Origin of the sequence: Microbacterium oxydans (assembly GCF_006540085.1) — a bacterium.
In the GTDB taxonomy this organism is placed as follows: Bacteria; Actinomycetota; Actinomycetes; order Actinomycetales; family Microbacteriaceae; genus Microbacterium; species Microbacterium oxydans.
In genome coordinates this window covers 1-54,911 of sequence record NZ_BJOG01000011.1, presented here as the reverse complement: position 1 = coordinate 54,911, position 54,911 = coordinate 1, and the positions used below count along the sequence as shown (strand labels likewise).

Here is a 54,911-nt window from a genome sequence, read left to right as displayed (position 1 = left end):
GAGCAGGGCGACAGAGATGACCTGCAAAAAGAGAGGATTCTCCCCGAGCTCCTGCAGGCTGTTGAACTCGTCGAGTTCTCCAGCGAACAGTGACGCAACGAACCGGATGAGTGCGATGAAGAGCCCTATGAAAATGGCACTCACAGCAAACAAAGCCGCGAGCCACTCCACGATCGTGAGCGGGATCGTAATCCACCTCAGCCGGCGACGGGTGCGGTTGAGGACGAGCAGCCGGTCGAGCGTCATGCGAGCTGCCACAGGAGCATCCGGATTGACCGCCCAGCCAACCCAGCGAGCATCCGCCCACCAGGCAAGGGTCTTGAACTCGAGGTCGAGATACATGTCGCCAGCCCTTTCAGAATCCGACCGGCTGCGGCCGGTGGTCGCCGGTCCGGAAATACCATCCGGACCCGATAGGACGGATCGGCAGCTCCGCCACCTGGTACAGCCCTGCCGAGAGTTGCGCCACGGGTACTGAACTCATTGGCCCAAGAACCACCTGACCGATGCCGTCCCGTTGTCCGATATGCGCGAAGCTCGGCGCCGCACCGGTCACGATGACGTGGATGCCGACGTTGCGGCCCAGCGCGAGGATGTCACCCAAGTACTCGCGGATCCGCGTACGCACCGTCGGATTCGGGCTCGGACGCTGAATCAGTGTGGAGTACTCGTCGACGACGAGAACGATCGGGTGCACCGCCGGCGGCTGCTCCCCGGTGTGCTGCTCCTCCTCGAGCTGCGCCAGACGTCGATTCAAGTCCCGCAGCATGCTCTCAATCAGCTCGAGTGCATCCTCCGGATGCCACGCGACCACGGGTGACTCAAAAAGGGCGGCAGTGCCGGGATGCCCGACGATGAGCCTCACCTCTGCTCCCCAGGTCGTGATGGCATGGGTGGCGATCTTTTGTGCAGCGGCCCGCGTCCCGCTACCCGACGGCCCCGAGATCTCGATGTGTGGCACGTCAGCGGGATTCCAGATGTCGACGAACGTCTCCGCAACTGTCACCGCCCGCATCTGGGTCTCCTCGCTCATGAACGACCAGCAATCTCTTCGCCCTCATCGATATAGAGGACGATGGGCGACAGGTCCTCGCGGAGATCAGGTGCGTGCTTCTCCAAAGAGGCGTAGCGCTCCGCCATCCGCTCGCGAACGGTGCCGATCATCTCGGCAAGCCTTCCGTCGCGGGTTACGTTGCAGCTGTCCAGCTGGATCACTTCACCACCAAGCTCGTCGACGAGCTGGAGCCACTCACCGTCAAGCCACTCACTGGCGTCGAGCGAGTGGGAGATCGTCTTCCCGCCGGGAGACGGAGAGATTGACATCCGCAGTCTCATCCCTGCGGCACCTCGAGGCACCCCGGGGATCACCTTTGAGTCGTTCTCCATTGCTGTTCCTTTCGTCGGTCGGTGTTACATGTCGTAGGTGCCCGGGAGCACGGAAATCGGACAGAAACTCAGATGTAAAAACTGCGAACATTTCAAGCATCGAAATGTTAGGGTGGCGCATGGCCTCTCTTCGGATCCCTCGCACCGCCCCAGACGACTACCTGCACAGCTTCCAGGTGAACGCCGCGGAAGCCGCCGCGATCCTCGGCCTCTCCGGGCCGCGGTTCCGACAGGTCGCCGGCACACGGGAAACTCCCGATCCGGTGCTTGGGGCGCCGCAGCTCAAGAAGGGCGTACGTGGCGGCCGCTGGCCTCTGCGCAAGGTGCTCGAGTACGGCATGCATCACGGGCGATCGATGAAGGTGCCACTCCCGCCGCTTCTCCCTCAGCCCGACGGTTCACCGCGATACCGCCCGTACGGCCAGCCTGAACAGGTGGTCAGCGTCATCGAGAGCGGGTCTCGCATCGAAGCATGGGCGCAGTTGTTCGAGTCGACATCCCATGCCCTCGGCGAAGACCTCCTCGTCCTCACACCGTTGTGGCCCACGAACACCTGGCACATCCGCACGGCGCTACCAGCGCTGTTCGAAGCCTTCGTGCAGGGCGCGGGCCTCCCGCGAGATACGACCTGCCCGCCTGCGATCGTGATCCCGGTCGTCGAGGAGCACAGCCAGCTCTGGCGCGTTCCCGTGATCCCGCCGACGTTCGCCGAGCCGGCGTATCACGCGCCCTACGAGGACGTTGCTCGCTGTTTGGGCTGGTCGGCAATGCCGGTATGGCCGAAGGGCACGAACTCCGCCAGTGCGGTCGCGGCATGGGCTCCGGGGCGCCCTGTATCGGTGAGCATCCCCGTGGCCTGGCAGGCACGGTGGAGCGCGGCCCAATATGCCCTCCGCATGACGAACCTCGCCGAGGATCCAGAGACCGCGGAGAGCTACCTCGGGGCATGGTGGAGCATCCTGAGCTCGATGCGCAGCGAGCGTCTCTTCACCCCGGAGCTGCCACCGTCCGCTGAATGGGCGGCTGAACTCGCACTGCCCGAGCTTCCCGATGGCCCCTCGCCGGCGGTTTCATTCATCCCTGCCGTCGACGACGTCGTCAGCACGCTTCACGCCCCCGGATATGTCGCCGACACCCTGCTGTCCTACTTCGGCGATTGGCGGTACTCCGGCCCGCACACGATTGACCTCGCGCACCTCCCCTCGCCGTGGGGCGAGCGGTTTGACGCCGCCCGCATTGCGGGCTCAGCCGCGACCGAGGAGCAGTTGCGCACCGCCCGGTTGCAGCGACTGCAGCGTGAGGCGATCGCGAACGCCGACGGGGCGTTTCCCGACGTGCGCCTGGTGGATCAGCACGTCTTCGCGTGGGCGCCGCAGCATCTCACTTGGCTGGGATGGAACGGGTACACGAGTGAGCACGTCGACGAGCTCCAGGAGGCGTGGCCGGCTGATCCGATCGAGGTTCTGCTCACCCGAGACAGCAAGACCAATCAGCCCGTCTGCTGGACGTCGACGGCAACCGGTCAGCTGAGTCCGCTGCCGAGTGAGCAGGCGCTCATGGGCCTGGTGCCGCTCACTCGGAAGGCTCTCGGTCTGGATCCAGTCTCGACTCCCCCGGCGCTCGAGCAGCTGCTCCGATCAACGTCGAGCACGCAGCCGCGCGTCCTCGCATGGCCTGACTTTCTCACGCTTCTGCGCGGCTGACCGTTCATCATGTTATGTAGCACAGAACTATAGGTTTTGTGCTACACTACTGATATGCCCATTGAGTTCACCGATTCCGCCGGAAAGCACGGCATTCCGGACGAGGATGCGCTCTATGTGATGCAGAACTCGATCTACACCAGCACCAACGTCAAGGCGGCGCCCAACGCCGCACCGAACCCTCGTCGGGTCTTCGTCGGCCCCCAGCACGCGGGCACGGAACGCCTCGTTGAAGTGCTCATCGAGGTCAAGAGCCCCGGTGTTTTCACGATTTACCACGCTATGCCGCTCGGGTCGTACTACCGCAAGCAGATGGAGGAGGAACAGCAGTGACTCTCACGAAGAAGGAACAGGAGCGATACGCGGCCCTGGCTGCGATCGAAGAGCAGCCAGACGGTGACCCCACCGGCGGGGAGAGCGCTCACGGAGCGGATGCCGCAGCGATCGGGCAGCAGATGCTCCTGGAGGCGCTGGGCAGCACGGAGGCGGTCCAGAAGGCCGTGGGCGGCCGTCCGCGCGTCGACGGACAGAAGGCCGGAGCTGGGCCCTCCCCAACACTCCGCGCACGCATCGGCGCCCTGCAACGCACGCGGTTCCTGAACGCCGCCCAGACTCTCGGAATCACGAACGACTCCGACGCACTACGCACCGCCGTGGAGGAGTTCACCTCCCGCCACGACCCCGCCACAGGGCGCTACGTGCTCGAGGTGGACTTCAGCAATAAGCCCGCCATCATGGAGCAGCTCCTCCAGCTCGCCAGGGCGAGAGGAACCGACCCGTCCGAGACCCTGAAGGATCTCCTCGCGAAGGATCTCCTCGAGAACGCCTGACGCCCTCCACCAAAGAGGCCGCCCTCCAATCGGGGCGGCCTCTTTCGCGTCAACGGCTCGATCAGCGGGCGTGCGCGATGATGAGCTCGTCCCAGTGGGTGGTGGCTCTCTTCGACAGCATCCCGCGCTGCATCTGCCAGCTAGGGCCTGGACGCATACCTCCCCAGCCCAATCCGAGGAGATCCTGACCGCCGGCTTTCTTCTGAACCTTGTCGATCAGGGTGGCGATCCCGGCCTCCTCGTGCGGGTGCCGGAACAGCTCGAGCGGTTGCACCACGTCCGCGGGCCGGAGATCCGTGAGCATGATGCCCGCTCGCGCCCACCTGACGCCCTCCTCGATCTGCGGCAGAAGGCGATGCGCTGCGCGCGTGAGCTCGACGGGATCAGCCGTTGGGAACGGCAGGCGGACCACCTGCGAGGGGAACCGAGTTTGCTCGGCCGAGTACGCCGTGCCCGCGAACGCCGTGAGGCTCTTCGCCACCTGGTTGTGCCGAACCAGCCTGCTCGAGGCCTGCTGCGCATAGATCGCCAAAGCCTGACGCATGCCCTCCTTCGTGGTGATCTTCTCCGCGAAGCTGCGGGAGACGATCAGCTGATCCTTCTTCCCCGTCCGATCTTCCTCCGCGACGATCGCCGGCACCCCTCGCAGCTCGAGCGCGGTTCGCATGAGCGTGACGTTGAAGGTCTTCCGGATGAGCACGGGATCCGCGGCCGCGAGCTCGGCGATCGTGGTGACCCCGATGCCAGCGAGCCGGCGCTCGAGCCTGGACGCAATCCCCCAGACTTCCGAGACCGGAAGGCGGGACATCAGCGCCTCTCTCCACTCCGGACGAGTCGCCGGCCACACGCACACGCCATCGAATGCCTCAACCTTCTTGGCACAGCGATTGCTCAGCTTGGCCAACGTGCGCGTGGGTGCGATTCCAACGCACACGGGCACCCCGACAAGCCGGCGCAGCGTGTCTTTGATCTCTCGCCCCAGAGCGGTCATCGCGTCCGGATCCTTCGCGATGCGCGGACTCACCTCGAAGAATGCCTCGTCGATCGAGTAGATCTGCAGATCGGGAGTGAACCGAGCGAGGATCTCCATGACCCGCCGACTCATATCGGCGTACAGGGTGTAGTTGCTGGACAACGCCCTCAGTTTCAGGCGGGCAGCATGCGGCCGCAGCTCGAACCACGGGCGCCCGAGATCCAGGCCCAGCGCTTTGGCCTCCTTGCTCGAGGCGACCACCATTCCGTCGTTGTTCGACAGCACTACCGCCGGCACCCCCTCGAGGGTCGGATCAAAGACGCGCTCCCAGCTCACGTACGCCGAGTTCACATCGCAATGTCCGATCACCGTCGTGGCCGATGGAATCGGAAGGACACCGTGACGACGCCCCAGATGACCAGTTCGGAAAGCTCGTCGACGACGACATCCGGCCACTCCGTGCTCTCCGCTCGCAACGCCCAGGTGCCTCGCTCGCGCACCAGGCGCTTGATCGTGAATTCGCCATCGAGGACCGCCACGACGACGTCGCCGGCGTGCGGCACTTTGGAGCGGTCGACGAGGACGACATCGCCATCGTCGATGCCCGCGAGGATCATCGACGTGCCCGCAACGCGGACCAGGAACGTCGCAGCCGGGTCCTCGACCAGCATCTCCGTGAGATCGATGGGATTTTGCTCGTAGTCCTGCGCCGGGCTGGGGAAACCGCACGCAACAGCATCAAGCATCTGCGCCAGCGGGACGGGGGTGAGCGGAGTTGCGACCGGGGACAGATATACGATAGTCATTGCTTCCGCCTCCTCCCTTTATAGAACGGGAATCCGATAAGTGTATGCCGGTGGCGCGACGTTCCCAACTCCTTCGTTGAGCCTGCGGGAGCGCTCGGTATCATTGTTCGAGGCGCCCAGCCCTTTGGACTTCCAGATGAACTCCGATGATTAGTGTGACCTGACGATCCACTACCGGCTGGGCGCCTTTTCTCTTGCATCGGCCTACTCCGATACCGTATATTTAGTGATGTCAGGTCACATAAAAGGAGATTTCGAGAACGGCCCCTCATCGCTCAGGATCGAGGTCGGCGTCCGATCTTTCCGCGCCCGCTCACCCATGGTGGGTGACGAACGGAGATCATCATGTCCCGCAGGAGAACCCGCAGCCTCGTTGCCCTCATCCCCATCGCAGTTATCGCCACCGTCGTGGCGTTCCTGCCGAACTGGGATAACTCGCCGGCGCCGCTGCCCGTCGTCCCCCAGTCGGCGCCGGCAATCGCCACCCCGACGCCGACATCGGCCGAGAGTGCAGCGCCCACCCCGACGGCGCCCACTACGCCCGCGAATGAGTTCACGGCTGCAGCTGCTGTCGCTGCAGCGCTACCTCTGGTGGACGTCGGCCAGGAGATCCCCCCGTACCGCCGGTCCTCGTTCGGGACGGCATGGACCGACATCGACGGGAACGGCTGCCGGCAACGCGACGACGTCCTCGCCCGCGACCTGGTCGACGTCGTTCTCGCTGAGAACAGCTGCACGGTGCTCTCCGGAGTGCTCGAGCACGACCCGTACACCGGGCAGCGCATCATCTTCCAGCATGACCGGATCGCCGAGCCCGGCAACCGAGGATCGCAGGGGGTGCAGACCGAGCACATCTTCAGCCTCTATGCAGCGTTCGTCGGCGGAGCGTGGGCCTGGACTCCAGAGCGGCGCCTCGAGTTCGCCAACACGCTGGAGAACCTCATCGCGGTCCAGGGCAGCGCCAATGAATCGAAGGGTGAGGACGGCCCGGCGAAGTGGCTGCCGCCGGTCGAGACCGGGTATCTGTGCACCTACGTGCTCAAGTACACGCAGATCGCCCAGACCTGGGGCCTGGCGGTCGACGTCGCTGATCGTGATGCTCTGGTGCACACCCTCACGGTCTGCGGCGACCCGTCATGAGCAGCGCAGATCTGCTTGAGGATTCCTTCCCGCACGGATCCGTCGACGGATATCGCGACGGATGCCGCGGGGCGCTGTGTCCCGCCGTGATCTCTTGCCGCGACGTGCACCGACGGTACTGCGGAGACTTTTCGTTCAAGAAGGCGATCGACGCCGGCGCCACGCTCGAGGAGATCCTGCAGCGCGATCGCGAGGCGCGCTCCCAAGCCCGCTCCCGCTCGCTCGCCCCCTCAGGGGCGCCCCAAGAAAAGCCGGCACCCGCGCCGCGCACCGCTTCCCCCACTCGGCAGCGGACACCGGGAACCCAGCCATCATCCGGGCCTGCCCGGACCTCTCAGAAGCGTGTCGCACGCCCCACCCCCACACCGCCGCGGAAGAGGCTGACCCCGCCGACCCGCCGAGCGGTACGGACACCCTCAGCTCCCGTTGTGCGCACGGAGCCTGCGTGGGTGGCGCAGCTGAAGGAGCTGCACGCGGCGTCGCGCACCGATCGGGAGATCGCCGAGGCGATGGGCATCGATCGGCCCGCTGCAGCTCGTCGACGTCGCAGCCTTGGCCTCCCTCTCAACCCGGCGCCCCGCAAGACGTCGGCGATGAAGTCGAACCGGCCGAAGAGATCAAAATGGGACGGCGTCGAGCTGCAGCCCTGCGGCACCTACGCCTCCTACGTGCGCGGGTGCCGATGCGAGCTGTGCGGTGAGGCACGGCGGACCTATCACCAGGAGTACGTCGCTCGGCGCAGAGCAGAAGGCATCCCCGCCGAGCATCACGGCACGGCGTACGGCTACCAGCTGGGGTGCCACGACCGGGACAGCTGCCCGTCCACGCCCGCCTGCTCCGATGCGTCGATCGCTGAGGAGCGGCGCCGCCGGCGGGAGGCGGGGATCCCCGCACAGCCGCCTCGCGTCGATGCCGCCCCCGTTCGCGAACACGTCCGCAACCTGATGAACAACGGACGAAGCGTCAAGGCAATCGCCGCTGACGCGGATGTCTCGCTGTCCGGGCTGAAGATGCTGCTCTACGGCCGCTCCGGTGCACGCAAGGGCGAGATGCCCACGAAGATCGATGTCACGAAGGCGACGAAGCTTCTCGCCCTCACCTGATCACTGACTACCGGCGGGGTTGCTCATGACGCCGCGGCGGGATCTTCATTGAGCCAATGCGCAGGGGCCTCTTCCGCCCAACTCTCGAGCGCGCTCGCATCGAGACCGTAGTAGCTGGCGATCGTGTGGGCGGTCTTGTAGAGGATCAGGCAGCCGAGGCGGACCTGGAAGTCGAGGACGTCGGGGTTTACCGGATACGACCAGGACGTCACCCCTTCGGACTCCTCGGCCACCGACTGTGATGCCAGCGACGTCACCGAGGGGTGCGATCGGTCGGACAGGACGTCGTAGACCCCGCTACCCTTGGTGAAGTTGAGCGAGACGAAGAGATCGATCGCTCGGCCAAGACCCAGCATGGTCTCCCCGCCGATCCGCCACTCAGCGATCTTCTCCGGGCCGTCGAGGGGTGTGTCCACGTCTGAGAACAGGCTTCCGATCCGTCGCAGCAGATTGTCTCGGTCCCGCTTGAGGGCCTTCGCCAACGGGGTGGAATGTTTGCTCGCGGTGTACTTGTCTCGCTGCAGCGCTGAGGCGTGCTCGAGCATCGCGCGTGCCACCCGGCGAGATGCAGCACCGCTTCCCTTGAGGGGCTGGAGCAGCCATGCCACTCTGCCCGCATGCTCGAGCTCCGCGCGCACCAGCGGCCAGACAGCCAACGGCACCAACGGCTCCGCGCGCAGCTGCGTCCCGACTGACTGCAGCAGCAGCGCGATCGCGTCCACCATGCGCCCTGACATGTACCCCGCGGCGTGCTCCTCGTTCGCCCCAGCTGCAGGAAGTTCTCGCTGAGCCTCTGTCGCGTCGAGGGCAGCTTGCGAGCCCGGGCGGGCGCCCGCCCCACCCTGCCGGGCGACAACGCGCCAGGCGTCGACGAGAGAGTCGCTCAGGTCAGCGAGCGCAATGGGATCGCGCTTCTCTTCTGCAGTAGCCATGTGCACCAGCCGTTCTGTTCGAGGACACCAGCCCCTCATTGTGGCCGAGAAGGGGCTCAGCGTTTCCGGTTCGCGAACGGCCACCGCCCATAGACGTCCGCGAACGCCGCCCGGTAGCGGATCTCGACGTCTTCCGCGGACTCGCCGGGCGTGAGCGCCCAGGCTGCGAGGAGTTCGTCCTGATCGGCCAGCTGCCAGATCGAGCGGCCTCCCTGATGGCTCGATCCCTTCCGGGCGTACTGGCCCAGACGCTTCCGCAGTCCGCCCACCTTTGCCTCCGCCTTGCCGATGTACACCACGGGAGTTCCCGGCACCCACCGCGCAGCAAGGTCATCCAGTGGGTAGGCCGAGCCCGCTCGAGCGCGCGTCAGCTCGAGCATGTCCGGCGGCGTGATTGCCGTGCGCAGCGCGACGTAGATCCCCGCCTCGCGAGGCACGCTCGCGCCGGCGAGATCTCCGAAGCGGACGAAGCCCTCGAAGCCGACCGCCGCGAGCGATACCCGGTCCCACGCTTCGGGCAACGCCAGCCCACCGTCGACCATCAGCAGCTCTCCGCGAGCGACATCTACGCCTTGCGCTTGTTCGCGAACGCGATCTTCACCTCGCGTGAGATCCGGCCCTTGTCCGCGACCTCGTAGCCGTTCTCTCGCGCCCACTTCCGGATCTCCTCGAGCTGGCCGGCCATGAACTTCGTCGGCTCAGAGTTGCGCTGCCCCCTCGGCGCACGTCGCCCGGCTTCAACGAAGGGAGCGAGCGCGGCCGTGAGCTCGTCGGCATGCGCAGCGCTCAGATCGATCTCGTAGTCACGGCCATCGAGCCCGAAGCGGATGGTCTCCCCCTCGTCTCCAAGTTCTGTGCCGTCGAGGTCGTCAATGAGCTGGTGAATGATCTGGCGCGCCATGCGGTCACGATATCCCAGCACGCATCACAAGCCCGGGATCCGCGCGGCCGGCAGATCTCCCCCCAACCATTACCCCAACTTGGTTGACAGTGTTGAATCTGACCCGTATATTTAGCGATGTCAGGTTACACATTTCATTGGAGGTTGAGATGGAAGTCATCATCGTCCCTACAGACACGATCGATCTGCTGATCACGGCAGCCATGCTCGGATTTCGCCCAGACGATTCCCGCGCATCGGCGCAGCCACGACAGATCCTCGAGCTGGCCGATCGCTACGGACAGAGCCTGGTCGACGAGAACCATGCCTCGGTCTCCGCGGCACGAGGAACCTCGTTCCCGGCGCCGCGATACGAGTGGACACCGGTCTTCGATCTGCTCTGGCGCGATGCCGGCGCAGATCTCGTCACTGACGAGCAAGCGCTCCAGCTCGAGCGCAGCCAGCTGCTCGTCGTCGAGAACTCCCGTGAACACGCCGGCTGGGAGGGGAGCCTCGCGGAACGGTTCATGGACCGCCTCGCCGCCGCGCTTTCGGGTCGACTCCGGGACTGGCCCCTCGAAGCCGATCCCGCCAACGTCGGGGTCATCGAGCATCGCGGTCTGAGCAGCATCGACGGCCGCTGGACCCGAGAGTCCTCGAACTCCCGTATCGCCGGCGCAACGAACGCCGGAGCCCGTGATGACCACTGAGATTCTTCGCAACGATCCGGATCTCGATGAGCTCGTCCGTCGATCGCAACGAGTCATGCGCACGCTGATCTTCCTGCTCGTCAGCGCGGGAGCGGTCACGTTCGCGTGGTTCGCCCGAGAGTGGCTGTGGCACTTCACCGTGCTGGCGCTCTTGACCTTGTCCACTCTGGTGCTGATGGCGATCGCGACCATGTCGGTCGTGGATGCCCTCCGGGACCACTGAACATGAAGAAGGCCCCGGAGGATGCAGCACCTCCGGGGCCAGGCGACATCGGGTGTCACGCCACGCTCATTGTCTCATATATGAAAGCTGCAGACCGGATTCAGCGATAGGAACCCCGCGATGAACACACCCTCCCTCTCCCTCGAGGAGATCGATGCGCTGCGCGCTCGGCTACGCGATATCGCTGCGCTTATCGCCCGACAGGAGGCCCGTCACGGGGAGCTTCGACAGCTGCAGCTGGACCAGATCGGGATCGCCCTTCACCATGGGGCCAACGTCAGCCAGGCGGCGCGCGAAAGCGGGCTGAGCCGCTATTGGCTCCTGCAGGCCGTTCCCCGGCTACCACAGTCACCGAATGTCGCACCCGATCCCGCAATACGGGATGGTGCGATTGCACGGATCCGCGAGATCCGCGCGGAGTTGGAGACGGTCATCGCGCCGGCACTCCTCGAGGGACGAGCCGATCGCGACAAGATCATCCGTGCGCTGGCGCCAGCGATGGGCCGGTCACGCCTCCCACAGCAGGACGTCGCTACGGACGCGGGCATCTCGTCGGAGTGGATCCGCCGACTCCTGAAAGAGCAGCCCAAAAGCTGAGGGGTCGCACCCCGCTCAGCCAAGTGCGAGTTCGAAGGCCGCGGCATCGACGTCGAGCGTGACCTGCCGTGCATTTTTGCGATAGATCCTGGCGGGGAGGACGGTCAGACGGTCGCCTTTGTGGATCAGCGTGCGGGCGAGTTCGGCGCGCGGGCCGTTCGCGTGCACGCTGTACCCCGGCCCGGCGGATGGCTCGAGGTGGAATGAGACGTGCGCGGTGTGGTCGGGCAGCGCCCAGGTGAACGTCGGGGGCGTTGTCACGACGCCGGCGATCGGGGCAAATGCCCCCTGCCCTTCGATCATCTCGACAGCGGTGGTAGTCATGATCAATCTCCTTCATCTTGTTGGCCGCCGGCACCTTCTGCGCCGTCGGAACGTTCTGAGCCTTCGCGATGCGCGAAGCGTGCGCGGGCATCGACGACTGCGCCAGCGGACGGTGCACAGCTCGAGCAGATGTCATCCTGATCGTCGAGCCACCAGCAGCCGCCCAGGCAGGCCAGCTCGTCGGTGCACCCGCAGACACGGCACGTCCTGATCAGCTCGAGGGTGACGTCGATGCCGAGCCGGTCGAGGTCCTCGGCCATTGCCGTCACTCGATCGAGGAGTTCCTGCGGGGCGTTGGAGGAGACGCCGATGTCGACGCTCACGGGCACTGCATCGGCGGCGCTCTGCTCGTCCGTCGGCGTCGCTTCGGGGCTGTTGTCAGTCATGGCTATCAGCCCTCTCGTTTTCGATGACTGCTATCCACTCGGCCTTGGGGTCGACCTCGACCTCTCGCACTGTCTCTCCGCGGAACGCGCGGCCGAGCAGCTCGAGCCGCCTGTTGAGTGCGAGTGCTCCCCGCCCTGGTCGACCAATCACGAACGGGCTGGGGTTTTGCTGGAGTCGATCGATTCGGAGCATCTGCTGCACCACGAGCCGCTGGGCGCCGTCGAGGATCTCCTGGCCGTGATCGACGGTGCTCTCGCCGCTCTCGAGGTTGGCTGCCTCGGTGCGCAGAAGTGCGGCGAGGCCGAACAGTTCGGAGCTCGCGTCGACGTCGTCCGCAGCTGCCGCCCGGGCACCTTGCGTATCCGCCGAGCGGGCGAGATCGTTCATGACCTCGCAGAGGGAGGCGATGCGGCCGGTGGGGTCGGTGGGGGTTTCCATCAGTGAGTTCTCGATCGTCATCATCGTGGGTCGTTCAGATAGTCGGTGATCATGCGCTCGACGTCGTCCGCAGCGGGTCCGAGTACCTCGAGCCGGCTGCTGAAGTCGACGGCTCCCACGGCGCCCCGATCGTTCGAGCGATCGAGGACGAGTCCTACGATGCGCCCGGCGAGGTCGGACATGCGGCTGTGCAGTGGAAGGACCGTGGGGATCTCGTCGCCGGCAGTCCAGGGTTCGCTCTCGACACCAAAGGAGCGGGCGATCGCGCGCACTGTCGGGCAGTCGGTCGCAGAGCTCCAGTCGCAGCTGCGGCATCCAACGCCGTGGTATCGATCGCCGATGTAGGTGGGGGCGAATGTCTGCCGCCAGATCTGCCAGGGGCGGTGCCAGTCCAGCACCTCGAGCAGCGCATCGAAGGAGCGCTCCTGGTCGCTGTCCCAGGCGGCGGTGCGAGCGTCAGTGATCTTCGCGATGAGGCGTTCCCGTGCGGGGCTCGCTGGCGCGGGGGTGTATCGGCCGGGAGCGGTGTCCTGGTAGATGCTGCCGACGATGAGGTTGCCCGCCAGCTGTCGAGTCATGAGGCGGTCTCCGCTGTTCCGCTCCGCGCGCTGTCGTTGACGCTGTCCGGGTCGAGCGTGTGGACGATCTCGTCGACGAGCGCGGCCGCGGATCGCTTGAGGCGATCGAGTTCCTGCCGGCGCGGTTCCGACAACGTCTCGTACCTCTCGAGGCCCTCGATCCGGTCGAGCATCCCGACACGGCGGTCCTCTTTCGCGGCGGCTTCCCAGAGCGCGACGGGGTCGTGGGTCGCGACGTAGTACCGATTCAGCACATCTGCGCTGCGGAAGATCGTCGAGTAGCGATGGCGCCCTCGAGTGACCTCACGGATGTACTGCGGCGCGGAGCCGTCACGGGTATCCGGAACAATCAGCCCGTTCCACATCGGGATGGTCTTCGGCTGGCTGAGGAACAGAAGAACCGCTGCGCCGAAGCTCCCGAGGAACCACACGGACGGCGTCTTGAGCATGAGGAGCAGGATGCCGAGACAGAGGAAGGCGACCGCGGCGAAGGGGATGATCAGCTGGAGGCGGCGACGCCAGCGCACCGAGCGAATGTAGGCGCGCAGGAGCGCAGTGGCGTCGTCGATCCTCTCTGGGTCGACAAGCTGACCTTCCGTGGGGTCGTCGATGGCCGCGACCCATGCCTCCATCCGCGCGCCCTCGAGCGGATTCCTCGGGGTGGGGAGCAGATTGGTTGAGCGATGCATGGTGATCACTTCTCCTGCACGGCGATGATCTCGGCGACGGCGGCGCGGACCTTGGCGATGTTCGCGTCGGTCGGCTCGAGGCCGTCGTCGACGAGGCCGTCGCGGATCTCGTCATCGCTCGGGATCTTGCCGTTGATCTGCTGGACGGCGACGATCGCGACCGCGATGTCGGTGATCGGGTCGTCGGTGTTGCCGAGGCCCAGGTGCTTCAGTTCGTTCGTCATGATCAGTTCCCTTCGATCTGTGCGGCGATGCGTTCGCGGCCGCCGCTGTTGGTCACGTTCACCGAGCCGCCCATCTGGGGGTCGTAGAACGCGGCCTGCTGGTGTTCTTGGCAGAGTCGTCGAGCTTCCTCGGCCGACTCGACGCGGATGGAGACGTCCAGGGATACAACCCCAGTGTCGGGGTCATGCCAGGCGCCTTCGTAGTGGCCATCCCGGGTGAGGAGATCCGCGTTGTCGCGAGCGAACCCACGCACGTCGCGGAAGCTGAGGTCGTCGGCGGGGATCGGGCGCTCCCGGTCCGGGTAGGGAGATACGAAGAAACCCATGCCGACCTCACGCCCGGTGCGTGGGTCGCGCGTGTATCCGCCGTCGGGGTGCCGCAGTCGGCGGAGCGCCTTCGCCACGTCCAGATTCTCCTCCTCCGTCGATAGACCCTTGGCTCGTGCGAGCGCGCGTTTCTGAGCGATGCGCGTCGCGCGGCCGACATAGAGCCGGGTACGCAGCTCGTCGACGGCGGCAGAATCGGGGTCTGAGCTTGTGCGGATCTCGTTCTGCAGATCCCGTTGCCCGCGCGGGGAGGAGTCGTAGGCAGCGAGCTTGGCGGCATAGTTCCGCTGCGCCTGGTCTGCCCGCCGGCGTGAGTTGTGGTCGTCGGGGAACCGCTCGAGCTCGGCCTCGGCTGCGCCAAGGCGGTGGGCGGCCGACTTCAGCTCTTGCGCGGTGTGAGCGCTGCAGCGAGGTCCGGGCTTCGGGTCACACACGACGGGTTTCCTTCTGCTTCTTCCGGATACCGGTAACGATCAACGCGAGGGCCGTGATCACCACGGCGGCCGCGATCACCAAGCGCCAGATGTCGAGGCCGGCCCCGTCCCACAGCTGCAGGACGACGCTCTCCCCCGTCACGAAGACACCGTTACTGATTGCCCATGCGCGTACGGGCTCCAGGATGAGGGCCGTCGGAGCGAGGAACAGCATCCCCATACCGATCATCATCAGGAGGAGCGGGTCCTCTTCGGTGCTGTTGTTCGCCATCGTTTTCTCCTTCACGTCGAGTTCTGCCTGCCATGGGTGCCGGGAGCGATCGAACTCGGACAACATTCATCTGTCTTTTTTCTCATGTAGGAGACTAGCTCCTATATGTAAATTAGACAAGATCGTCTATCCCGTGTCGGACGCCGGGGCTATCCTGCGAGACATGTGCGGCCGCTATGCGCTCTCAGATTCCGTGAATGAACAGATCACCGAGTTCGTCACCGAGACGGGGCGGCGCCCCGAGGAGTGGTCCCCCGACTGGGAATCCAGCTACAACATCGCCCGACCCAGGACATCCCGATCCTGCTCGACTCCGCCAAGACTGGGGAGCTCCGATTCGAGCGTGCTCGATGGTCGCTGGTGCCGTCCTGGTCGAAGGAGCTCAAACTGAAGTTCGCGACCCACAACGCGAAAGCCGAAGGCATCCTCGAGAAGACCACCTGGCGGAAACCCGTCCAATCACACCGGGCGATCATCCCCGCTCACGGATTCTTCGAATGGACGGGCGAGCGCGGGTCCAAACAGCCATGGTTCATCCATCACCCGGAGGGGCAGCTGCTCGGTTTCGCCGGCCTCTACAGCTGGTGGGTCGATCGAACGGCGGCCGAGGATGATCCGAACCGATGGAAGCTCACCGCGACGATCCTCACATCGGATGCGGTCGAAACGCTCGAGGGGATCCACGACCGGAACCCCGTGATCCTCCCGCAGCACATGTGGCTGCACTGGATGGATCCGAGCATCGTCGGCACACAGGAGCTCGTCGACGAGGCGGTACGTGCGGGCGTTGCCGAGGCGTCCACCCTCACCTTCGACGAGGTCGCGCCGTTCAGGGTCAGCGACAACGGGCCGCAGCTGCTCGAACCTCTATCCCACTAAGGCGCCGGACGCCTCATCAGCCCGCCGCGCGGCGTGGCAATCGGCACAGGTGGCGCGACTCCAATCGGTGCTGATGCTGACGTCGCGACGACCGCAGGCAGCTCGCGCGCCGGCCATTGGTCCGTGCACGCGAGCTGCCTTGTCTGCCATGGCCGGCTATCGCCCCGGGCTGAGGAGGATGGTGACCTCGTCATCGTCTGGGCGTGACGACAGCCGTTCTTCGCCGGACTCTGTGGTGAACGAGATCCGCGTGTACCCGTCGTCATCTTCGTCAGCGTCGACCGCGTCGATGGTTGCGGTCAGGGTGTCCCCGTTGACGTCGACGAGGATCGTCATGCCTGGCTCGAGGTCGCTGACGGCGAGCTCGAAGCTCTGCAGCCCATCCCCGCTTTCGCTCTCCTGTTGTTCTTCGGAGAGTTCTGGGTCCGGCACGGCAGCAGTGGCCATCTCGGGAGTTGTCGGATCGAGCTTCTCGGGTTCGACGATGTACTCGTCGACGTCGACGGGCGGCTGGTAGTCCGCATCGTCCTTGAGCTTGATGCCGAGACCGTGGAGGATCTTGCGGTCGTGGTCCTGCAGGTTCTTCTCCAGTTTGGGAGTCCAGAAGATCTGCGCGTGCTCGGGCGTTACTCCCATGCCGATGGAGACCCAGGCGCGGCCGGCAACAGATTCGAGCCCTTCGGTGGCAGCCAAGGAGCCGAAGGTCATCATCGAGGTGGAGGCCTCGAGGTTGCGGAGGGCGATGCGGACCGCGAACTGTGAGCGGGAGCTGGTGCTCAGCCACGATGATGCTGCCTGCTGGCTCGCGAGGATGACGTGCACCCGGGCCTCGCGACCGAGGCGGAGAACCGAGCCGAGCATCCGCATGACGGGGTGCTTGGTACCGGACGGTGGCTTCTCGAGTCCGAACCGAGCGCACCAGTGCTCTTTCCCCTCCCCCGACTGCCACCAGTCGTTGAGGATCTCGTTGACCTCTTCACCCTCGTCGATCACGAGGATCAGGGGCGGGAGGACCTTGCGCAGATGCGGGCCGTACTTCTCGAGGAAGGCGTACCTCTCGTCCATCCGCTCCTTCACCGTGAGCAGCATCTCGGTGATGCCGACTTCACGGGTAGCCGCCTTGTGGGCGCCGGGGATGAGATCCAGGTCGAACAGACCCAGTCGCTTCGGGTCGATCGGGTAGATCTCGACCCCGCCGTAGTACTCCTCGAGTTTGTGGTGTTCCACATCGAGATCCGCGAGTGCGGCACGAAGCTCCGAGCGGAACAGTTGCCGCATCTTCTTCGAAATCGGCAGCTTCATCAGCAACGTCAGCAGCAGCACCGTCTTTCCACCACCGGTGCCGCCGACGATGAGCAGGTGCGGGATGGGGGCGTCGAGATCCCAGATGCACTCCCGGCCGCTACGGAACCGACCGAAGACGACCTTCATCGGATCCGCCTCGTTGCGCGGCGGGTTGGGGATCCGGTCCGCAAGCGGGGTGAGAGGCATCAACGTGCCCTTGCGATCGGCGATGTCGTAGACGCCGACGAGTGAGGAGTCATTCACGACCTCGCGGATCACCGAGGTGACGTTCTTCTGGATGTAGGCCTTCGACGCTCGCGCGGACTGCTTCGGTTGCCAGCCGAACTCGAGCTTGGTGATCGCCCCCTCGGCGTCGCGCTCGATCGTCGTCACCGTCGCGTCCGGTATCTCGGCACTGATGATCGTGCTGAGCTCGTCCTTCTCGGAGTCGGTCTCCTCCGGCTCGGTGTCGTCGACGACGAGGTCGACGATGCAGTTCCTCGAGTCATTCTTCGCCACTCGGTAGGGCACGCCCATCCGGTTGGAGACCTGCACGACGAGGGTGTCGAGGAAGTGCGGATCGGAGTCGATGACATCAGCGGGGTACGCGATCCGGAACAAGTAGGGGATGCCGATCCACACGGGGTGATCGCTGCGTTCGTCCTTCCGCCACCGTTTCGCCGTGACCAGGTCGCGTGTCGGTGCTGCCGTTCGGATGGCTGCGTTGATCGCCTCGATCGTCTTGTCGATCGATCGGCCCCGCTGCCACTTCCGGTGCCCGAGCGTGATGATCGCCGCGATCAGAAGTACTGCAACCGTGATGGCGAGTGCGACCTGGTCGGTGCGGCCGGTGAGACCGAGGAAGCCGACCAGGAGCAGGGTGAGCACCAGGACAACGGTGACGCGCTTCGGCCAGAGCATGGGGCGACGCGGCAGGGATCGGACTGCGACTTCCCCGACCACCTCCGGTTTCACGTCGATGCCAGATCGCATGCCTAATCCCTTCGCTACGGGCATGCATTTTTCATGCCTCTACGGGTCATAGGTGCTGTTCTGCGGCTGGATCGGACATGCCACCTTGTTTTTCAACTGGCAGCCCAACTTGCGCACACCTCGCACCCTCTTGACAAGGGTGATAGGCTTCCTGAGCACCGGAAGGATGAGGAGCGGAAGGAAGCCTAAACCCCCTTCTCACAGGGAATACCTACCCCGTATTCAAGGAATGCCTACCGGGTGCCTAGCTCCGTTCTCACGGCAGTTGTCAGTGATTCTCACCGACCTGTCGGGCCTCGTCCCGCATGATTCCGCGGAAGATCCACGACAACTCTCGTGAGACTTCTGACAACTCCGATGAGATCGGAGGCTACTCGGAGGATGCGGCGTCGGCGTCCCGAACTTCACGAGCTCGCTGCCACTGCGCCGAGAGCTTTTCTGACTGCCGGCGTGCAGCTGCAGGGTCTACCCCGCGGGCCGATTTAGGCGCCGGCGGGAACGGGTTGCCGGCGTTGAACTCGCGCTCGAGCTCCTCTGCTCGAGCGGGGATCCGCTCGGCCATGAGCGCCGAGACGGAGGCGTAGCCACCGCTCTCCTGGCGCGTCCACCACCAGGCGGCGAGTAGCCGCCGGTGCGGTGTCGTCGGGATGTAGTAGCTGTGCATGCGGTAGTCGGCATTATCGCCGGCCTTGCGTCCGCGGGCTCCGCGGGGTGCCGGCGGGAACGGCTGTCCATCGTTGAAGTCCTGCTCGAGGCGATTAGCTTCGGCGCATTCGATCTCGGAGATCAGGGCGCCCAGGGTGGGCACGGTCTGTGTCGCCCACCACGCGGCTTTGAGCCGCTCATGGTCGGACGTGCGGATCCAGAAGCCCTGTAGGCGGCTTTCGGGTGCGGCGTCGGGCGAGGCGGAGTCGGGGGCTCCAATGGCAGCCACGTCGAGATCTCTCCTCGGGGAAGTCTTGAAAATGCAAGACGACGAGACCGGAAATCCGCCGTTTTGTCTTTTTCTGTCGGGTGCGTTGAGTTTACCCGGCACCCCCTCCGAGCGCTTCCTATTATCCTTGCCCAGCCTCGAGGAGTTCGATTCCGAAGATCCGCATGAAGTCGACAGGGTGGACGAAGTTGGCCCAGTTGGGATCGCCGCCGACGTCCGCGACAGTCGGTAGCTGCGCAACCTGCGGGTTGGTGTTGCCGGTGACGTCAATACGGAGATCCAGGTGGCAACCGAAGCTGAGCCCCTGCTCAGAGCCACCGTTGCCGACGACGCCGATCTGCTGCCCCGCTTTGACCTGGTCGCCGACGTTCACGAGGTGGTCTTTCTCGTACATGTGCAGGTAGGACACCGTGAAGCCGTCCGGGTGTTTGATCGACAGCCAGAGGAAGTCGGACCGGGTCACGACTCCGTCCAGGACGGCGTAGACGGGCTTCTCGCAGGCTCCACCAGGGTTGACCAGGTCGACGGCCGCATGCCAGCGGCTCGCGTTGCCCTGACCGGCTCGAGGGCCGAAGCCGCTGGTCATCATGTAGGGAGGGTTCAGGGGGAGAGCGGCCTGACCGTTACCGCCACTGGGCTCGCACTCTCCACCGCCGCCGAGGGTGGTGGAGATGATCTCGGCCGCCCCGACCCAGGCCTCGTAACGGTCGGGGAATGCACTGACCTGGACGCGCTGGGCGGCGTCGCCAAGAGGCATGCTCTCCCAGTCTTTGATGTCGAGAAGTCCGCGCGGGCTGCCGCCATTCGGTCCCTCGGGGCCGCCGAAGAACGCGCGCGCCGAGTAGCGGACGTCCATGAGCTCCGCGACGGTGCCCCACCCGGAGGAGGGGCGCTGCTGGAAGATGTTGACGGAGTCGTGGTCACTGCCCACGGCCTGGTGCGGGTACTCGAGGCTCTCGGGAACGCTGCTGTTGGCGTACATCTTCAGCTTCGACTCGACGAGCGTCGTGATGAGGGCGATCTTGACGCCCGTGGCGGGGATCTTCTGCTCGGCGGCGACCTCGATGATGACGCGGGCGTTGGCCAGCTGCTCGGGTCCGAGCGTAACGCTCTGGCCTGTCGAGCTCGTCACCTCGAGCGTCTGCACGCTGGAATCGACGGCGGCGCAGCTCTGACCGTTCCCTCCCCCTGTCGCCACCGCGATGAACAGCGTCGCGACGATAGCTATCACCGCAAGTGCAGGCGCGATGACGAACAGGGCGGGGACGACGAGCAGCGATTTCCAGTTCATCTCAGCGGACACTGCTCCGGTTGGCCGCGAGCCGGGCGCGGAGATCCTGCGATGCGGAGAGCCTCATCGCGGGACGACTGGCGGGCAGCCGGTACGTCGGCGACGTCGACGGGCGATCGACCGACGGGCGCACGACGATCCCTGCGCCAGATTCGCTCAGACGGATGCGCCGCGGTGCGGAGGGCGCAGAGGGCTCGGTGGGTGCGGGAACAGCTTTGGGAGCCGTAGAGGCCCCCTGCAGGGCCTGTGAGCCCGCATTCGCTGCCTTCGTGACCGACTTCTTGACGGCGGCCGAGCCGACCTCCTTCGCAGCCGCGACAGCGACGCCAAGCACACCTCCGGGAAGCCCGCGGGCAATCCTGACGAGAGCGCCGAGGGAGGGACCCTTGCTCGGCTTCCTCGGTGCGCGCGTGCCCGTGGGGCCGTCGCCGTCGCCGGGAGGCGTGGCTGCAGGTTCCGGTGCGGGGGGCTCCGACTGTCCGCTAGTGAGAATGTCGGTCGACGGCAGCGCCCTCGGCGTCGCGAAGTTGTTGGTGACGGCTGTGGCGGGGAGGGTGTTCTTGGCTGCCTGGACTCGGGCGACGCCGTTGATCGCGGCGGTGGCGAGCGAGCCTCCGACAACGGCGGCCGCCATGCGCTGCTTCGGGGAGGCTTTCCCGCCTCGAACGCCCATGCGCGACAGTTGCTCAGCCAGGGTCCGGCCCGCGCGTTTGGCGCTGACCTTCGCGCGGATCAGCATGAACACGATGACGATCACCATCATGTTGAGGAACCCCATCTGGACCATGAGAGGGATGCCGGCGTTCGCGATCGCCTTCACGACTTCGCTGGTGAACTTGAGCGCACCGGCGAGGCCGACGGTGAGGAACACCAGGCTCGAGATCCCGATGACAGTGTCAGCGAGGGAGCGCCACAGGGCGCTGCGGTTGATCGGGAGGATGCCGATGAGGACATGCCACATCGTCTTGAGAGCGGACCAGAGACCGCCGATCACCGAGAGCATGAACAGCAGCAGGATTGTGACGGGGAGGAAGAACATGCTCGTCGAGCCGTTCATCACCACGACCATGCCGATCACGGAGAGGAAGTTCGGGTTCTCGTTGAAGCTCTTCGCCTCGGGGTCGCAGGCGCGGACGTCGTCGCGGACGTCGTCGATGGTGATCGCGCCCTCGTAGGGGACCCAGAGGAACCCGGCCTTCTCCTCAGTGCCGCCCTTCATCTTCTCGTTGTAGATCGCTTCGCAGTCGCCAGTGAGGGTGTGACCGAAGCTCAACACCTGGGCGGGGTTTCGTACGTACAGGTCGGCGAGCTGGCCGGTGATCACCGTCTGCAGGGTCTCGCTCGGGTCGGCGTCGATCTGGGTGGTGTCGTCGGTGACGACGATCACGGCCATCTGTCCGCCGTACTTCATCGCGGTGTCGAGGAATCCGCCGTCCTTGGTGATGTTCGTGACGGGGTTCGCAAGGAATCCGACCGCAAGACAGGCGCAGACGACACTGATCAGGATCTCGCCGGCGCCCTTCCCGATGCGGCCGAGCATGATGTACAGCATCCCGATACCGCCGGCGATCGGGAGAGCGAACGAGACCCAGTTGATCTGACCGAAGACCCGCTCCATGGTCTCGGAGATCAGCACGAACGGCGTTGCGATCCACTCGACCCATTGAAACGAGATGACCCAGTCGAAGAGCCAGAGCATCCACGAGACGATGAAGATGTGGGTTGCCCAGAGGAAGTCGAGCGGGCCTGTGACGAGGAGCTTGCCGTCGAACCCATTGCCGCGGTCGAGGGGCAGCTGCACGTACTGGGCGATCGGGATGCCGGCGCTGTCCTTGACCGCGATCCCCGGGAGGAGCTGGATGGGCGAGTCCTCGGCGGCGAAGGCGATCGTCGGCCATCCGATCATGAACGACGTCAGGATGATGGTCGCGAGGATCCGGAACGGCACCGGGTGGCGGTGCGCCCAGATCCGGACCGCCCAGAACGGACGAACGATCGCCTCGTCGATGGTGCGTGCATAGAACCCAAACATCATGCGACCTTCCTCGCCGGCGGAGTGGAGAGCACCGCGGCGCGACGGTGAGGACGCTCCGGCAGCGACTTCTGCCACTTGCCGATCCGGCCCTGCTGGTCGCGCATGAACGATTCGCCCTCGCGGCCCGGGAGCACCATGGAATCGGCGCCGACGGGAGACAGCTCGGTGACCTCGCGGACCAGGCCGAGGTTGACGTCCTCGTCCTCCTTCATGCCGGTCATCCACTTCACGTTCTGGAACGCCACGGACTCGTCGGTCTGGCGCATGTTGTAGCGGATGCGGAGCAGGCCGCGGGCGCTGCCGAAGTCGGTATCCTCCTGCGATCCCAACCCGACGCGGGCACGGTGCTTGCGGCCGTCCTTGACCCAAATCTTCACGTCTCGGGCGCCCTCGGGGGAGCTGGTGACGGCGTAGCACTCGTCGATGTAGGCGGTGGCGAGGTCGTCGTCGTCTTGGAAGCAGATCGAGCGGGAGACGCCGATGAGCATCGCGTTGAGGGCACGGCCGACGATCTTCTCGAGGTCCATCTCCTCGAAGAGGTGCTTGTTGAACAGTTCGCTCTGATCGGGGACCGTCAGGCCTGCCGTGAGGAAGACGATCGCTCGAGCGTCGACATCCATTGCCGGCAGCCCGCCGTTGAACAGGACCTCGCCGAGGTCCTTCGTCGAGACCAGGCGGATCGAGTTGGACAGCTCCTTGGTTTCGGGGCTGTTGAACTGCTCGATGTGTGCTGCGAGAGCGGGCAGGCTGGTGATGTTCTGCGCCGCGAGGTACTCCTTCTCGAGGATCCTCGAGAGCATGAGACCCCGCTCGTCGCGAGGGGCGATGCCGAGCATCGTGGTGAACAGGGACTGGACCATCCGCGCACCGCGACGAGGCCCGAACATCCGCAGCGGGTCGACGGACCACTCAGGACGCATGAGGTCGACGACCGCGGTGCGGTCTGGCTCCAGACTGCGGGCGAAGTGCGCATACTCGCGCTTTTCGGTGCGGTCGAACGCGATCACGCGGCCGAGCATGTCCAGGGTGTCCCCCATGTCGCACTTCATCAGCACGCTCTTGCCGCTGCCGAGCTCGCCGGTCACACCGAAGCTCGAGGACATGTTGTGGACGATGGCGCCGTCCGGGTCGCTGAGCACGGGTGTGGGGCGGCCGCCAGAGATGTTGACGCCGATGCGGGCGCCCTTCGGGTCGCCGAGCTCGAAACCGACGAGAGGCACTCCCGAGGCGAACATCCGCCCGGAGGTGATGTGAGAGACCTCGCGGATGATGCGTGTCGTCGGGGCGCCGGGGATCCCTGCCCACCAGAACTCTTCCTGCTCGCCGAGGTCGTGGGTGATGGTGAAGTCGGTACCGGCATACGCATCCGCGACGATCTGCGCCTTGGCAAGAGCGACCTCCGGGCTGGGGCCTCCGCTGACGAAGAAGATCGCGGCTTCGACCTCGACCTCGCGCTCGCTGTTGTTGAGCTCGGCGATGTACGCGCCCAGGTTTTCCAGGCTCTCGTCGAGGTCGGCGCGCCCGCCCGTGAGACTGTTGGCGGTCTGCTGCTGGTCGTACTGGTCGCCGAGGGTCTGCTCGGCCTTCTTGTTGCGGTGGCGTACATCTCGGGCGGATTTGATGGTGAGGCGCTGGATCCAGTCGACGTCGATCGGCAGCTGGTCGACGAAACTCATCCACTCGACACCAGGCGACTCCCACCCGCCCTTGGGGGCGCCGGCCAGGCGCTGCAGCACCTGGTACGAGGGCTCGAAACCGGCATCCGACTGCACCTTGAGGTAGCGGCGCTTGAACGGGACGCGACGCTTCCAGCGCGCAACGTCGGACTGTCCACCTTCGTCGAACGTGCACCCGGGGATCGCTGCGGGAAGAGTGAACTCCGAGCGCTCCCGCTCCCCCAGCAGATCGCGCTTGCTTCCGGCGGGCGTGGGGGGCGTCGGCACCGTGTCCGCGGCGAGACCGCGCTGCTGGCTGTGCAGGTTGACCCACACCATCTCGGCCGGGCTGGAAGGGGTCGGGTTGAACGCCGCCGGGATCCGCTTCTCGATCTGCCGGGCCGCCTCGAGTGCACGGTCGACCATCGGGGACGGGGGCAGCCGGCGAGGCAGGGCGAACGTGTTGCGTCCCTTCGCCTCCGCGGCGAACAGAGAGAGCTGGGCGAGATCCCAGATGCCCTCGGCCGCGAGAGGGACCGCGAGCCAGAACGCGCGGGTACCGAGAGGGATCTGCTCGAGCGCATCGAGGGTGAGTTCCGCCTCCTCCTTCCACTCTGTGGCCCGCTCGAGGTCGATGCCGTCGATCATCCGCTGGACGATCTCGACCGGGTCGATCTCTGCCGTCAGCCCCAGGAGCAGGGCCTCCCCGCGCAGTTGCTGGTAGAAGGCCTGGTGGAAGCCCTTGACGGCCAGCTGCTCTTTGAACGAGGCGTAGGGGTAGATGACCTGACGTCCGCCGATCTTCGCCGGCTGCAGGCGCCACATCGCCCAGACAACGCCGGAGCGGGTCCACATCAGGTTCTTCGTCAGGGCGATCGCCGGGTGGTGCATGAGTCAGTCCTTCTCTCGGTCTACTTCGCTCGGGTCTGCTGGAGCAGACGCTCCACGCCGGTGACGGCGCGCGGAGTTGCTGTAGCAGGGGTCGGTGTCGGTTCAGCTGCAGGAGCAGCCACAGGTGCGGGCACCGGCGTAGCTGCCGGTGTGGCGGCCGGTTCCACCGGCACGTCGACGAGCTGCTCGAGCTCGTCGGTCGACCAGTCGATGGCGGCGTCGCTGCGAACCCGGTGAGGGACGCGAATGGTGACCTTGCGGCCGTTTCGGCGGCCCTGAACGGGACTGCCGATCGCGTGCATCGCCGACATTCCGACAGTGAGGACGTTCCGGTTCTGTGTGGGGATCCGTCCCGACAGCAGGCCCAGGCCGATGGCAACGGCCGCGGCGACGGGGATGTCGATGATGAAGCTGCCGAATGACCACATCGGCTTCGTCAGCAGCGCCACCGCGGCGGCGAGGATCAACACGATCCCCTGCAGCAGCGTGTACGGGCCACCCCAGATCCTCGTACCGTCCGGCAGCTTCCCCAGCATCTTGGGGAACTTGCGCGCGGCCGTGAAGAACCGGGCGGTCTCCGGTGCGAGATTCTTGTCCATCACTCCCCCGTTGTCGGTTGCGTGCGATCAGCCGTTGTTGGGCAGGAGAGGTGCGACGGCGTCCTTGATGCCCTCGATGCCGCCCCAGATGATGACCAGGAGGATCGCGGCGAGGAACGCTGCGGCGATGACCTTCGTGAGCGTGTATCCGCCACGGCTGGGGAGCCACACGGCGAGAACGGTGACCACGAGGGACATGACGGTGCGGAACGCCGTGAGAGCTTCCGCAGACGTGGTGTTGATCCAATCGAAGAGGTTCATTTCGGTGTCCTTACTGCTCGGTGTCGCCGGTCGGCGACGGGGTTGGAGTGATTTCGGTGGTGGTGGTGCTGCTGGCGGTCGAGAACAGCGGCGCCGGGTCGACGGACTGCACTTCCCAGCGGCCCGCACGGACGGTGAGGGTGAGTGCGTATGTCGACGACAGGGCGCGGGAATCGACGTTGGCCGCGCGGATCGTTGCGAGGACGTGGATCTCGGTGCCATCCGCGGGCTCGCCCTCGGTCTTCGTGTCCGTGCGCAGCTCCACCGGCTCGAGCTGCACGAACAGCGCTGGCGAGACGGCGCTGATGTCGGAATCCGGGGAGATGAATCGGGTGATGTCGCCGGCGCCCGTCAGGTACGCGGTGAGGAACTCCATGACCGTGGCGCCGGCGGCGTCTGCGGTGGTCAGTTGCTGCCCGTATCCCAGTCCGGGAAGTGACGGACTCGACGGCTGCGCGATCGGCGTCGGCAGCGTCGCGGCCTTGAAGCCCTGGTCGGCCACCAGCACGGGAACCTGGAAGTAGCGACGTGCCCAGATCTCGCTGGCGTCGCCGTCCTTGTCGTAGGAGGTCTCTTTCACGCTGACCGAGACGACGACGGTGGCGATGTCGTCGACGGCAGTGATGGAAGCCACGGCGGGATCCCGGTAGGTCCAGGGTTCTTCGGACAGGCCAGCCTCGAACGTCGACCGGTCGATGTAGCTCTCCAAGTCCCCGGGAGCGTTGCGGGTGGCGGACAACCAGGACGTCGTGAAGGCGAGGGCGTACTCGCCGGCGGCCTGGTGCTCCACGCTCAGTCCTTCAGTCCCGGTGCTCTGCGCGGGTGCGGCGACGGGGCGCCCTTGCGCTGCGCACGAGTTCAGAAGCGCGAGAGGTCCGCTGACCACACAGAACGCGAGAGCGACGGTGCCGATGGTGGTAGCCATCGACCGTCCTTTGGTGTGGCCGCTCCCCCGCGCCTCGCGTTGCTTCTTCACGCGCTCCGGCTTCGGCTCTGGAGCCGGCTTCTCAGCGTTCTTCTTGAAGATCGACATCAGTCCTTCTCCCCCGGCAGACGGAGCTGGATGACGCGGCTGGCGGACTCGTTCGCCGCTCCCAGCCGCGCGGGCTCCAGCGCCCTCCGCATTCGTTCCTGCGCCATCGGATCCAGAGGACGGTCGTGGAGATCAGGGATCGCCGAAGTGATCTCGTCCATCGCTCGCAGAGCGCGTGCGGCATCACGCACGAAATCCTCGGGAAACTCCTCCGCCACCGCTCCGCTCACTGCCCTGTCCCTTCCTCAAGCGCATCAGCGCCCGGTTGGGTCGCTGTCGCACACCATGGGTCGGCTTCTGAGGCGAGATCGGACAAGCGGAGTTTTGTCTTTTTCAGATAGCAGACATAACTAGCCGCTCATCTGGGAAATTCAAGACTCATTCGAGTGGCTTGACGGCTGCTGCAGCGAGGTGAGCTCGCGTCTGGGTAAGGGTTCGGGCAAGACCTCGTGAGGAACGTCGCTCGTGTCCATGTACCCCGACACGAGAGGCCGAACTCATGTCTTCCACCGCACTCCAGACCCCAGGGCTGCTCACCCAGCTGCGCTCCGAATGGCTGCGCACCGGCACCGAGACGATCGTTCTCGGCGACGCCGAGTACACCGCCGACGAGCTGCTCACCCTCCTTCACGCACTGACCGGTCCTGCACAGGACGAGCTGCTCCACCAGCTGCTGGTCGCGGGCCACGAAGGCAACCTGCTCGCCGAGCGAATCGTCCTGCAACGTCTCCTCCCCAAGGCCGTCCACCTCGCCCGGAGCTGCGCTTCGCTTCGTGACATCAAGGGACGGGACAACACGTCGCAGGATGCGGTCGCGATCGCCATCGGAGCGGTCTGGGAAGAGATCCGGGTCTACCCGCTGCACCTCACCAGCAGCATCCACGCCAACATCGGCCTGAACGCCCTGAACAAGATCACCAAGATCACCGCCGGCGAGTCCGTCATCCTCGAACCGGAGATCATCCAGGAGTCGGTCGAGAGCACCCAGGCGATCAAGCACACCGATGAGTGGGACCCGGAGTCTTGGGCGACCGACAACGCCCGAGCCGTCGAAGATCTCGCCTTCGTGCTGCGGTGGGCCATCGACACTCAGACCCTCTCCCCCGCCGAGGTTCGCCTCCTGGCTCGTTATGACCTCGGCAGCCTCGAGGACCGTGAAGACCTCGCCGACGAACTCGACATCAAGCGCGACAGCCTCAACCGTCGCGCCCACCGCATCCGTTGCACCCTCGTCGAAGCGATCCAGACGCACATCCGAGAGAACGGCGGCTGGTAGGTCGCACGATCTCCAGCTCTCACCAGCCAACGCCCCCTGGACGGCCCCAGGGGGCGTTTTCTCGCCCACTCGCGCCACCGGCACCCGGCCGACGGTCCTCGTGCAGGAGAATGGCCACCGAAGGCCTCCCCTGTCCAGGTAGCAAGTTGCGCTCCCGGGGTCTCCCCCACCCCATGCCGACTCTCGATAATCAGTAGGCATGGCATAGGCACCCCGTAGGCATTCATCTACTTGCCGACAGGCTGCATAGTCAATGCCTAACGACTGCCTACATGCATGCTGGTCGGTATCTGCTTGTTGCTAACTTGCGTACGGCTGGCAGGATGCTTGTTGATTCTGTGCATCACATAGGCAACCAGATTGCTAGTAGATTCATCGCGATTTGTTGCAAAGTTGCTTCCATATAGCAGTCATCAGGAGTACACTTGGCGGCATGCAGCAAACACATGTGTCATCTATGCCCTGCCGGTGGTCGTCATGCTGACAGCCACTGAGAGGGCCACGTTGAAGCGAGTTCTCGCCATCAGCAACAGGAAGGGCGGCGTCGGAAAGACGAGCTGCACTTCGAACGTTGGTGGAGTTCTCGCGCAGGCCGGGTATCGGGTACTCGGCATGGACCTCGACCCCCAAGGGCACCTCGGTGTTGAGCTGGGCTACAAGGGCACCGACGTCGACGACGGGGGAGCGGGTCTCTTCCAGGCGCTCATCCTCGACCAGGAGCTGAAGCCGGTGAAGAACGTGCGGCCCGGGTTCGACGTCATCCCCGGCGGCCCTCAGACTTCACTCCTGGTGGACTCTCTCCTCGGTAAGGCCATGCGCGGGGAAGACCCGTCCTACCTGCTCGCGAAGAAGCTGGCGGAGATCGCGGGCAACTACGACGTGATCCTGATCGACTGCCCCCCAGGGGAGAACCACCTGCTGACACAGGCCTTCGTCGCCGCGCGCTGGGTACTCATCCCGACCGCCCCAGACAACGGCAGCATCAACGGCCTCGTTGAACTCGCCCAGAAGGTGATCGCCACCCGGCCACTGAACCCGACGATCATGCCGCTCGGTGCGGTCTTGTTCGCGATCGACTCCCGCGCCGTCGCGATGAAGGCACGCAAGGCCGAACAGATCCGTACCGTCATGGGCGACGTCGCCCCAGTGTTCACCTCGGTCATCCGCTACAGCCAGACCGCCGGCGTCGATGCTCGGGACCGCGGCCAGCTCATCATCGAGCTCGCGGCAGACGCCGAGCAGCAGAAGGCCCAGCGCATCAACTGGGCGCGAATGCTCAAGGCAAGAAAGGCGGGGGAGGACGTCGACGAGACCATCCTCGAGGAGACCGCCAAGAAGAAGGGGCCCCGGTTGAGCGAGTCCGCTGCCGGTCTGGCCAACGACTACCTCAGCCTGACGGGCGAGATCATCCACGCTCTCGCCGAGAACGAGAAGGAGCAGGTGAAATGAGCCCGGAAACCAAGCTGACTCCGAACGCCTTCGCCGGTCTACTTGCCCCGGTGGAGTCTCCTGCCCCTGTGGCGCCTGCTCTCGACGACACGCCCGCAGCAGTGGATAAGCAGGTTGTCGCAGAGGAGCCTCAGCCTGCGCAGGAGACGGCACCCAAGAAGCCGCGCAGCAAGAAGAAGACCGACCCGGAGGCTGCGGCGTCACAGCCCGTGGTTGAGGTCGAGGCACCGGCGAGGACCCCGAAGTCTGAACCGGCGACCAGCGGGGGAGAGGCGTCGACTGGCGCCAACCCGTACCACCCGATCAACATCTCACTGCCGCTGAGCATCAACGAGCGCTACGAGGCGTACAAGCAGACCTCGGGATCTTCGCACCCTGAAATCCTCTTCGACGCGATCGACGCCACCGCCGAGCAGCTGCCCGACCTGATCCGCGCGAAGTACGGCGAGGTGAAGGCCACCAGCCTGTTCAACCGCCCGAACCGGACGATGAAGACGTTTGCGCCGGAAGAGAAGTCGAAGACGTTCATCGTGCGTGTCCGTGAGGACAACGCGAACATCCTCGAGGATCTGTGGCGTCAGCTCGGCGCCCCGAACAGGAACGCGATGATCGTCGTCGCCTATGACGAGTTCCTACCGAAGACCGAAGCCAACTAACTACCAACCAGGGGGGGACCCGGGATCATGACAACGACAGCACCGGAGACCGAAAACAAGAAGCGTCGCGGCAGCAAGAAGGCCGACACGAGCGCCGAAGCTACGCCGGGACTCCCGCCGACCAGGTCGCGGCGGCGTCCCGGCGTGATAGCCGCGGGTGCGGCACTCGTCATCGTCGGTGCGCTGGGCAGCTGGTTCTACATCAGCAACGCCCGGCACACCGAGACGGTCTTCGTCACCTCGACCGACATCACCAGGGGCGAGAAGATCGAGCAGGGCGACCTGACGACGATCGAGCTCGCCGCCGGCCAGAAAACGGATGCCATCCCGGTCGACCAGTCCGGGGACATCCTCGGCCAGACCGCGACGGTGGATCTTCCTGCCGGTTCGCTCATCACGCCCGGAGCCTTCAACGCGCGGATCGAGGTGGGTGAGGATCAGTCGGTCGTCGGGTTCACGCTCAGCGGTCCTCAGATGCCGTCGACGCCGCTGACAGCCGGCGACAAGATCCGCATCGTCGAAACTCCCGTCGCACAGGGAGACCCGCCCGCCGAGACTCCGAAGACGTTCCCGGCGACTGTGTTCACGGTCACCCAGGACCTCGACAAGGGCGTCTGGGTCGTCAACGTGATCGTCCCCAAAGACGAAGCCGCAGCCCTCGCTGCTCGCGCGACGACCGGGCGTGTGGCACTGATCCTCGATGGCGGAGGGGAGTAACCCATGGCGGTCATCGCTCTGGCGAGCTTCTCCGGCGCCCCCGGAGTCACCACCACGGCGCTCGCTCTGACCTTCGCCTGGCACCGTCCGGCGATCCTCGTCGAGGCGGATACCGCGAAGACCTCGAGCGTGCTGCTCGGCTATCTTCGCGGTCAGCAGCCTCACGCGAAGGGCATGACGCAGCTGGCGATCGCGCAGCAGAACGGCACACTCACCGCAGACGAGATCTCGGAACAGCGCATCCCGTTGACGGAGGAGCGCGACGTGATCCTCGGTTTCACGAACGTGTCGGCCGGGCAGGGGATGAACTCACTCTGGGGGAGCCTCGGTACGGTCCTCAGCACCCTCGACAGCGCCGGCACCGACGTCATCGTCGATCTCGGCCGACTCGCGGCGCGTGACCCTCGGATCCCGCTCCTGCAGATCGCGGACAGCGTCCTCCTCGTCATGCACCCCTCACTGCCCGACATCTTCGCAACCGCAGCAGCCGCCTCTGAGCTGCGCGAGCAGCTCGCCGCCGCCGGCCATGGCGAGTACCTGGACCTCCTCCTCGTGGACACCCCGTTCGAGACGTGGAACCGCGCTGAGGTCTCCAAGCACCTGCGGGCCGAGGTCGCGGCGGAGATCAAGCACGACCCCCGCGCAGCTGCAACCTTCAGCATCGGACTCGAGCCGCCCAAGAAGTTCCTCAGCAGCGGATACATCCGTTCCATTCGCGCTGCACAGGCCACCATCACGCAGCGCATCGCACGGCGGCGAGAGCACCTCGGTGCCCGCCCGAGCCAGCAGGAGAGCGAAGCATGAGCACCCCGAACAACGACAACACCGGCGCCGAGTCGTTCCTCGATCTCCCCGCCTTCACCTCCCCAGACCCGGCAGCGATCCCCGGACTCCCGTCGACGCCACGATCCGGCCCGGCAGCACACCTCATCGCCGCGGCCGGGGCACCCGTCCAGCCCACCCGCCGGTCTCAGCCGAACACGGCCACACCGGCGTCGACTCCGGATGCTCCGGTCGTCGATGAGTACGTGATCGGCGAGCAGGTCGACTGGACGCTGCTGCGGACGCTTCGACGTGAGGTCGCCGAGCAGCTGCAGCGATCAATCACTGAACGGCCCGGCATGAACGAGGCAGACCAGCGCGCGATCGCGCAGGCTCACGCCCTCGATGTGATCAGAGACCGTATGGCCATGATCACGGCGGAGAACGGCGACAGCGGCGTGTGGACGCAAGAGCTGCAGCAGCGGATGGCAAAGGCCATTATCGATGGGCTCTACGGCCTCGGCCGTTTCCAGGTGCTCGTCGACGACGATCGCGTCGAGAACATCGACATCTACGGCTGCGACAACGTCTGGGTAAAGTACGCCGGCGGCAAGAAGGTCAAGGTCGCACAGATCACGCCGACCGATGAGGACCTGGTCGAAGAGATCCGGATGATCGCCACCCAACAGGGGGAGAGCGCCCGCCCCTGGTCCAGCGCACACCCGATTCTCTCGATGGATCTCCCCGGCGGCATCGGTCGCCTCGAGGCGACCCACCCTCCGATCGCGAAGCGCCCCAAGATCGTGATGCGCATCCACCGCTTCATCGACATCACCCTCGACGATCTGGTGCGTCAGGGATCCCTGACCATCGAAATGGCCAACCTCCTGAGAGCGATGATCCGTGCAGCCCGGTCCGTCGTCGTCTCCGGGCACCCCGCTGCGGGAAAGACCACCATGGTCCGTGCGCTCTCCAACGAGATCGACCCGCTCGAGGAGATCATCACGATCGAGAAGGAGCGCGAGCTCCACCTCGATCTCATGGGCGACCGACACCTCATCGTCACGCCGCTGCAGTACCGCCCGGGACTGGGAGAGCGCGCCGCAGACGGAAGCCAGCCTGGCGAGATCACCCTCGTCAACCTCCTCGAATCCGCGCTCCGACTCGACGCCCAGCGCATCATCGTCGGTGAGGTCCGCGGTGGCGAGGTCGACGCGATGTTCCAAGCCATGCAGGCCGGTATGGGCTCGCTCAGCACCCTTCACGCCGCATCCGCGAGCGACGCCATCGAACGCCTCGCCGACCTCGCCCTGAAGAGCCAAGGCAACGCCTCCACCGAATACGCCTACCGCCAGATCGCGCGACACATCGACTTCATCATCCAGGTCGCCAAGGTCCGACTTTCCGACGGCACGATCAAGCGAATGATCACCGAGATCTCCCAGGTCGCGCCCGTCGAGGGCTACCCCGTCGCGCACCCGATCTACGCCCTCGACAAGGCTCGCCGACAGATTCTCGTCGGCCGCGCCACCCAGGGCATGGACGAGGTGCTCTTCGAAGCCGGCCTCGATCGCGGGTTCTTCCACAACATCGAAGGAGCGGCAGCATGAGCCCCGCAGCGTTCCCGCTGATGGTCGGCCTGGCACTCCTCGGGCTACTCATCGTCCTCGTCGGCATCTTCCCCTCACCCGAGGACCGCAGCCGCGAGTTCCCGAAGAGGGTCAAGCGGGCCGTCTCACGAGGACGAAAGTTCTTCACCCGCCGGAACGTCATCGCCGGCGGCGCGGGCCTGGCCCTGGGCATCTTGCTGTGGATGGTCTCCGGGTGGACCGTGATGATCTTCGCCGGCCCGGTCTTCGCGATCCTTCTGCCCATCCTCATCGGCGGGAAGGTCGACAACGACGACATCGATAAGCTGCAGGCGCTCGAGACGTGGACGCGCAGCCTGTCCGGGATGATCTCCGGAGGCTCCATCGGTCTCGAATCCGCGCTGCAGACGTCGGTGAATTCGACCCCTCCGCCGATCCGCAAGGAAGTCGAACGCCTCGCCGCTCGACTCACCAGCCGGTGGCCGATCGAGGATGCTCTCAGCGCGTTCGGTGAGGACCTGCACGACGCCACGGGCGACCTGATCGTCGCGCAGCTGCTCCTCGCGGCGAAGCAGCGAGGAGCGGGCCTCGCCAGCGCCCTTGACGACCTGGCGGAGGATGTCTTCGACGAGGTCAAGAGCCGCCGTCAGATCGCAGCGGACCGCGTCAAGCCACAGCGCACCATCCAGGTCATCACCATGATCACGTTGGTGCTTCTCTGCGCGTTCCCGTTCCTGGGTCAGTCGACGTTCTTCGCCCCGTACAAGACCCCCCTCGGGCAGCTGCTGCTCGCCATGTGGATGGCTCTCTACGTCGCCGCACTGTTCTTCTTGCGACGTCTCACTCGGACCCGGCCCCTGCCGCGGATCCTCGCCAACCCCAACGCCGCGAGGAGCTGAACCATGTGGCAGATCATCCTCATCCCCGGCGCGCTGATCGGCGCCGGTCTCGCACTCGTGGTCGCAGCTCTCCTGCCGCGTCAGCCTCGCCTCTCCGCCGTCGCCGAAAGAATCGGATCGATCCCCACCCTCGAGGGGGACACTCGGGGCGACCTGGAAACGCGCGTGGGCTCATGGGTTCACCGGCGACTGCCCGACCTCCCGGGCTTCACGGTCCCCGTCCGAGATCTCGAGCTCGTCGGAACCCCGGTAAACCGGTACCTCTATCAGAAGACCCGGGACGCCCTGCTGCTGCTGATCGCGCCGAGCCTGCTGGCATTCGTGCTCAACATGGTCGGCGTCGGCGGTATCGCCCTCCCCATCTCGGTCCTGGGCCTGCCGCTCGCCGTCATCGGCTGGACGGGTGCAGACCGTGATCTGAGGAAGGCCTCCAAGGCAGCACGCGAAGAGTTCTCCCGCGGAATCGCGATCTACCTCGAGCTCGTCGCAGCCGAGCGCAAGCGCAACGCACCCCCCACCGTCGCGCTCACCAATGCGGCCGAGATCGGCAAGAGCTGGGTCTTCGTCCGGATCCGTGAGGAGCTCAACCGTGCGCGGTTCTCCGGCATCCCCGCCTGGGAAGCACTCAACCAGTTCTCCGAGAGCATCGGGGTCCCCGAGCTCGCTGAAGTCGCCCGGATCACCCGAACCGCGGACGAGAACGGATCTTCCATATATGAGACACTGAGGGCGACCGGAAAGGGGATGCGCGTGAAGGTACTCCAGGCCGAGATGTCCAAGGCAAACAAGATCAGCGACGACTTCACTTCGATCGGCGGCTGGACCGTCGCCATGGTGGTGCTCGGCATGCTCATGACCCCGTTCCTGATGAATCTCACGGGGTGATGTCCGATCAACCACGAAATCGCCACCTATGACTATCAACAGCACCGCAACGAAAGGCCGCACTATGAACCCAATCACCCGCGCAGCGATCTTCCTGCGCGTCTACTTCGACGGTCTCGTCGACGACATGAAAGGCCGGCGTGAGCAGGGCGACAGCCTCGTCACCTGGGTCCTCGTCATCATCGGCGTCATCGTCCTCGCCGGCATTGTCTACGGCATCGTGAGCGGCTGGTTCGAAGCCCGGCTCGCCGAAATCGTCGACCCGTTCTGAGCATGAACCTCTCCCGTCGCGTCACCGCGCTTCTCCACACTCTCCGCAAGAGGGTGTCGGGGGAGCGCGGTGACGGCAACGTGGAGTTCGTGCTCCTCTTCCCGCTGTTCGCCGGCATGGTCTTCGTGGCCATCCAAGGAGCGATCTGGTACGACGCCGGCAACGCAGCACAGTCGGCCGCGAATGTGGCACTCAACGAAGCCCGCCTCTACGAGGGCAACGTCTCCAACGCAACCTCCGTCGGCAACGACTACATCGACTCCCACGCCTCGAACCTCCTCGACGCGAGCGTGACGATCACCCGCAACGACACCGCCGTCACCGTCACCGTCACGGGCCGAACTAACTCGTTCTTCGACCTGTGGGGCGCCATCGAGCGCACAGCGACAGCCCCTGTCGAGAGGTGGATCGAATGAAGATCTGGATCCGCCGCATGATGCAGCGAGAGCAAGGCTCGACCGCAACCGAGATCGTGCTCGTCGCGCCGCTCTTCCTCATCCTCGTCCTGGCCCTAGTCGCCTTCGGTCGCATCGGCATGACCGAACTGTCGGTGAAGTCCTCCGCTGGCGCCGCAGCGCGTGAAGCATCCCTGTCCAGCACCTCCGAAGCCGCGCAGCTCAACGCCCGCAACATGGCCGAAGCCTCTCTCGCCAACGCCGGGGTGAACTGCACCAGCCTCTCGGTCACGATCGATAGCTCCGGCATCAACGCCCCGCTCGGGGTTGTCGGCACCGTGAGCGCCACCGTAACCTGCACACTCGACCTGTCCGACATCGCGCTCCCCGGGATCCCCGGAACGCGCGTGGTGACCGTCACCGAGCAATCGCCGGTTGACCCGTACAAGGAGCGCGAATAATGCGACAGCTGATCACCAAGCTCCGCCAGCGCGACCCCGAAGAAGGCGGGGTCATGGCGTTCTTCGTCCTCACCATCGCCCTCCTCATGGGCCTCGTCGGGGTCGTTATCGACAGCGCGATCTCGTACCACGGCAACGAGGATGCGCAATTCGTCGCCAGCTCTGCAGCTCGAGCAGGCACCAGCGCGATCGGCGCCGACGCCGTATCCCTCGGAACCTCCACCATGGATTCTGCTCGAGCAGAGCAAGTCGCTCTCGACTACCTTCGCGCCGCCGGCTACGAAGGCACCGCCACCGCACAGGGCGGCGAGATCACCGTCCGCGTCTGGTCCAACGTCCAGACCCGATTCATCAGCCTCTTCGGCGTCGAAACCCTCCCCGTCGAGGGCGAAGCCAACGCCACGTTGCTCACCCAATGAAGGAGATCCCCATGAAGGCCATCCGAACGATCGCCGGCATCACCGCCGCCGGCGTCCTCGCGCTCGGGCTCCTCACCGCGTGCACCCCCACCGCTGAGCCCACACCCAAGCCGACCGAATCGTCGACGAGCTCGCCGACTCCAACGCCGACGCAGACCGCGGCGACGGAACCTGCCAGCGACACCGACGCGATCGCCGCCGGGTACGCCACCGCTCAGGAGTACTTCCGCATCTGGGACGAGATCCGTAACGAACACCCTGAAGACGCTGCTCTCATCGACACCATCGCAGTTGACTCGGCAGCGGAAGCCGCCCGTCGCTCGATCGCCAGCGCCGCCGAGAAGTCCATCAAGTCCAAGGGGAACGTGAAGTTCACATTGCTCGAGGGACAGTCATACGCCGCACCCGCTCGCGCGAATGGCGTCACCGAGTCAGAGTTCGGACAGCCCATCCTCTACGGATGCCTCGACTACAGCGGCCTCACTGGAACCGACGCCAATGGGCAGGCGATCACGCCAGGTGCCCCGGTCAAGGTCGAGGTTGTCGCCCGTTTCGTGAAAGCCGAGAGCCGGTGGATCGTCATCAGCTACACGCAGGATCCGGGGAGCACAGAATGCGCAAAGTAATCAGGTCAGGCCTATTGGGCGCACTCGCCCTGATTCTGGTTGCCATCGGGTTTGCTCCGGCTGCCAACGCAGCGGGGTGCGCTCAGTACGACGAGTGGGGCCAGTGCATCATCGAGGTAGAGGTCCCTGGAGGTCCGGGTGGCGAAGATCCCGGCGATGGCGGCGGGGATGGCGGCGGGGAAGAGGGTCCCTGCTGGAAGCTCGTCGACCCGCAATCCCCGCCCCCTGCAGGCAAGGCAGAGGGCGAAGGCGCCTGGTATGAGCCATGCGATCCCGGGAGTGGTTTCTACGTGTCCCGATGGTTTGCCACTCCTCCGGACGGCGGAGGGATCACTCCCGCCCAGGCCGCTCGATTGATCTCAGCTCGGCTGAACGTCCAGGCGTTTGAAGTCGGGATGGCGCCGCAGGTGAATCCCGAGTGGGGGTACCGCCGCACGCATGTCGGTGTCCCGGTGTGGTTGTGGGTCGCGAACCCTAGCCCGACCACGTACAACGGCTACACGGTGAGCGAGACCGAGGGCGGGATCACGGTCACCGGTTCGGTTCGGGTGACGTCGATCCGGTGGGACATGGGCGACGGTGGCTCCGTCACTTGTGGCAACCCTGGAACTGCGTACACGCCCAGCGCCGGCGTCACCAACAGCCCGACGTGCGGCTATGAGTACACGCAGACAAGCGAGTCTCGTCCTGGCGATCGCTATCACGTCACGGCCACGAGCCAGTGGGTGTTCGAGTGGCAGGCAGGCGGACAGAGCGGGACCATCCCGCTGACGACCCAGAGCAACGCTGAGCTCGAGGTCAACGAGATGCAGTCAGTCAACAACTGAGAAGGAGCAGGATCATGAGGTTCTTCAGAGGTCTCGGTGCGCTGGTCGCGCTGGTCGTCCTGCTCGTCGGCATCCCCGTCGGGCTGATCGTCTTCGCAGGCAACCCGATCCCCTCGTGGGACGGGCTGCTGCGGATGCTCACCACGCCCGACTACGGTGGCCACTTCCTGATCGGCACCATCCTGCCGATCGTCGGGTGGCTTCTCTGGGCGTTCTTCGCTGTCGGATTCGTCATCGAGGCCGGCGCCCGCGTCCGCCACATCAAGGCACCGAAGATCCCCGCCTTCTCATTTCCTCAGCAGCTCTCCGGCGCCATGCTCGGCGCGATCATCGTGATGTTCTCCACCGTCGCCGCACCGCTCGCTGCAGTCGCTGCAGATGCACCGGCCGACACCTCCACGCCCGTTGCGGCGACCGCGTCAGCTGACTCCACCGTTGTCGCTGCGGACGCTGCACCGGCACCGGAACCGGCGGCAGCGGAGACGCCGGCAGCGGATGCCCCGACGTTCACCGTGAAAGATGGAGACTCGCTGTGGCGGATCTCCGAACAGACGCTCGGCAACGGCGAACGGTGGAAGGAGATCGCGCAGCTGAACTACGGCGTCACACAGGCCGACGGCCACGCGCTCACCACCGATCACTGGCTCAATGCCGGATGGGTGCTCACCCTCCCCGCGGACGCCGCAACAACGGCCGCCAACTCGGCGCCGGCATCGACGGAAGCCGAGTCGGTGGTCGTGGAGACTGGCGACACTCTCTGGGACATCGCAGAGGACGAGCTCGGCGCCGGAGAGCGCTTCGGGGAGATTGCAGACGCCTCTCGCGGCACCATCCAGCCAGACGGCCAGAAACTCACCGATCCGAACATGATCATGCCCGGCTGGGTCGTGACCGTCCCCGGAGCTGCTCCTGCCTCTGCAGCTGAGGCTCCCGCTGCGGTCACTCCTCCCGCTGAGGCCACCATAGTCGACCAGGCGCCCGTCGTCGATGATGCACCGATCGTGGACGACGTCGATGAGACCGCAGACCAGGACGCAGCAGAGAACCCGGCTACCTCCGGCACCTCGGCCGAGGACACCGCTACGTCGGGCGCTGCAGCCACGGACGTCGAGAAGCCGATCGGAGAGGCGCAGCACCGGCCGGAGGTCCCCGTCGTCGACGCGCCTGTCGACGTCGTCGACGATGATGCCGATGGCACCTCTTGGATCGACGAGATCTTCAACATCCGCACTGCCGGCGGAATCGGTGCCGTCGCAGCTGCCGGGCTGCTCAGCGTTCTCGCTGTACGGCGCCGTAAGCAGCAGCGCGAACGGAAAGCCGGCCAGCGGATCGCCATGCCTTCCGGTGATGCGGAGACGATGGAGCTGGAGCTGCGTGCGGTCGAGGAGCGTCTCGGCATCGACGACGTCGACCACGCACTGCGCCACCTCGCCGTCTGGGCTCAGGACTCCGACAACGCACTCCCGCCGCTGTACGCGCTGCGCCTGGCCGAGGACGGCATCAGCCTGTTCCTCGACGCGCCTACGGATCTCCCCGCGCCGTTCGCTGCGGATTCGGAGGACCGCACTGCGTGGAGCGTCGATCCTCGACAGCTCCCGCCTCTCACCCGCACGCCGAGCGCGCCATACCCTGCCCTGGTCACCATCGGCCAGGACCCGCTCAACGCGCACCTCCTGGTCGACCTCGAGTTCATCGGCGCCCTCAACCTCGCCGGCAACGAGGAGCTCGTCGGGGGAGCGATGAACGCCCTCGCGATCGAGTTGGCCACAAGCCAGTGGGGTGAGGATCTCCGCGTGACCCTAGTGGGCGTCGCACCCGGCCTGCCGGTCGCTCTCGACACCGGGCGCGTTCGCCACGTCGACGACGTCGACCGGCTGCTCGAGGAGCTGCGCGCACAGGCCGCGGACACCGACCGCACTCTCGCCGAGCTCGGCGTGGAGTCGATCGAGGAGGCCCGCTCCACCGGCGTCGACGCCGAGGGCTGGTTCCCCGAGATCGTTCTCCTCGGCGACCTTCCGGCACCGGAGCAGGCTGCGGAGCTTGCTGAGCTCGTCACGCGCGTCCCCCGCGTCGGTATCGCGGCGGTCTCGTCCGGCCATCTGGCAGGGGAGTGGGCGCTGAACGTCGTCGCCTCCACCACCACGGACACCGGCGCTGAGGCCACGCTGCAGATCCCCAGCGCAGATACGGGCATCCCGCTTACGCCGCAGATCATCGACGGCGAGGAACTGCGCCGGATCCTCGATCTCTTCGCGACCACCGATGCGCCCGCGGAGGGCGAGGAGGCGAAGAGCCTGGAGCTCGAACTCGACGAGCTCCCGTCCGAGGCCGAGGTGTCGATCACGACCACGGCGTACGAGCCGGCTCTCGTCGACGCCACGGCCGCGGACGAGGAGAGCGACGGCGACGTCGACGAGGAGCACGAGGACGACGGCGAGTGGAAGAACGTGTTGCAGAGCATGCTCCCGTCCATCACCACCGGCCCTGCCGAGGTGGCCGCCGCCGAGGAGGCCGAGCCGGAGGCCGCAGTCGCCGCCGCCGAGGATGCCGCCGCGGACACCGAGAAGGCGGCCGAGCCTGCCGTCGAGCAGACGCCGGCGACGGCGGCTGCCTCGGTGGTCCCGGCTCCGATGCGACCGATCGTGCAACTGTTCGGCATCCCATACGTGCAGCTGCTCGGGAATGTGGAGATCCACGGCGCCCGCGGCCCCGAGCCCCGCACCGCGACCATGTCTCACACCGCCCGGGCTACCGAGCTGATTGCCTTCCTCGCCCTGCACGGGCCAGCGACCGCGGTCGACGTTCACGCCGCCCTCTGGCCGGGCAAGGACCCGCGCGGGGACAGCGCTCAGAAGAGCCGCAACGGTCTCACCTCTCGCGCACGGCGCTGGCTCGGCAAGACGAATGAGGGCGAGGAGTTCGTGCCCAAGGTCGGAACGCAGGGCTACCGCCTGCACTCTGAGGTGCGATCGGACTGGGACGTGTGGCGCGAGCTCGTCACGCCGGATCCGGCCTCGGCCGACACGACCGACCTCGTCCAGGCGATGCACCTGGTGAAGGGTCAGCCGTTCAGCGGGGTGGCCGAGCGCCGCTACGTCTGGGCCGAGCGGATCCGCACCGAGATGATCGCCGAGATCGCCGATGCCGCACACGAGCTCGCCACGCGCTCCCTGCGCGCCGGCGACATCCCCAACGCCCGGTTCGCGGCATCCGTCGGCCGACAGATCGACCCGAGCAACGAGCTCGCCTGGCGCAACGCGATGCGCGCCGAGCACCTCGCCGGCGACATGGTCGCCTTCGAGCGCATCGTCTCCCAGCTGCACTTGCAGCTCGACGCGATCGAAGACGGACTGGAGCCCGACGAAGAGACGCAGGAACTCATCAACTCCATCCGCGGCCGCCACGCCATGGCCAGCTGACAACCATGACCGTCCTCGAGCAGAGCGCCGCCCCGCGCACCCTGACCTGGCAGCCCCTCGCGGCCGCCGCGGTCGGCGGCGTTCTGCTCGGACTGACCGCGCTCGTCGACGAGAACCTCGCCAGCTGGTTGACGCTCGCGCTGTTCGTCAGCTTCGGGATCCCGATCAGCATCATCGACGCTCGCGAGCACCGGATCCCCAACAGGCTCCTGTTTCCCCTCGCCGCAGCCGTCTGCGCCTCTCTGACGGCTCAGACGGCCATCTCCGGGGACTGGTGGCGTCTCCTGGGCGCTGTTGGCCTCGGAGCGGCGCTGTGGGGCGCCTACGCGGCCATGAGCCTGTTCGGGGCCATCGGATACGGAGACGTCAAGCTCGGGGCTGTCATCGGCCTCCTCCTCGGCTGGCACAGCATCACCGCGGTGATCGCCGCCACGGTCCTCGCCTACCTCCTCAGCGCCCCGCACGCGATCGCGCTCATCGCGCGCCGTGGGTCCGGTCAGCGGCTCCCGTTCGGCCCGTACCTCATCGCCGGCGCAGTCGTCGCCGCAGCGGCCGCCTCCATCGCCGCATTCTGATCGGACCTCGCCCATGCGACCCTTCATCCCGCTCTCAACGATCATCCTGACCACAGCTCTAGTGCTGGTCGCCGCCGTTGCCGGCGCGATCGCCTTGGATCTGATCTCCACGAAACTCGGCTCGCCCCTGCCCCTGCGCTGGTGGGAGAGCCTCGGCTACGCCGGCGCGGCCGTTCTCCTCCTGCTCCTGGCGATTGGGGCCGGCTCCCTGCTGCTGCGCCTGACTCGTCCGAAGGTGACTCTCGTCGTCGACGACTCCGGGCAGATCTCGATTCACCGCAGCAAGCGTCGCGGAGATCCCGAGGTGGAAGAGCTCGTGAACCTCGACCAGGTCGCCATGGTGACGTGGTACATCGACCTCTTCGACCCGAGCGGAACCGAGTTCATCCAGTTCTGGGACCGCGACCCACAGCTCAGGATGGACATTCTCGGCCTGACTCCCACCGCGCCGGGCGTCACCCCTCTCACCGAGATCTCGCGCTCTCTCATCACGGCCTCGCCCACAGCTGAGGCACGTCTTCGCCTCGAGCTCAACCGAAGGATCGAGTCCGGGACCCTGGAAAGCAACATCGACGTCGCGACCTGGGAGCCCATCGGCGAGAAACTTCCTCCGATGGCACCCGGAGTCAGCTTCGAGGGCCGAAACGTCGTGCGACGCCCCGTTTCCGATGAAGAGAACACAGAACGATGAAACCGGAGATGGTCGTAACTCTGCTCATGACGGCTCTCGGGATCGTCGGCGGCGGCTACATGCTCATCACGCTCGTCCTATGGCTGGTCACCGGCGAGATCCCCTTCTGGCTCGCCCCTGGTCCCGGGCGGTTGCCCCAGTAGCTTGTAGCTAGGCGCAGCGGTCTCGCCGCGCTCCCGCACACGGAGGGTGCACCTATGGAGATCTCCTGGAACGACGTCCAGTATCGCGACCTGGTCCGCTTCACCTGGACGCTGCCCAACGGCGAACAGATCCCCGTCGAATCGTTCATCATGCCGGAATCCAAGGACGATCCCGACTTCACCCACATTCTCGAGAACTCCCCGCAGTGGATGGGAGATTTCGCGCGGCCGACCGATGGCACAGTGGAGCTGCTCGATCGGCCGCAGCCGAACGGCGTCCGCACTCCGAGCGGGTGGCAGGGAAACGTGGAGGACGCCTTCTGGGGAGTCATCGTGAGCCCAGGCCGGCAGCACTTCTACGAGGGCGGGCGATCGGTGTGCGGAACGGTGCCGTTCTTCAACGGTCCTGGCTTCGCGCGCCAGCTGCCAGCGTTCCGCCCCTGCGAGGACTGCGAGGCGATCGTCAACTCGCGCGACCAGAGCTTTTTGGAGACGGTACGGATCGTCGCGAGGGCCACTCAGTGGGTTGGAGGCTGGGAGCTGTGGATCGCGGGCATGGTCCAGACTCAAGTGGGATCCCTCGAGCGAGCAGAGCAGCAGGTACGCGACTGGCTCGACACCGATGATCCCGACACCGACCACAGCGACTGGGTCGTGACCGTCATCGCGGACGGCGCCGCCTGATGCCCAAGATGGCGATCAACTACCAGGCGTACGTCGCGCGGCTGCAGCACGCCGGCAGCATCGCTCTCCTACAGTCCGAAATCCCCGCACCCGTCGACGAGTTCCGCCGTGAGCTGCGACGTGCGGCCCGGGCCGTCGGAATCCGGATGCGCAGCTCGAGCAGAGAACAGTCGTTCATCGCGTGGGATCCCGCCTACGTCGTGCCCCCGGAGGCACTGCGCGCGGCGATGGACGCTCTCACGATCCTCCCGTCCACGCAGCCGGCATGCCCGGTCGACGGGACGCTGATGAGGGACGAGCCCGGCAGCTGGCGCTGCGGCGACTGCGGACACCAGGTGCCGGCACCGCCACTGACCCGCAAGATCCCTGACTTCGACGGGCCGGCGATCAACGGCGGATAGCGCAGGCTCTGTTCATCAGGTCGATAGCTTGCGATAATTGGTCTTGAACTATCGGAACCTATCGGAAGGCGGGATGATGCAGCGCAGCCCCTACACACCCGGCGTCGTCGCGCGATCCGTCCCCGGCCGCGGCGAGCTCCTCGAGGAGTTCGATGAACGGCTCTCGATCCTCGTCGACCTGCAGCAGCTCGTCGGACGCATCAACGTCGACCATGGCGAGCGGGGAATCGGAAAGACATCCCTCCTTCGCGCCTACCAGCGACGCGCCCAAGAACGCGGCGTGCTCTGCATCTGGGTCACCGGCGGCGAGAAAAGCGGCCTGATCGCGCAACTCCTCAAGGGCATCCGCAAAGAGACCCAGAAATGGCCACGCGCCGCGGCGATCGCGAAACACCTCGACTCCGCCAACCTCACCCTCGGCATTCCCGGCATCGCCTCCATCACGACCGGCGGCGACCCGACGCCGGCAGCCGGCGAACTCGAGGCCCGCGACTTCGAAGAGATCCTCAACACAGTCACGAAGAACCGTGACCGCACGCCAGCACTCATCCTGTTCGTCGACGAGATCCAGTCCGCTGACCCTGCAGGCATCCGAACTCTCGCCACCGCCTGGCAACACTTCCAGGCAGAAGCCCCCGATCTCCCCGTGGCCGTCTTCGCCGCTGGACTCTCCAATGCCCCCGAGCACATCGCCAGCGCCGTCACCTTCAGTGAGCGCTTTGCCTACCGCCCCCTCGAGATGCTCAGCATCGGCGCCATGGTCGCAGCACTCAGAGACCCCGCAGCAGATGTCGGCGTCTCCTGGACACCACCAGCCCTCGAGCGAGCAACGTCACTCGCAGCCGGCTATCCCTACTCAGTGCAGCTGTACGGCGACGCAGCCTGGACAGCGGCAGGGCGCCCCGACCCAGGCGGCACCATCACCCTCGAGCACGTTGAGCAAGCCCGCGGCATCGTCGACCGCGACATGAACGCGCTCTTCGCCGCCCGCTGGTCCGCCACCACCCCCGCGGAGAAGAAGTTCCTCGTCGCACTCTCATGGCTCCAGGAGGGCGTTGACGGCGTCGAGCGTGCCGCGATCGCCGCAGCTCGAGGCGTCACTACGACCAGCCTCTCCGACGTCCGATCGCAGTTGCTCGAGAAAGGGTTGATCCAGACCGAAGGACACGGCCGACTGCGCATCACCATTCCCGGGTTCGTGCAGTACATCCGTGAACAGGAAGACGACCCACGTAACCGCGGGTCGCATCCGGGGAGCGAGGAACGATGACCGGGGCCGAATCACAGGGCTTCACCACGCCCCGCAACCTCGAGGAAGCGCAGCAGCTCGTCGAGGAGGCTCGTCGGCTACGCGCTCGAGGGGAGGACCTCCACGATCAAGCGCTCGGCTCTGCCATCCGCGTTGCCCTTCGGGACGTCCAGCGCCTCACAGCCGTCCCCGACGTCCTCAAGATCACCTACGCACAGGCGCGACGCTATGTGGGGCGCGATGACGTGTCGCTGCTGCCCATCAATTTCAGCGCGGCCGCGGACTACTTCCTTCGATATCTGCCGGAGATCGAGCTGGACGACATCAGCTGGACCCGCGGCGATCACCTGCTCGTCCAACCAACCCCAGCGACTCAACGAGTGAAAGACCGGGCCACTCGAGACGGACGACAGTTCCCCTGGAACGTCCGCGACATCGGCGAGGGACTCCTCAACCTGGGCGTGGTAACCGGCGAAGGCACCCACAGCTCCGTAACCCGCACGCACAACGGGATCAAACGCAAGGCGTGGGTGATCGAGCGCGCCGCTCTGGACGACCTCGAGAGTGTGTGGAGTCCCGACTTCGCCGACCCATTTGCTCGAGCGCTCCGCGCGATCGACCAGGACCACGAAGAGCCCGATCGGGATCGAGGACTCGGGGACAGTCGCACTGCTGCTCAGGAGCTCCTACTGATCATCCGCGCGGCGGGCGCATCCGAATTCGGCATAGTCCGGGGAGATCGGGTGCTCCTGCATCCAGCCCAGACCATCAGCCGCGCCACATCCATCGCAACTCGCGAAGGACGCTCTTTCCCGTACTCCACCCGGCAGATCTCCGAGGGACTCTCACTCCTCAGGGCGTTGCCGTCGTCCTCCGGGAAGGCCCGAACAGTAGGGCGACGCATCGACGGAAAGCTCGTACGAGTGTGGGATGTAGCTCTGTCAGCGGTCACCTAGAGGCCCTGTTACCAAGAACCCCGCCTGAGGCGAGGAGCGCTTCCACTCACTCCGAGTGGAAGCTCTTTTCTGTTTTGACCGGCGGTTTTCCTAAACTCCTCGCGATCCTGTTACCACGTTCGTTACCACCCCAGAATCAGCGGGTAACAGGATTTAATACTGTTTGACCTGGCTTTTATCCACCAATGTCACCGCTGTTACCCGTTACCACCAGAAGACAACCGTCTATACACATCGCGAGCCTACGAAAAAATATGTTCAGAGCGGATGTCCGATCCCGCTGGCAATCTGCACCTATGGCTAGCGTGAAGACAACACGCGGACACGCCACGCAATCCTTGATGCTGAATCAGGTAGCCGCTATGGTGGCGGCATGCCTCCCAAGAGCCGCGGTGACCGAGACGCCTTCACAGTGCGTCCTCCCGCTGACCAGGGAGCCGTCTACCGAGAGCACGCCGAGAAGCTCGGCATCCCGGTCGGTTCGTACGCGACCATGCGCCTCGCTGAGGCAGACGGGTTGCCGATCCCGGGCTATGTGCTCGAGGAGATCGAGAAAGCAAAGCTTGAGCGAGCTGCAGCTGCGGAAGAACGCAAGCAGCAGCAGCTCTCGGGGCTCGAGGAGGAACAGCGATCAGCTGCGACTGCTCGCGCTCGTGCAGCCATCGCACGGAAGGAGCGGCCTCTGGCGCGATCGGCCTAGAAATGAAGAAGATCCCCGCGAGTTGGCGCTCGGGGGATCTTCGAAGAAGGTGAGGTTCGACATCTACTTGGCGGTAGATCCGATCCTGTGAAGTTGTAAGTCCTGTCGAGGGACAAGAACCGGAAAACCGGCCCTTTGTTGAACATGTAAGGAGGTGTTCGAGCACCATGGTAGCGCAGTTCTGTCTTTTTCTGAACCAGATACTTAGTCGTGTTGTTCGTCTCCTCCGTGCTCTGCGCGGGGGAGGACAGCTGACGTGACGCTGATCTCGCCCCCTACCGCTACGCAGCGCTCCTCGGTCGACCGCGTCTGGAACGCTCTCGACGCCGGCGGCTTCAAGCCCGAGTCGATCCGCGGCGACAAGTTCATGGCGCTCTGCCCCGTCCACGGTGACTCCAACCGTTCCCTCAGCGTCAAGTGGGACAGCCGCCGCGGCGCCGTCCTGTTCAACTGCTTCACCTGCCACGCCGAATACCGCGACATCGCCGCCGCGATCCATCTGACCCCGCAGGACCTCTTCGACGAGCCGCTGCCTGAGACCGAGCGTGGCGAGCGGAAGAAGCGCGCCACCCGCACGAAGTTCGTTCCCACACACAAGGTGCCGCGCCGGATCACCGAGGACGATGACGCAGGCCTCGAGGAGCGTCTAAAGAAGGCCACCTGGAAGCGTGTTCTCACCTACCCGTATGCCGACACCGCCGGCAACGTGGTCGAGGAGGTCATCCGCGAACAGACAGAGCTCGACGGCACCACCCACAAGAGGTTCCGGCAGCGGTTCATGGGTGAGAAGGGGCGCTGGCTCACGAAGAAGCCCGCCGAGTTCGCCCCCGTGCTGTACCGCCACGCCGAGCTGCTCGACGCGATCGCCAACGGCACCCCGGTGTGGATCGTCGAGGGCGAGAAGGACGCAGACAACGCGATCGAAGCCGGGCTGACCGCGACCACGAACGCCCAAGGTGCAGGCAGCTTCCCCGAGGAGCTCGTCACGATCTTTTCCGGCGCGACCGTGAATGTCGTCGTCGACTGCGATGCTGCCGGGTACAAGCGCGGCGTCACCATGCACCGGCTCCTCAAGGACGTCGCCGCATCCGTCACGCTGCTGCGCCCCGCCATCGACATGGACAAGGCCGATCTCAGCGACCACCTCGCCGTAGGGCTCGGAGCCGACGAGCTTCAGGAGATATCCGCCCGCCAGTCCGCCCTGCTCGCCGCGGTCGGCGAAGCGCAGCGGGCTATCAAGTCGGTCGACGTGTGCAGACGCGAGATCCAGGCCCACCTCAAACTGATCCCCTCCGCCGGCCCCGCAGCCCCCCAGCACCGAGAGGCAGCCGAAACCTGGGCGACCGAGTCCGACATCCGCTTCCGCCGCATGGTCGACACCCTCACCCGGGCACGGATCGACTACTCCGGCGACGACCCGATCACTCACGACGCGCTCAATAACGCCGACGCGATCATCGACCAGGCCGCACAGATCGCCCGCGAAGCTCACGAGCTCGCCGACATTCGCCCTCCCGTGAGCATCACAGCATGGCGTGACCAGGACCAGAGCGTCACCCCGATCGAGACCGACGGCGTCGACGGAGCCGAGGAGCCGCCTCGATTCGGTGGCCACGAGTTCATCCCCGGCGACGATGGCGCCCCGAACATCGGCACGGAGTACCGGGTCCGCAACGGGCAGACCGTGCAGGTCAAGTACGTCCCGGACGAGGACGGCGGCTATAAGCCCCGCTTCCACCTGATCATGGACGGCTGGGCGGAGATTGCCTCCGCCTCGCTCGAGGACGACGGTGACGAGAACACGGCATCCCCGCTGAGCGAGATGGTCGTCGAGTTCTCCCGCTGGTCCCGCGACCCCGAGACCGGACGGCCGCTATACGACGACGAGCAGAACGTGATCGTCGAGCGCTCGACCGTCGTCTGGGATCTGGACACCCTGCAGAAGGGCGAGTGGCACCAGCGCATGGGCTGGCCGGGCATGCTCGAGGATTCCTCCCGCCGCGGCCGCGACATGGCTTGGAATGCGATCCACCGCGCCCGCCGTGCACCGTCCTCGTACAACCGGATCTACACCGCAACCGGGTGGCGCAAGACTGACCTCGGTGACTTCTTCGTCCACGGCGGCGGCGCGATCACCAGTAGCGGCCAGCTCGACGTCGACGTCCGGATGCCCGGCAGCATCCAGAAGCTCACCGTCCCCGAGCCCACCCAGGACCCGAAGGTGCTGCGCGAGGCTTGGCTGCAGGGCACCGAATCGCTACGGGAGAAGCTCCCCGCTCGCGTGATCGCCCCGCTCCTCGGCCTGGTCTGGGAAGCACCGTTCGCACCGGTCCCGCTGATCACCTACCTCGAGGGTGCCCCCGGTTCCGGTAAATCCTCGTGCGGCCGCCAGGCCATGCACTACTTCGCCCCCGATCTCAACGACCGCGTCGGGGCGAGCAAGACCATCCTGTCCGCGACCCAGGCCGGCGGCTCTTTCATCGGCATGATCCGCCTCCTCGCCCAGCACGTCAGCCACATGCCCGTGCTCGCCGATGACTTCGTCGACGCATCGGACGCCCGCAAAGCCGAAGCGAAGATCGACAACTTCGCCCGCGCCATCTTCGACCGCGCACCCCGCGTGATCGGCAAGGCCCGCGGCGGCACCACCGAGAGCAAGCCGATCGACGCATCGGTGATCGCCACCGGTCAGGTCGGGCTGCACGGCTCCGGCCTGCAGCGTGTGTTCACGATCGGCATCAGCCCCGGAGACATCCCCAACACCCCCGAGACGTTCGCCGACCTCGAGAAGAAGGACCGCCGCCAGGCCCGTGCCGTTCTCGGCGCCGCACTGATCCAGTGGCTGTGCAAGCACCGCCGGTCGCTCGAGAAGGAATTCTTCGACGAGGACACCCCGGGACCCTCGAGCAACGAGACTCTCTCCACGATGTGGCTGAAGCGGATCGCACCGCTGCCGCACGCCGATGGTGCGAAGGGCCGCATGACCAAGGCCGCCGTCGCGGCGACCCACGGCGTCCACATCATGCTGCGGATGCTCGTCGACGTCGGCGCGCTCAGCCGCGAAGAAGCCGACGAGTTCCTCACCTGGGCGATCGAAGGTATCCACGTCGCGATCCGCCGCCAGGACCACGGCGCCGGCGACCCCGGTATGACCACGATCGAGCTGATCCGCGAGGGTCTGGCCACGAACATGGCGCACCTGAGCACCACCGACGGCGCCGCACCCGATTACGCCCAGCAGTTCGGATGGACCGTGCGCGGCAACCCGCCGCACGACATGCTGCTGCCCAACGGGCCGCGGATCGGTGCGATCAAGGGCGAAGGTGCGGACGCGAAGCTGCTGCTGCACCCGCGAGTCACCTACGAGCTCATCTCCCGTGTTGCCCGTGGCGCCGGCGAGAGCCTCAGTGATACCCCGATGTCGATCGGATCCTCGTTCATCGCACACGGATGGGTCACTCCCGACAACGGCGGCCGCGCAGCTCTCGGCCGCCGCATCGAAGGCGTGCTGCAGCGCGTCTGGGAGATCCCGCTCTCGGCCCTCATCGGCGCTGGCGGCGACGGAGACACCCCGACAACCGCAGACGGCTCGGAAGGCCCCACAGGGCCGTCTGACGGCCCGCACACCGCACCCTCGCTGTTCGACGTCGACCAGGTCGACGCGGGCGAGCGTCCTGCCGCCCTCCCGGCTGCTGAGGCCCCAACAGCAGAGCCCGTGACGGCTCCTGCTGTTCCGGTGCAGCCCGCGGCCGCCACACGCCCTGTCGCGGCACCCAAGGCCCCTGCGCCGTCCTCAAGCGCGTTCACGGGTGCAGCGGCCGTGCTACACGTCGACGGGCTCTGGATGCCGTCCGGAGAGCGTGTGGAGCTGCCTCACCCGATCCGCCACCTCGGCGACGTCGCCCAGCTCATCGCTCACTTCCGCCTCGGTGCGAAGAACGGCTGGAAGACCGAGGACGGACAGCTGTTCGTGACCCTCGGGGCCGCCCTGCAGCTCGGACTCCCGCTGCAGGATCTCCCCGAGCCGGGAACGTTCGACTTCACCGAGGAGCTGAAGAAGCGCACGAAGGACATCCCGTTCATCACCGACGCGATCGACGCCGGCTGGGAGGTCGGCGGTACCGAACGGTCGCTGAACGCGACGACGCGGATCTGGCACCCGGAGAACCCGGAGCTGCGCGGCCGGTTCGTGATCATCCCCGCCCTCAAGGACGATTTCCAGCCAATGCTCGAGGGAGCAGCTGGTCCGGCCGACGTCGCCCGTCGACTGCAGCGCTTCGCTGACGCGCTCGGCGCCCCCTATTCGATCTCTGCAGCCACAACCTGCCACGACCTCATGAAGACCACCGCGCCGAACAAGGAGCAGCGCCTGCTGCGGTTCGCGCCCTCCGACCCGGTTCCGCCGGCAGAGATCGCCTCCCTCGAGCAGGACATCAACTGGCACCGCAAGCCCACCGAGGAAGAACTCAGCCACACGTACGTGCACGGCTTCGACCGTGGCGGCTCCTACCTCGCCGGAGTCGCCGGCCTCCAGCTCGGGGTCGGCGCCCCGACCTACATGCAGCCCGGTTCCGCGATCCAGTTCAACAAGAACACCCCCGGATACTGGCGGATCGAAATGCCCGCCAAGAGCGAGTGGCTCTACCCGAACCCGCTGGATCCGCGGAACCGCGACGAGGACTTCACCGGTCAGCTGACCTGGGTGACCACCCCCACCCTGGAGATCGCGATCGACCTCGGCTACGAGTTCGAAATCCAGGAGGCGTACGTCTGGGAGAACCACACCAGGCTGCTTGACACCTGGTACAGCAAGGTCCGCGATGCACTCATCACCCTCGACACCGTCGACCCGGACGACATCGCAGCTCGAGCCGTAGTGAAGACGCTCTACAAGCGCGGACTCGGTCTCATGGCCAGCTTCGAGCACCAGCGCGGCCGCGACCTCTTCGCCCCCGAGCGGTACCACGCCATCCAGGCCAAGGCCCGGGGCGCGATCATCCGCCGCGTGCATCAGATCGGCACCGACACCGGCCGGTGGCCTGTCGCGATCACCGCTGACACCGTGCTCTACACGAGCAACGAGTCCGACCCCGCGAAGGCATGGCCTGGCCACGAGCGCAACTTCGGCCGCGGCCTCGGACAGTTCAAGCCCGAAGGGGTCACCGACCTCGCCAGCCACCTGCAGTTCCTCACCGGGCGCGGTCGGTACGAGGGCAAAGCCTTCCTCACGGAACCCTTCTAAGCGGAGATGACGATGAGCGAGAAACCATCCCAGGACCCCGCCGCGCGGCGGAACAAGATCTTCTCCGGCCTCTCCGGGCGCACACCCACGCCGGCGAAAGACGTGAGCATCAAGGAGATGCTGCAGAACGTCTATGGCACCGTCCGCGGCGGCGCCGAGAGCGTCGACACCAAAGAGGCGGCCCGTCGTCTCGGCGTCAGCCAGCGCACCGTTCAGCGGTGGATCCGCGGCGAGAACAAGCCCAAGGCTGACAACCTGAAGAAGATCACCACAAAGAACCGACAGTCGGTCACCACGAAGGCCGGCCGAGCCCGCACCCTCCGCCGCGCAGCGCAGCACCACAAGGCCCTCACCGGCAGCAAGCCGGTCCGCGTCCGCGTCCACGGCTACCAGGGCATCGCCGACAGCGACCACGGCATGCGCCAGCGCAACAGCCAGGTGAAGATCACCGCCGAGGAGTACTCGACCCTCATGCAGATCGCCGCAACCGACGGCGAAGATGCCGCGCTCGGCTACCTGCAGGCCCTCTACAGCGATGGTCGCTACCCCGACAACTGGGAGTTCCGCAGCATCGACGAGTTCCGCGTCGACGAGCACCCATACGGCGACGACCCCCGAGCCAACTAACCGAAGGAGATGAGCATGTCAGAGCCCACAACAGCCAAGTACGGAGTCCAGGCTGCCGCATTCCACGAGGCGATCCACATCGGTCGCATCGACAAGGCCGGCACGCAGTTTCTCGACAAAGAAGACGCGACCGAAATGGTCCTCGCGGCCGTCGCCCAGTACGTCCGCCAGAACTTCGGAGGCGGCCTCACGATGGACTTCACCTCGAAGACCGACGCACCCAGCATGACCCTCACCATCACCGTCACCGAGCACGCGGCATCTGCCGCAGCTCCCTAACTCGCAGAGAGGAGGTGAACATGTCGATCACGGTCTACACCAAGCCATCTTGCGTGCAGTGCAACGCGACCTATCGCGCGCTGGATGCCAAGGGCATCGAGTACGAGCTCCACGACCTCTCCGAGGATCCCGCGGCGCTCGAGCACGTCAAGTCGCTCGGCTACATGCAGGCGCCGGTCATCGTCACCGACGAAGGCCACTGGTCGGGCTTCCGCCCCGACAAGATCGACGAGCTCGCCGCACGCCTGGCGTGAACGTCACACAGAGAGGGCCGCTCCCAGCTGGGAGCGGCCCTCTCTCATGTCCCGGGGAATCAAGCGGTCAGGCGCTCGTCTTTTTCCGAGGTTTGGTGTGCGGGATCTTGACGGCCGGGTGCGTCCGCAGCTCCTCGAGCGTCGGCCGCGGCGCCGACGCCAGCCAGGCCTCCGTGTGGCCGCGACTCACCGCACCATGGGGAAGAGAGACCCTCCACTCCGACACATACTGCAGGAGCTCGATCTTGGCGATCTGAGCCGCGAAACGGTTCCTGAAGGTCTCCACGAGCTCGATCACCTCGCCGCCGTCGGCACGCATCCGCGCGAACGTGCGATCACCATCAGAGCGGCCGAGACGGGCCGTGCACAGCTGACGGTCGCCGAAAAGGACCACCGCGAGTGAATGGGGCTTGAGCCACCCGTTCTCAATCCAGAGATCGCTCACGGGCGCTCCGCGGCCGCCTATATCCCACAGCGCCTCACGGGCGTAGGCGAGGTCAATGTCCTCCTGACGCAGCACCGCCGCCGGCGGCAGCACGAGCTCGCGCAGCGCCTCCACCCTCGAGCGAGGCACGCCCTCCCGAATCCACCGGCGCACCGTCCCGGGAGACACCTCGAAGTGCCTCGCGATCAGACGAGTGTCAACGTGGCCTCGTCGACCGAAAGCGCTGAGACGGTTCATCAGAGCGATGCCGAGTCGGCGATCGCTCCAGACCTCGTTCAGCTCCATCGTCCCTCTCACTCTCCGCGAAGCTCAGACTCTGAGACTCCGAGGTGCGCTGCCAGCTTCGGGAACTCCGCATCGACCCACGAAGATCGACCATTCAAACGGGTACGCATCGTCACTTCCGAGATCCCCAGCACACGGGACGCAGCGGCGATCGACCCATGCTCACGCACCAGGTGACGGATCTTCTCGTTCTGCTCCGCAGAGAGCTTCACACGGCGCCCCTCAGCCGTTGCCGGCGGCCGGCCCACTCGCCCGAACGATCGCTCCGTCCGCTTCTCGAGGTATGCGTCGATCACCTTCTCGTCCCAGCCCGGCGAGCGAAAGCCCGGCGGGGTGAGCGGCTCGGGGAAGTCCGGATCACTAGACACCGCGATTCGGGCATGCCGCAGCACAACGCCCATCTTCTCCGCGATCTCCGCGAAGCCGATCATCTGGCCAGCCATGACAACCTCCGATACAAGTACAAATAGAGCCTTGATGACACCTAATATATAGAGAGTACACCTCGACCAAATTGGCAGGACAGCATGACCGCGGCCTCGAGCGCACCACCTCGCCCCTGGCTCATCACCGTCCGCTCGGAGATCGCAGGCCGAAGCCTCCCTACACCGGACCCCGGGTGGCTGCTCCGCTGCCGCAACGCAGGCCTCACCGTCCTGCAGGCCGTAGAAGCCCACGAAGATCGCGCCCAGGGGAGAGCCGGAAAACACGCTCGCCACCACCTGACGATCCCCAAGCGATACGAGGGACACGGAACCCACCGCACCGCGATCGTCGAATGCAGCTGCGGAGCCCAGGCCGAAGCGAGCAATTTCTCCCGAAGCGAGGAGAGCGCGTGGCGAGCCGCGCACCTCGAGCAGGCAGGGCAGGGCACCCCGCCCACCTGATCGCCGCGAGCCGATTTTCGAGCCGGCCCGTC

General features: G+C 65.8%; 63 protein-coding genes (1 of these 63 running past the window's edge). 36 read left to right on the top strand and 27 right to left on the bottom strand.

Annotated features, from left to right (window positions below; translation table 11 throughout):
* The 3 genes in view from MOX01_RS18880 to MOX01_RS18870 are tightly spaced (at most 13 nt apart) and all read right to left on the bottom strand, a layout consistent with a single transcriptional unit that may run on beyond the window.
* Positions 1-342 carry the 5' portion of a hypothetical protein gene (locus MOX01_RS18880; RefSeq protein ID WP_141371154.1) on the bottom strand. The gene continues 399 nt to the left of window position 1, outside the view, so the window shows 342 of its 741 coding nt (coding positions 1-342); the start codon lies at positions 340-342; the stop codon falls past the left edge of the window.
* Positions 343-355: 13 nt separating this feature from the next.
* Positions 356-1,033: a hypothetical protein gene (locus MOX01_RS18875; RefSeq protein ID WP_141371152.1), complete on the bottom strand. Its 678-nt coding sequence runs from the start codon at positions 1,031-1,033 to the stop codon at positions 356-358.
* The gene (locus MOX01_RS18870) at positions 1,030-1,386 is read right to left on the bottom strand and encodes a hypothetical protein (RefSeq protein WP_141371150.1); all 357 of its coding nucleotides are present in this window, start codon (positions 1,384-1,386) and stop codon (positions 1,030-1,032) included. Before MOX01_RS18870 ends, MOX01_RS18875 begins: the two co-directional genes overlap by 4 nt.
* A gap of 119 nt (positions 1,387-1,505) precedes the next feature.
* On the opposite strand from MOX01_RS18870, the gene MOX01_RS18865 reads away from it, so the two are divergent.
* From MOX01_RS18865 to MOX01_RS18855, 3 genes are read left to right on the top strand one after another with little or no spacing between them, the layout of a single operon-like run.
* Positions 1,506-3,089 carry a hypothetical protein gene (locus MOX01_RS18865; protein WP_141371148.1) on the top strand — a complete coding sequence of 528 codons (1,584 nt, stop codon included), beginning with the start codon at positions 1,506-1,508 and terminating at the stop codon, positions 3,087-3,089.
* 54 nt (positions 3,090-3,143) lie between these two features.
* On the top strand, positions 3,144-3,422 hold the full coding sequence (locus MOX01_RS18860) for a hypothetical protein (RefSeq protein ID WP_141371146.1): 279 nt from the start codon (positions 3,144-3,146) through the stop codon (positions 3,420-3,422).
* Positions 3,419-3,919, top strand: a complete 501-nt coding sequence (locus MOX01_RS18855; protein WP_141371144.1) for a hypothetical protein — start codon at positions 3,419-3,421, stop codon at positions 3,917-3,919. The genes MOX01_RS18860 and MOX01_RS18855 overlap by 4 nt, the downstream gene beginning before the upstream one ends.
* Before the next feature lie 61 nt (positions 3,920-3,980).
* Here the strand turns inward: MOX01_RS18855 and MOX01_RS18850 are convergent, their stop codons facing one another.
* Both MOX01_RS18850 and MOX01_RS18845 read right to left on the bottom strand, forming a co-directional pair.
* Positions 3,981-5,261, bottom strand: coding sequence for a Y-family DNA polymerase (locus tag MOX01_RS18850; protein WP_141371142.1), 1,281 nt, complete (start codon positions 5,259-5,261; stop codon positions 3,981-3,983).
* Positions 5,258-5,698 carry a LexA family protein gene (locus MOX01_RS18845; RefSeq protein WP_141371140.1) on the bottom strand — a complete coding sequence of 147 codons (441 nt, stop codon included), beginning with the start codon at positions 5,696-5,698 and terminating at the stop codon, positions 5,258-5,260. Before MOX01_RS18845 ends, MOX01_RS18850 begins: the two co-directional genes overlap by 4 nt.
* A gap of 345 nt (positions 5,699-6,043) precedes the next feature.
* On the opposite strand from MOX01_RS18845, the gene MOX01_RS18840 reads away from it, so the two are divergent.
* Together MOX01_RS18840 and MOX01_RS18835 are read left to right on the top strand one after the other, a co-directional pair.
* Positions 6,044-6,838 carry an HNH endonuclease family protein gene (locus MOX01_RS18840; protein WP_176589904.1) on the top strand — a complete coding sequence of 265 codons (795 nt, stop codon included), beginning with the start codon at positions 6,044-6,046 and terminating at the stop codon, positions 6,836-6,838.
* A 449-nt stretch (positions 6,839-7,287) separates the two neighbouring features.
* Positions 7,288-7,941, top strand: a complete 654-nt coding sequence (locus MOX01_RS18835) for a hypothetical protein (protein WP_141371138.1) — start codon at positions 7,288-7,290, stop codon at positions 7,939-7,941.
* 23 nt (positions 7,942-7,964) lie between these two features.
* Here MOX01_RS18835 and MOX01_RS18830 read toward each other — a convergent pair whose 3' ends face one another.
* The 3 genes from MOX01_RS18830 to MOX01_RS18820 are packed head-to-tail and all read right to left on the bottom strand — an operon-like array spanning position 7,965 to position 9,774.
* On the bottom strand, positions 7,965-8,873 hold the full coding sequence (locus MOX01_RS18830; RefSeq protein WP_141371136.1) for a hypothetical protein: 909 nt from the start codon (positions 8,871-8,873) through the stop codon (positions 7,965-7,967).
* Between the two features lie 56 nt (positions 8,874-8,929).
* Positions 8,930-9,415, bottom strand: a complete 486-nt coding sequence (locus tag MOX01_RS18825; RefSeq protein WP_141371134.1) for a hypothetical protein — start codon at positions 9,413-9,415, stop codon at positions 8,930-8,932.
* 23 nt (positions 9,416-9,438) lie between these two features.
* Complete coding sequence (locus MOX01_RS18820) at positions 9,439-9,774, bottom strand: histone-like nucleoid-structuring protein Lsr2 (protein ID WP_141371132.1); 336 nt, start codon at positions 9,772-9,774, stop codon at positions 9,439-9,441.
* Between the two features lie 149 nt (positions 9,775-9,923).
* Between MOX01_RS18820 and MOX01_RS18815 the strand changes: the two genes are divergently transcribed.
* From MOX01_RS18815 to MOX01_RS18805, 3 genes are all read left to right on the top strand, one after another.
* Positions 9,924-10,463: a hypothetical protein gene (locus MOX01_RS18815; protein ID WP_141371130.1), complete on the top strand. Its 540-nt coding sequence runs from the start codon at positions 9,924-9,926 to the stop codon at positions 10,461-10,463.
* Positions 10,453-10,686, top strand: a complete 234-nt coding sequence (locus MOX01_RS18810; protein WP_141371128.1) for a hypothetical protein — start codon at positions 10,453-10,455, stop codon at positions 10,684-10,686. The genes MOX01_RS18815 and MOX01_RS18810 overlap by 11 nt, the downstream gene beginning before the upstream one ends.
* A gap of 120 nt (positions 10,687-10,806) precedes the next feature.
* On the top strand, positions 10,807-11,283 hold the full coding sequence (locus tag MOX01_RS18805; RefSeq protein ID WP_141371126.1) for a hypothetical protein: 477 nt from the start codon (positions 10,807-10,809) through the stop codon (positions 11,281-11,283).
* Between the two features lie 15 nt (positions 11,284-11,298).
* On the opposite strand, the gene MOX01_RS18800 is transcribed toward MOX01_RS18805, so the two are convergent.
* From MOX01_RS18800 to MOX01_RS18765, 8 genes are read right to left on the bottom strand one after another with little or no spacing between them, the layout of a single operon-like run.
* The gene (locus MOX01_RS18800; RefSeq protein WP_141371124.1) at positions 11,299-11,607 is read right to left on the bottom strand and encodes a hypothetical protein; all 309 of its coding nucleotides are present in this window, start codon (positions 11,605-11,607) and stop codon (positions 11,299-11,301) included.
* Positions 11,608-11,609: 2 nt separating this feature from the next.
* The gene (locus MOX01_RS18795; protein ID WP_141371122.1) at positions 11,610-11,930 is read right to left on the bottom strand and encodes a hypothetical protein; all 321 of its coding nucleotides are present in this window, start codon (positions 11,928-11,930) and stop codon (positions 11,610-11,612) included.
* A gap of 55 nt (positions 11,931-11,985) precedes the next feature.
* A complete protein-coding gene (locus MOX01_RS18790) occupies positions 11,986-12,456 on the bottom strand; it encodes a hypothetical protein (protein WP_141371120.1) in 471 nt (156 codons plus the stop codon).
* On the bottom strand, positions 12,453-13,010 hold the full coding sequence (locus MOX01_RS18785; protein WP_141371118.1) for a hypothetical protein: 558 nt from the start codon (positions 13,008-13,010) through the stop codon (positions 12,453-12,455). Before MOX01_RS18785 ends, MOX01_RS18790 begins: the two co-directional genes overlap by 4 nt.
* Positions 13,007-13,699, bottom strand: coding sequence for a hypothetical protein (locus MOX01_RS18780; protein WP_141371116.1), 693 nt, complete (start codon positions 13,697-13,699; stop codon positions 13,007-13,009). The genes MOX01_RS18785 and MOX01_RS18780 overlap by 4 nt, the downstream gene beginning before the upstream one ends.
* A gap of 5 nt (positions 13,700-13,704) precedes the next feature.
* Positions 13,705-13,923 (bottom strand): hypothetical protein, encoded by a 219-nt coding sequence (locus MOX01_RS18775; protein WP_141371114.1) that lies wholly within the window; start codon positions 13,921-13,923, stop codon positions 13,705-13,707.
* A 2-nt stretch (positions 13,924-13,925) separates the two neighbouring features.
* Positions 13,926-14,684, bottom strand: a complete 759-nt coding sequence (locus MOX01_RS18770) for a hypothetical protein (RefSeq protein ID WP_141371112.1) — start codon at positions 14,682-14,684, stop codon at positions 13,926-13,928.
* Positions 14,677-14,955, bottom strand: a complete 279-nt coding sequence (locus MOX01_RS18765; RefSeq protein ID WP_141371110.1) for a hypothetical protein — start codon at positions 14,953-14,955, stop codon at positions 14,677-14,679. Before MOX01_RS18765 ends, MOX01_RS18770 begins: the two co-directional genes overlap by 8 nt.
* A 246-nt stretch (positions 14,956-15,201) precedes the next feature.
* On the opposite strand from MOX01_RS18765, the gene MOX01_RS18760 reads away from it, so the two are divergent.
* Positions 15,202-15,834 (top strand): SOS response-associated peptidase, encoded by a 633-nt coding sequence (locus tag MOX01_RS18760; RefSeq protein ID WP_230977993.1) that lies wholly within the window; start codon positions 15,202-15,204, stop codon positions 15,832-15,834.
* Positions 15,835-15,990: 156 nt separating this feature from the next.
* On the opposite strand, the gene MOX01_RS18755 is transcribed toward MOX01_RS18760, so the two are convergent.
* The 9 genes from MOX01_RS18755 to MOX01_RS18715 form a co-directional block, all read right to left on the bottom strand.
* The gene (locus MOX01_RS18755) at positions 15,991-18,111 is read right to left on the bottom strand and encodes a hypothetical protein (RefSeq protein ID WP_141371108.1); all 2,121 of its coding nucleotides are present in this window, start codon (positions 18,109-18,111) and stop codon (positions 15,991-15,993) included.
* A 370-nt stretch (positions 18,112-18,481) separates the two neighbouring features.
* Entirely contained in the window at positions 18,482-19,045 is a 564-nt protein-coding gene (locus tag MOX01_RS18750; protein WP_141371106.1) for a hypothetical protein, read from the bottom strand.
* 121 nt (positions 19,046-19,166) lie between these two features.
* A complete protein-coding gene (locus MOX01_RS18745; protein WP_141371104.1) occupies positions 19,167-20,336 on the bottom strand; it encodes a M23 family metallopeptidase in 1,170 nt (389 codons plus the stop codon).
* A gap of 1 nt (position 20,337) precedes the next feature.
* Positions 20,338-22,371: a hypothetical protein gene (locus MOX01_RS18740; protein ID WP_141371102.1), complete on the bottom strand. Its 2,034-nt coding sequence runs from the start codon at positions 22,369-22,371 to the stop codon at positions 20,338-20,340.
* Positions 22,368-24,917 (bottom strand): ATP-binding protein, encoded by a 2,550-nt coding sequence (locus tag MOX01_RS18735; RefSeq protein ID WP_141371100.1) that lies wholly within the window; start codon positions 24,915-24,917, stop codon positions 22,368-22,370. Before MOX01_RS18735 ends, MOX01_RS18740 begins: the two co-directional genes overlap by 4 nt.
* A gap of 20 nt (positions 24,918-24,937) precedes the next feature.
* On the bottom strand, positions 24,938-25,516 hold the full coding sequence (locus tag MOX01_RS18730; protein WP_141371098.1) for a hypothetical protein: 579 nt from the start codon (positions 25,514-25,516) through the stop codon (positions 24,938-24,940).
* Positions 25,517-25,543: 27 nt separating this feature from the next.
* Positions 25,544-25,777 (bottom strand): hypothetical protein, encoded by a 234-nt coding sequence (locus tag MOX01_RS18725; RefSeq protein WP_141371096.1) that lies wholly within the window; start codon positions 25,775-25,777, stop codon positions 25,544-25,546.
* 10 nt (positions 25,778-25,787) lie between these two features.
* Complete coding sequence (locus MOX01_RS18720; RefSeq protein ID WP_170289823.1) at positions 25,788-26,702, bottom strand: conjugal transfer protein; 915 nt, start codon at positions 26,700-26,702, stop codon at positions 25,788-25,790.
* Between the two features lie 107 nt (positions 26,703-26,809).
* A complete protein-coding gene (locus tag MOX01_RS18715; protein WP_141371092.1) occupies positions 26,810-27,040 on the bottom strand; it encodes a hypothetical protein in 231 nt (76 codons plus the stop codon).
* 269 nt (positions 27,041-27,309) lie between these two features.
* Between MOX01_RS18715 and MOX01_RS18710 the strand changes: the two genes are divergently transcribed.
* The 27 genes from MOX01_RS18710 to nrdH all read left to right on the top strand — a co-directional run bounded on the left by MOX01_RS18710 (position 27,310) and on the right by nrdH (position 53,262).
* Positions 27,310-28,086, top strand: a complete 777-nt coding sequence (locus tag MOX01_RS18710; protein ID WP_141371090.1) for a hypothetical protein — start codon at positions 27,310-27,312, stop codon at positions 28,084-28,086.
* A 477-nt stretch (positions 28,087-28,563) separates the two neighbouring features.
* The gene (locus MOX01_RS18705) at positions 28,564-29,535 is read left to right on the top strand and encodes a ParA family protein (protein WP_141371088.1); all 972 of its coding nucleotides are present in this window, start codon (positions 28,564-28,566) and stop codon (positions 29,533-29,535) included.
* Complete coding sequence (locus MOX01_RS18700) at positions 29,532-30,191, top strand: hypothetical protein (protein ID WP_141371086.1); 660 nt, start codon at positions 29,532-29,534, stop codon at positions 30,189-30,191. The genes MOX01_RS18705 and MOX01_RS18700 overlap by 4 nt, the downstream gene beginning before the upstream one ends.
* Positions 30,192-30,218: 27 nt before the next feature.
* Positions 30,219-30,908, top strand: coding sequence for an SAF domain-containing protein (locus tag MOX01_RS18695; RefSeq protein WP_141371085.1), 690 nt, complete (start codon positions 30,219-30,221; stop codon positions 30,906-30,908).
* 3 nt (positions 30,909-30,911) lie between these two features.
* Positions 30,912-31,712, top strand: a complete 801-nt coding sequence (locus MOX01_RS18690) for a CpaE/TadZ family protein (RefSeq protein ID WP_141371083.1) — start codon at positions 30,912-30,914, stop codon at positions 31,710-31,712.
* Positions 31,709-33,280, top strand: coding sequence for a TadA family conjugal transfer-associated ATPase (locus tag MOX01_RS18685; RefSeq protein WP_141371081.1), 1,572 nt, complete (start codon positions 31,709-31,711; stop codon positions 33,278-33,280). Before MOX01_RS18690 ends, MOX01_RS18685 begins: the two co-directional genes overlap by 4 nt.
* Positions 33,277-34,158, top strand: a complete 882-nt coding sequence (locus tag MOX01_RS18680) for a type II secretion system F family protein (protein WP_141371079.1) — start codon at positions 33,277-33,279, stop codon at positions 34,156-34,158. Before MOX01_RS18685 ends, MOX01_RS18680 begins: the two co-directional genes overlap by 4 nt.
* Positions 34,159-34,161: 3 nt before the next feature.
* Complete coding sequence (locus MOX01_RS18675) at positions 34,162-35,043, top strand: type II secretion system F family protein (protein WP_141371077.1); 882 nt, start codon at positions 34,162-34,164, stop codon at positions 35,041-35,043.
* A gap of 64 nt (positions 35,044-35,107) precedes the next feature.
* Complete coding sequence (locus tag MOX01_RS18670) at positions 35,108-35,314, top strand: hypothetical protein (RefSeq protein WP_141371075.1); 207 nt, start codon at positions 35,108-35,110, stop codon at positions 35,312-35,314.
* 2 nt (positions 35,315-35,316) lie between these two features.
* Positions 35,317-35,730 (top strand): TadE/TadG family type IV pilus assembly protein, encoded by a 414-nt coding sequence (locus tag MOX01_RS18665; RefSeq protein ID WP_141371073.1) that lies wholly within the window; start codon positions 35,317-35,319, stop codon positions 35,728-35,730.
* Positions 35,727-36,170, top strand: a complete 444-nt coding sequence (locus MOX01_RS18660; protein ID WP_141371071.1) for a TadE/TadG family type IV pilus assembly protein — start codon at positions 35,727-35,729, stop codon at positions 36,168-36,170. The genes MOX01_RS18665 and MOX01_RS18660 overlap by 4 nt, the downstream gene beginning before the upstream one ends.
* Positions 36,170-36,589 (top strand): hypothetical protein, encoded by a 420-nt coding sequence (locus MOX01_RS18655; RefSeq protein ID WP_141371069.1) that lies wholly within the window; start codon positions 36,170-36,172, stop codon positions 36,587-36,589. Before MOX01_RS18660 ends, MOX01_RS18655 begins: the two co-directional genes overlap by 1 nt.
* 11 nt (positions 36,590-36,600) lie before the next feature.
* A complete protein-coding gene (locus MOX01_RS18650; RefSeq protein WP_141371067.1) occupies positions 36,601-37,215 on the top strand; it encodes a hypothetical protein in 615 nt (204 codons plus the stop codon).
* 395 nt (positions 37,216-37,610) lie between these two features.
* Positions 37,611-38,042, top strand: coding sequence for an ATP/GTP-binding protein (locus MOX01_RS18645; RefSeq protein ID WP_141371065.1), 432 nt, complete (start codon positions 37,611-37,613; stop codon positions 38,040-38,042).
* Positions 38,043-38,056: 14 nt separating this feature from the next.
* Positions 38,057-41,461, top strand: a complete 3,405-nt coding sequence (locus MOX01_RS18640) for a LysM peptidoglycan-binding domain-containing protein (protein ID WP_141371063.1) — start codon at positions 38,057-38,059, stop codon at positions 41,459-41,461.
* Positions 41,462-41,466: 5 nt separating this feature from the next.
* Positions 41,467-42,036 carry a prepilin peptidase gene (locus MOX01_RS18635; protein ID WP_141371061.1) on the top strand — a complete coding sequence of 190 codons (570 nt, stop codon included), beginning with the start codon at positions 41,467-41,469 and terminating at the stop codon, positions 42,034-42,036.
* 13 nt (positions 42,037-42,049) lie between these two features.
* Positions 42,050-42,727, top strand: a complete 678-nt coding sequence (locus MOX01_RS18630; protein ID WP_141371059.1) for a hypothetical protein — start codon at positions 42,050-42,052, stop codon at positions 42,725-42,727.
* An 8-nt stretch (positions 42,728-42,735) separates the two neighbouring features.
* Complete coding sequence (locus MOX01_RS19530; RefSeq protein WP_269140017.1) at positions 42,736-42,870, top strand: hypothetical protein; 135 nt, start codon at positions 42,736-42,738, stop codon at positions 42,868-42,870.
* 54 nt (positions 42,871-42,924) lie between these two features.
* A complete protein-coding gene (locus MOX01_RS18625; protein WP_141371057.1) occupies positions 42,925-43,554 on the top strand; it encodes a hypothetical protein in 630 nt (209 codons plus the stop codon).
* Entirely contained in the window at positions 43,554-43,955 is a 402-nt protein-coding gene (locus MOX01_RS18620) for a hydrogenase maturation nickel metallochaperone HypA (protein ID WP_141371055.1), read from the top strand. Before MOX01_RS18625 ends, MOX01_RS18620 begins: the two co-directional genes overlap by 1 nt.
* A 73-nt stretch (positions 43,956-44,028) precedes the next feature.
* On the top strand, positions 44,029-45,225 hold the full coding sequence (locus MOX01_RS18615) for an ATP-binding protein (RefSeq protein WP_141371053.1): 1,197 nt from the start codon (positions 44,029-44,031) through the stop codon (positions 45,223-45,225).
* Positions 45,222-46,160, top strand: a complete 939-nt coding sequence (locus tag MOX01_RS18610) for a hypothetical protein (RefSeq protein WP_141371051.1) — start codon at positions 45,222-45,224, stop codon at positions 46,158-46,160. Before MOX01_RS18615 ends, MOX01_RS18610 begins: the two co-directional genes overlap by 4 nt.
* 373 nt (positions 46,161-46,533) lie before the next feature.
* Positions 46,534-46,860: a hypothetical protein gene (locus tag MOX01_RS18605; RefSeq protein WP_141371049.1), complete on the top strand. Its 327-nt coding sequence runs from the start codon at positions 46,534-46,536 to the stop codon at positions 46,858-46,860.
* 256 nt (positions 46,861-47,116) lie between these two features.
* Positions 47,117-52,102, top strand: coding sequence for a DUF8841 domain-containing protein (locus MOX01_RS18600; protein WP_141371047.1), 4,986 nt, complete (start codon positions 47,117-47,119; stop codon positions 52,100-52,102).
* A 12-nt stretch (positions 52,103-52,114) separates the two neighbouring features.
* Positions 52,115-52,729, top strand: a complete 615-nt coding sequence (locus MOX01_RS18595; RefSeq protein ID WP_170224319.1) for a helix-turn-helix domain-containing protein — start codon at positions 52,115-52,117, stop codon at positions 52,727-52,729.
* A 15-nt stretch (positions 52,730-52,744) separates the two neighbouring features.
* Positions 52,745-53,008, top strand: a complete 264-nt coding sequence (locus MOX01_RS18590; RefSeq protein ID WP_141371043.1) for a DUF7446 family protein — start codon at positions 52,745-52,747, stop codon at positions 53,006-53,008.
* 20 nt (positions 53,009-53,028) lie between these two features.
* A complete protein-coding gene (nrdH, locus tag MOX01_RS18585) occupies positions 53,029-53,262 on the top strand; it encodes a glutaredoxin-like protein NrdH (RefSeq protein ID WP_141371041.1) in 234 nt (77 codons plus the stop codon).
* A 67-nt stretch (positions 53,263-53,329) separates the two neighbouring features.
* Here nrdH and MOX01_RS18580 read toward each other — a convergent pair whose 3' ends face one another.
* Together MOX01_RS18580 and MOX01_RS19335 are read right to left on the bottom strand one after the other, a co-directional pair.
* Complete coding sequence (locus tag MOX01_RS18580) at positions 53,330-53,836, bottom strand: hypothetical protein (RefSeq protein WP_141371039.1); 507 nt, start codon at positions 53,834-53,836, stop codon at positions 53,330-53,332.
* A 164-nt stretch (positions 53,837-54,000) separates the two neighbouring features.
* A partial coding sequence (locus MOX01_RS19335) for a hypothetical protein (protein WP_218028596.1) occupies positions 54,001-54,911 on the bottom strand: 911 nt, incomplete at its 5' end.

Excerpts from the sequence above, each read along its gene's own strand:
- MOX01_RS18875 (WP_141371152.1), bottom strand. The coding sequence starts at position 1,033 with ATGAGCGAGGAGACCCAGATGCGGGCGGTGACAGTTGCGGAGACGTTC.
- MOX01_RS18870 (WP_141371150.1), bottom strand. The coding sequence starts at position 1,386 with ATGGAGAACGACTCAAAGGTGATCCCCGGGGTGCCTCGAGGTGCCGCA.
- MOX01_RS18865 (WP_141371148.1), top strand. The coding sequence starts at position 1,506 with ATGGCCTCTCTTCGGATCCCTCGCACCGCCCCAGACGACTACCTGCAC.
- MOX01_RS18860 (WP_141371146.1), top strand. The coding sequence starts at position 3,144 with ATGCCCATTGAGTTCACCGATTCCGCCGGAAAGCACGGCATTCCGGAC.
- MOX01_RS18845 (WP_141371140.1), bottom strand. The coding sequence starts at position 5,698 with ATGACTATCGTATATCTGTCCCCGGTCGCAACTCCGCTCACCCCCGTC.
- MOX01_RS18840 (WP_176589904.1), top strand. The coding sequence starts at position 6,044 with ATGTCCCGCAGGAGAACCCGCAGCCTCGTTGCCCTCATCCCCATCGCA.
- MOX01_RS18830 (WP_141371136.1), bottom strand. The coding sequence starts at position 8,873 with ATGGCTACTGCAGAAGAGAAGCGCGATCCCATTGCGCTCGCTGACCTG.
- MOX01_RS18825 (WP_141371134.1), bottom strand. The coding sequence starts at position 9,415 with ATGGTCGACGGTGGGCTGGCGTTGCCCGAAGCGTGGGACCGGGTATCG.
- MOX01_RS18820 (WP_141371132.1), bottom strand. The coding sequence starts at position 9,774 with ATGGCGCGCCAGATCATTCACCAGCTCATTGACGACCTCGACGGCACA.
- MOX01_RS18815 (WP_141371130.1), top strand. The coding sequence starts at position 9,924 with ATGGAAGTCATCATCGTCCCTACAGACACGATCGATCTGCTGATCACG.
- MOX01_RS18810 (WP_141371128.1), top strand. The coding sequence starts at position 10,453 with ATGACCACTGAGATTCTTCGCAACGATCCGGATCTCGATGAGCTCGTC.
- MOX01_RS18805 (WP_141371126.1), top strand. The coding sequence starts at position 10,807 with ATGAACACACCCTCCCTCTCCCTCGAGGAGATCGATGCGCTGCGCGCT.
- MOX01_RS18800 (WP_141371124.1), bottom strand. The coding sequence starts at position 11,607 with ATGACTACCACCGCTGTCGAGATGATCGAAGGGCAGGGGGCATTTGCC.
- MOX01_RS18790 (WP_141371120.1), bottom strand. The coding sequence starts at position 12,456 with ATGATGACGATCGAGAACTCACTGATGGAAACCCCCACCGACCCCACC.
- MOX01_RS18785 (WP_141371118.1), bottom strand. The coding sequence starts at position 13,010 with ATGACTCGACAGCTGGCGGGCAACCTCATCGTCGGCAGCATCTACCAG.
- MOX01_RS18780 (WP_141371116.1), bottom strand. The coding sequence starts at position 13,699 with ATGCATCGCTCAACCAATCTGCTCCCCACCCCGAGGAATCCGCTCGAG.
- MOX01_RS18775 (WP_141371114.1), bottom strand. The coding sequence starts at position 13,923 with ATGACGAACGAACTGAAGCACCTGGGCCTCGGCAACACCGACGACCCG.
- MOX01_RS18765 (WP_141371110.1), bottom strand. The coding sequence starts at position 14,955 with ATGGCGAACAACAGCACCGAAGAGGACCCGCTCCTCCTGATGATGATC.
- MOX01_RS18755 (WP_141371108.1), bottom strand. The coding sequence starts at position 18,111 with ATGCGATCTGGCATCGACGTGAAACCGGAGGTGGTCGGGGAAGTCGCA.
- MOX01_RS18745 (WP_141371104.1), bottom strand. The coding sequence starts at position 20,336 with ATGAACTGGAAATCGCTGCTCGTCGTCCCCGCCCTGTTCGTCATCGCG.
- MOX01_RS18740 (WP_141371102.1), bottom strand. The coding sequence starts at position 22,371 with ATGATGTTTGGGTTCTATGCACGCACCATCGACGAGGCGATCGTTCGT.
- MOX01_RS18735 (WP_141371100.1), bottom strand. The coding sequence starts at position 24,917 with ATGCACCACCCGGCGATCGCCCTGACGAAGAACCTGATGTGGACCCGC.
- MOX01_RS18730 (WP_141371098.1), bottom strand. The coding sequence starts at position 25,516 with ATGGACAAGAATCTCGCACCGGAGACCGCCCGGTTCTTCACGGCCGCG.
- MOX01_RS18725 (WP_141371096.1), bottom strand. The coding sequence starts at position 25,777 with ATGAACCTCTTCGATTGGATCAACACCACGTCTGCGGAAGCTCTCACG.
- MOX01_RS18720 (WP_170289823.1), bottom strand. The coding sequence starts at position 26,702 with ATGGCTACCACCATCGGCACCGTCGCTCTCGCGTTCTGTGTGGTCAGC.
- MOX01_RS18710 (WP_141371090.1), top strand. The coding sequence starts at position 27,310 with ATGTCTTCCACCGCACTCCAGACCCCAGGGCTGCTCACCCAGCTGCGC.
- MOX01_RS18705 (WP_141371088.1), top strand. The coding sequence starts at position 28,564 with ATGCTGACAGCCACTGAGAGGGCCACGTTGAAGCGAGTTCTCGCCATC.
- MOX01_RS18700 (WP_141371086.1), top strand. The coding sequence starts at position 29,532 with ATGAGCCCGGAAACCAAGCTGACTCCGAACGCCTTCGCCGGTCTACTT.
- MOX01_RS18695 (WP_141371085.1), top strand. The coding sequence starts at position 30,219 with ATGACAACGACAGCACCGGAGACCGAAAACAAGAAGCGTCGCGGCAGC.
- MOX01_RS18690 (WP_141371083.1), top strand. The coding sequence starts at position 30,912 with ATGGCGGTCATCGCTCTGGCGAGCTTCTCCGGCGCCCCCGGAGTCACC.
- MOX01_RS18685 (WP_141371081.1), top strand. The coding sequence starts at position 31,709 with ATGAGCACCCCGAACAACGACAACACCGGCGCCGAGTCGTTCCTCGAT.
- MOX01_RS18680 (WP_141371079.1), top strand. The coding sequence starts at position 33,277 with ATGAGCCCCGCAGCGTTCCCGCTGATGGTCGGCCTGGCACTCCTCGGG.
- MOX01_RS18675 (WP_141371077.1), top strand. The coding sequence starts at position 34,162 with ATGTGGCAGATCATCCTCATCCCCGGCGCGCTGATCGGCGCCGGTCTC.
- MOX01_RS18670 (WP_141371075.1), top strand. The coding sequence starts at position 35,108 with ATGAACCCAATCACCCGCGCAGCGATCTTCCTGCGCGTCTACTTCGAC.
- MOX01_RS18665 (WP_141371073.1), top strand. The coding sequence starts at position 35,317 with ATGAACCTCTCCCGTCGCGTCACCGCGCTTCTCCACACTCTCCGCAAG.
- MOX01_RS18660 (WP_141371071.1), top strand. The coding sequence starts at position 35,727 with ATGAAGATCTGGATCCGCCGCATGATGCAGCGAGAGCAAGGCTCGACC.
- MOX01_RS18655 (WP_141371069.1), top strand. The coding sequence starts at position 36,170 with ATGCGACAGCTGATCACCAAGCTCCGCCAGCGCGACCCCGAAGAAGGC.
- MOX01_RS18650 (WP_141371067.1), top strand. The coding sequence starts at position 36,601 with ATGAAGGCCATCCGAACGATCGCCGGCATCACCGCCGCCGGCGTCCTC.
- MOX01_RS18645 (WP_141371065.1), top strand. The coding sequence starts at position 37,611 with ATGGCGCCGCAGGTGAATCCCGAGTGGGGGTACCGCCGCACGCATGTC.
- MOX01_RS18640 (WP_141371063.1), top strand. The coding sequence starts at position 38,057 with ATGAGGTTCTTCAGAGGTCTCGGTGCGCTGGTCGCGCTGGTCGTCCTG.
- MOX01_RS18635 (WP_141371061.1), top strand. The coding sequence starts at position 41,467 with ATGACCGTCCTCGAGCAGAGCGCCGCCCCGCGCACCCTGACCTGGCAG.
- MOX01_RS18630 (WP_141371059.1), top strand. The coding sequence starts at position 42,050 with ATGCGACCCTTCATCCCGCTCTCAACGATCATCCTGACCACAGCTCTA.
- MOX01_RS19530 (WP_269140017.1), top strand. The coding sequence starts at position 42,736 with ATGGTCGTAACTCTGCTCATGACGGCTCTCGGGATCGTCGGCGGCGGC.
- MOX01_RS18625 (WP_141371057.1), top strand. The coding sequence starts at position 42,925 with ATGGAGATCTCCTGGAACGACGTCCAGTATCGCGACCTGGTCCGCTTC.
- MOX01_RS18620 (WP_141371055.1), top strand. The coding sequence starts at position 43,554 with ATGCCCAAGATGGCGATCAACTACCAGGCGTACGTCGCGCGGCTGCAG.
- MOX01_RS18615 (WP_141371053.1), top strand. The coding sequence starts at position 44,029 with ATGATGCAGCGCAGCCCCTACACACCCGGCGTCGTCGCGCGATCCGTC.
- MOX01_RS18610 (WP_141371051.1), top strand. The coding sequence starts at position 45,222 with ATGACCGGGGCCGAATCACAGGGCTTCACCACGCCCCGCAACCTCGAG.
- MOX01_RS18605 (WP_141371049.1), top strand. The coding sequence starts at position 46,534 with ATGCCTCCCAAGAGCCGCGGTGACCGAGACGCCTTCACAGTGCGTCCT.
- MOX01_RS18595 (WP_170224319.1), top strand. The coding sequence starts at position 52,115 with ATGAGCGAGAAACCATCCCAGGACCCCGCCGCGCGGCGGAACAAGATC.
- MOX01_RS18590 (WP_141371043.1), top strand. The coding sequence starts at position 52,745 with ATGTCAGAGCCCACAACAGCCAAGTACGGAGTCCAGGCTGCCGCATTC.
- nrdH (WP_141371041.1), top strand. The coding sequence starts at position 53,029 with ATGTCGATCACGGTCTACACCAAGCCATCTTGCGTGCAGTGCAACGCG.